Annotated in this window: 56 protein-coding genes (2 of these 56 cut by a window edge); 21 read left to right on the forward strand and 35 right to left on the reverse strand. The window is 47.6% G+C overall.

Translation table 11 applies throughout. The annotated features are described in order from the left end of the window. The 13 genes from pstA to ACP7H9_RS05070 all read right to left on the reverse strand — a co-directional run. Window positions 1–1,145: the 5' portion of a phosphate ABC transporter permease PstA gene (pstA, locus tag ACP7H9_RS05010; protein ID WP_439222302.1), read on the reverse strand. It extends 511 nt beyond the left edge of the window; 1,145 of the gene's 1,656 nt are visible here — the first part of the coding sequence; its start codon is at window positions 1,143–1,145; its stop codon lies off the left edge, out of view. Window positions 1,146–1,168: 23 nt separating this feature from the next. Continuing rightward, window positions 1,169–3,433 carry an ABC transporter permease subunit gene (locus ACP7H9_RS05015; protein ID WP_439222303.1) on the reverse strand — a complete coding sequence of 755 codons (2,265 nt, stop codon included), beginning with the start codon at window positions 3,431–3,433 and terminating at the stop codon, window positions 1,169–1,171. Between the two features lie 162 nt (window positions 3,434–3,595). After that, the gene (locus tag ACP7H9_RS05020) at window positions 3,596–4,573 is read right to left on the reverse strand and encodes a phosphate ABC transporter substrate-binding protein (protein ID WP_273025197.1); all 978 of its coding nucleotides are present in this window, start codon (window positions 4,571–4,573) and stop codon (window positions 3,596–3,598) included. A gap of 97 nt (window positions 4,574–4,670) precedes the next feature. Then, entirely contained in the window at window positions 4,671–5,966 is a 1,296-nt protein-coding gene (gene phoR / locus ACP7H9_RS05025; protein ID WP_273025198.1) for a phosphate regulon sensor histidine kinase PhoR, read from the reverse strand. Window positions 5,967–5,983: 17 nt separating this feature from the next. Continuing rightward, window positions 5,984–6,670, reverse strand: coding sequence for a phosphate regulon transcriptional regulator PhoB (gene phoB, locus ACP7H9_RS05030; protein ID WP_114981714.1), 687 nt, complete (start codon window positions 6,668–6,670; stop codon window positions 5,984–5,986). A 94-nt stretch (window positions 6,671–6,764) separates the two neighbouring features. Then, window positions 6,765–7,682 (reverse strand): AEC family transporter, encoded by a 918-nt coding sequence (locus ACP7H9_RS05035; protein ID WP_114981713.1) that lies wholly within the window; start codon window positions 7,680–7,682, stop codon window positions 6,765–6,767. Window positions 7,683–7,771: 89 nt separating this feature from the next. Next, a complete protein-coding gene (locus ACP7H9_RS05040; protein ID WP_439222304.1) occupies window positions 7,772–8,746 on the reverse strand; it encodes a porin in 975 nt (324 codons plus the stop codon). A 134-nt stretch (window positions 8,747–8,880) separates the two neighbouring features. Beyond that, on the reverse strand, window positions 8,881–10,137 hold the full coding sequence (locus tag ACP7H9_RS05045; protein WP_439222305.1) for a tetratricopeptide repeat protein: 1,257 nt from the start codon (window positions 10,135–10,137) through the stop codon (window positions 8,881–8,883). An 11-nt stretch (window positions 10,138–10,148) separates the two neighbouring features. Further along, window positions 10,149–10,757, reverse strand: a complete 609-nt coding sequence (locus tag ACP7H9_RS05050; RefSeq protein WP_153849692.1) for an energy transducer TonB — start codon at window positions 10,755–10,757, stop codon at window positions 10,149–10,151. Beyond that, window positions 10,758–11,165, reverse strand: coding sequence for an ExbD/TolR family protein (locus ACP7H9_RS05055; protein ID WP_253618993.1), 408 nt, complete (start codon window positions 11,163–11,165; stop codon window positions 10,758–10,760). A gap of 21 nt (window positions 11,166–11,186) precedes the next feature. Then, entirely contained in the window at window positions 11,187–11,717 is a 531-nt protein-coding gene (locus ACP7H9_RS05060; protein WP_114981709.1) for a MotA/TolQ/ExbB proton channel family protein, read from the reverse strand. Window positions 11,718–11,719: 2 nt separating this feature from the next. Next, window positions 11,720–13,099, reverse strand: a complete 1,380-nt coding sequence (locus ACP7H9_RS05065; protein WP_439222306.1) for a MotA/TolQ/ExbB proton channel family protein — start codon at window positions 13,097–13,099, stop codon at window positions 11,720–11,722. A 12-nt stretch (window positions 13,100–13,111) separates the two neighbouring features. After that, window positions 13,112–13,906, reverse strand: coding sequence for a DUF3450 domain-containing protein (locus tag ACP7H9_RS05070; protein ID WP_110014118.1), 795 nt, complete (start codon window positions 13,904–13,906; stop codon window positions 13,112–13,114). 176 nt (window positions 13,907–14,082) lie between these two features. Between ACP7H9_RS05070 and ACP7H9_RS05075 the strand changes: the two genes are divergently transcribed. Together ACP7H9_RS05075 and rdgC are read left to right on the forward strand one after the other, a co-directional pair. Beyond that, window positions 14,083–15,816 (forward strand): ATP-binding protein, encoded by a 1,734-nt coding sequence (locus ACP7H9_RS05075; RefSeq protein WP_439222307.1) that lies wholly within the window; start codon window positions 14,083–14,085, stop codon window positions 15,814–15,816. A gap of 73 nt (window positions 15,817–15,889) precedes the next feature. Next, window positions 15,890–16,780: a recombination-associated protein RdgC gene (rdgC, locus tag ACP7H9_RS05080; RefSeq protein WP_011235349.1), complete on the forward strand. Its 891-nt coding sequence runs from the start codon at window positions 15,890–15,892 to the stop codon at window positions 16,778–16,780. On the opposite strand, the gene ACP7H9_RS05085 is transcribed toward rdgC, so the two are convergent. Then, on the reverse strand, window positions 16,777–17,625 hold the full coding sequence (locus ACP7H9_RS05085; protein WP_011235350.1) for an HDOD domain-containing protein: 849 nt from the start codon (window positions 17,623–17,625) through the stop codon (window positions 16,777–16,779). The two genes, rdgC and ACP7H9_RS05085, sit on opposite strands and share 4 nt — an antisense overlap. Before the next feature lie 97 nt (window positions 17,626–17,722). Here ACP7H9_RS05085 and ACP7H9_RS05090 point away from each other — a divergent pair, with 97 nt between their 5' ends. The 9 genes from ACP7H9_RS05090 to srmB all read left to right on the forward strand — a co-directional run bounded on the left by ACP7H9_RS05090 (window position 17,723) and on the right by srmB (window position 28,666). Then, a complete protein-coding gene (locus ACP7H9_RS05090) occupies window positions 17,723–19,387 on the forward strand; it encodes a dipeptidyl-peptidase 3 family protein (RefSeq protein WP_011235351.1) in 1,665 nt (554 codons plus the stop codon). Between the two features lie 441 nt (window positions 19,388–19,828). Beyond that, window positions 19,829–20,560, forward strand: a complete 732-nt coding sequence (locus tag ACP7H9_RS05095) for a metalloregulator ArsR/SmtB family transcription factor (RefSeq protein ID WP_273025204.1) — start codon at window positions 19,829–19,831, stop codon at window positions 20,558–20,560. Continuing rightward, complete coding sequence (gene arsB, locus ACP7H9_RS05100; RefSeq protein ID WP_439222308.1) at window positions 20,547–21,590, forward strand: ACR3 family arsenite efflux transporter; 1,044 nt, start codon at window positions 20,547–20,549, stop codon at window positions 21,588–21,590. The genes ACP7H9_RS05095 and arsB overlap by 14 nt, the downstream gene beginning before the upstream one ends. A 283-nt stretch (window positions 21,591–21,873) precedes the next feature. Then, a complete protein-coding gene (locus ACP7H9_RS05105; RefSeq protein ID WP_110014122.1) occupies window positions 21,874–22,869 on the forward strand; it encodes an ArsJ-associated glyceraldehyde-3-phosphate dehydrogenase in 996 nt (331 codons plus the stop codon). Continuing rightward, window positions 22,869–24,080 carry an organoarsenical effux MFS transporter ArsJ gene (gene arsJ / locus ACP7H9_RS05110; protein WP_110014123.1) on the forward strand — a complete coding sequence of 404 codons (1,212 nt, stop codon included), beginning with the start codon at window positions 22,869–22,871 and terminating at the stop codon, window positions 24,078–24,080. The genes ACP7H9_RS05105 and arsJ overlap by 1 nt, the downstream gene beginning before the upstream one ends. Before the next feature lie 77 nt (window positions 24,081–24,157). Continuing rightward, window positions 24,158–24,835 (forward strand): NADPH-dependent FMN reductase, encoded by a 678-nt coding sequence (locus tag ACP7H9_RS05115; protein ID WP_439222309.1) that lies wholly within the window; start codon window positions 24,158–24,160, stop codon window positions 24,833–24,835. Window positions 24,836–25,045: 210 nt separating this feature from the next. Continuing rightward, the gene (locus tag ACP7H9_RS05120; protein ID WP_439222310.1) at window positions 25,046–26,536 is read left to right on the forward strand and encodes a SulP family inorganic anion transporter; all 1,491 of its coding nucleotides are present in this window, start codon (window positions 25,046–25,048) and stop codon (window positions 26,534–26,536) included. Between the two features lie 17 nt (window positions 26,537–26,553). After that, window positions 26,554–27,402 (forward strand): universal stress protein, encoded by an 849-nt coding sequence (locus tag ACP7H9_RS05125; protein ID WP_439222311.1) that lies wholly within the window; start codon window positions 26,554–26,556, stop codon window positions 27,400–27,402. Window positions 27,403–27,436: 34 nt separating this feature from the next. Continuing rightward, window positions 27,437–28,666: an ATP-dependent RNA helicase SrmB gene (gene srmB / locus ACP7H9_RS05130; protein ID WP_011235359.1), complete on the forward strand. Its 1,230-nt coding sequence runs from the start codon at window positions 27,437–27,439 to the stop codon at window positions 28,664–28,666. Here the strand turns inward: srmB and ACP7H9_RS05135 are convergent. The 4 genes from ACP7H9_RS05135 to pomA form a co-directional block, all read right to left on the reverse strand. Beyond that, window positions 28,663–28,995 (reverse strand): VanZ family protein, encoded by a 333-nt coding sequence (locus ACP7H9_RS05135; RefSeq protein WP_034822257.1) that lies wholly within the window; start codon window positions 28,993–28,995, stop codon window positions 28,663–28,665. The genes srmB and ACP7H9_RS05135 overlap by 4 nt on opposite strands. An 18-nt stretch (window positions 28,996–29,013) precedes the next feature. Next, entirely contained in the window at window positions 29,014–30,465 is a 1,452-nt protein-coding gene (thiI, locus tag ACP7H9_RS05140) for a tRNA uracil 4-sulfurtransferase ThiI (RefSeq protein WP_439222312.1), read from the reverse strand. 66 nt (window positions 30,466–30,531) lie between these two features. After that, complete coding sequence (locus ACP7H9_RS05145) at window positions 30,532–31,470, reverse strand: flagellar motor protein MotB (RefSeq protein WP_439222313.1); 939 nt, start codon at window positions 31,468–31,470, stop codon at window positions 30,532–30,534. Between the two features lie 2 nt (window positions 31,471–31,472). Then, a complete protein-coding gene (pomA, locus tag ACP7H9_RS05150; protein ID WP_034822251.1) occupies window positions 31,473–32,240 on the reverse strand; it encodes a flagellar motor protein PomA in 768 nt (255 codons plus the stop codon). 202 nt (window positions 32,241–32,442) lie between these two features. On the opposite strand from pomA, the gene ACP7H9_RS05155 reads away from it, so the two are divergent. The 3 genes from ACP7H9_RS05155 to dxs are packed head-to-tail and all read left to right on the forward strand — an operon-like array spanning window position 32,443 to window position 35,424. Then, a complete protein-coding gene (locus ACP7H9_RS05155) occupies window positions 32,443–32,679 on the forward strand; it encodes an exodeoxyribonuclease VII small subunit (protein ID WP_034822249.1) in 237 nt (78 codons plus the stop codon). Next, entirely contained in the window at window positions 32,676–33,563 is an 888-nt protein-coding gene (locus ACP7H9_RS05160) for a polyprenyl synthetase family protein (protein WP_034822247.1), read from the forward strand. Before ACP7H9_RS05155 ends, ACP7H9_RS05160 begins: the two co-directional genes overlap by 4 nt. 4 nt (window positions 33,564–33,567) lie before the next feature. After that, entirely contained in the window at window positions 33,568–35,424 is a 1,857-nt protein-coding gene (gene dxs / locus ACP7H9_RS05165) for a 1-deoxy-D-xylulose-5-phosphate synthase (RefSeq protein ID WP_439222314.1), read from the forward strand. Between the two features lie 23 nt (window positions 35,425–35,447). On the opposite strand, the gene ACP7H9_RS05170 is transcribed toward dxs, so the two are convergent. The 12 genes from ACP7H9_RS05170 to ACP7H9_RS05225 form a co-directional block, all read right to left on the reverse strand. Then, entirely contained in the window at window positions 35,448–35,930 is a 483-nt protein-coding gene (locus ACP7H9_RS05170) for a phosphatidylglycerophosphatase A family protein (protein WP_439222315.1), read from the reverse strand. Window positions 35,931–35,953: 23 nt separating this feature from the next. Continuing rightward, the gene (gene thiL / locus ACP7H9_RS05175) at window positions 35,954–36,949 is read right to left on the reverse strand and encodes a thiamine-phosphate kinase (RefSeq protein ID WP_417438417.1); all 996 of its coding nucleotides are present in this window, start codon (window positions 36,947–36,949) and stop codon (window positions 35,954–35,956) included. Between the two features lie 3 nt (window positions 36,950–36,952). Continuing rightward, a complete protein-coding gene (gene nusB / locus ACP7H9_RS05180; RefSeq protein WP_011235369.1) occupies window positions 36,953–37,372 on the reverse strand; it encodes a transcription antitermination factor NusB in 420 nt (139 codons plus the stop codon). 10 nt (window positions 37,373–37,382) lie between these two features. Continuing rightward, window positions 37,383–37,847, reverse strand: a complete 465-nt coding sequence (gene ribH, locus ACP7H9_RS05185; RefSeq protein ID WP_011235370.1) for a 6,7-dimethyl-8-ribityllumazine synthase — start codon at window positions 37,845–37,847, stop codon at window positions 37,383–37,385. Window positions 37,848–37,902: 55 nt separating this feature from the next. Beyond that, window positions 37,903–38,544, reverse strand: a complete 642-nt coding sequence (locus tag ACP7H9_RS05190; protein ID WP_272988183.1) for a GNAT family N-acetyltransferase — start codon at window positions 38,542–38,544, stop codon at window positions 37,903–37,905. A gap of 2 nt (window positions 38,545–38,546) precedes the next feature. Continuing rightward, on the reverse strand, window positions 38,547–39,149 hold the full coding sequence (locus ACP7H9_RS05195) for a 1-acyl-sn-glycerol-3-phosphate acyltransferase (RefSeq protein ID WP_272988182.1): 603 nt from the start codon (window positions 39,147–39,149) through the stop codon (window positions 38,547–38,549). A gap of 4 nt (window positions 39,150–39,153) precedes the next feature. Then, window positions 39,154–40,038, reverse strand: a complete 885-nt coding sequence (locus ACP7H9_RS05200) for a DUF3014 domain-containing protein (RefSeq protein WP_272988180.1) — start codon at window positions 40,036–40,038, stop codon at window positions 39,154–39,156. An 11-nt stretch (window positions 40,039–40,049) separates the two neighbouring features. Then, on the reverse strand, window positions 40,050–40,826 hold the full coding sequence (gene yaaA, locus ACP7H9_RS05205; protein ID WP_272988178.1) for a peroxide stress protein YaaA: 777 nt from the start codon (window positions 40,824–40,826) through the stop codon (window positions 40,050–40,052). 33 nt (window positions 40,827–40,859) lie between these two features. After that, a complete protein-coding gene (secF, locus tag ACP7H9_RS05210; protein WP_110014136.1) occupies window positions 40,860–41,807 on the reverse strand; it encodes a protein translocase subunit SecF in 948 nt (315 codons plus the stop codon). 8 nt (window positions 41,808–41,815) lie between these two features. Then, entirely contained in the window at window positions 41,816–43,660 is a 1,845-nt protein-coding gene (gene secD / locus ACP7H9_RS05215; protein ID WP_110014137.1) for a protein translocase subunit SecD, read from the reverse strand. Window positions 43,661–43,688: 28 nt separating this feature from the next. After that, window positions 43,689–44,024 carry a preprotein translocase subunit YajC gene (gene yajC / locus ACP7H9_RS05220; protein WP_011235377.1) on the reverse strand — a complete coding sequence of 112 codons (336 nt, stop codon included), beginning with the start codon at window positions 44,022–44,024 and terminating at the stop codon, window positions 43,689–43,691. A 138-nt stretch (window positions 44,025–44,162) separates the two neighbouring features. Further along, window positions 44,163–45,674, reverse strand: coding sequence for a sigma 54-interacting transcriptional regulator (locus ACP7H9_RS05225; RefSeq protein WP_272988174.1), 1,512 nt, complete (start codon window positions 45,672–45,674; stop codon window positions 44,163–44,165). A gap of 143 nt (window positions 45,675–45,817) precedes the next feature. Between ACP7H9_RS05225 and ACP7H9_RS05230 the strand changes: the two genes are divergently transcribed. Further along, entirely contained in the window at window positions 45,818–46,432 is a 615-nt protein-coding gene (locus ACP7H9_RS05230) for a trimeric intracellular cation channel family protein (RefSeq protein ID WP_011235379.1), read from the forward strand. 43 nt (window positions 46,433–46,475) lie between these two features. Then, window positions 46,476–47,768: a GntP family permease gene (locus ACP7H9_RS05235; protein ID WP_034822225.1), complete on the forward strand. Its 1,293-nt coding sequence runs from the start codon at window positions 46,476–46,478 to the stop codon at window positions 47,766–47,768. 9 nt (window positions 47,769–47,777) lie between these two features. On the opposite strand, the gene ACP7H9_RS05240 is transcribed toward ACP7H9_RS05235, so the two are convergent. Continuing rightward, the gene (locus ACP7H9_RS05240) at window positions 47,778–49,529 is read right to left on the reverse strand and encodes a TIGR03545 family protein (protein WP_110014139.1); all 1,752 of its coding nucleotides are present in this window, start codon (window positions 49,527–49,529) and stop codon (window positions 47,778–47,780) included. 2 nt (window positions 49,530–49,531) lie between these two features. After that, complete coding sequence (locus ACP7H9_RS05245) at window positions 49,532–50,038, reverse strand: DUF2062 domain-containing protein (protein WP_110014140.1); 507 nt, start codon at window positions 50,036–50,038, stop codon at window positions 49,532–49,534. 143 nt (window positions 50,039–50,181) lie between these two features. Between ACP7H9_RS05245 and ACP7H9_RS05250 the strand changes: the two genes are divergently transcribed. Together ACP7H9_RS05250 and ACP7H9_RS05255 are read left to right on the forward strand one after the other, a co-directional pair. Continuing rightward, the gene (locus ACP7H9_RS05250; protein ID WP_034822220.1) at window positions 50,182–51,642 is read left to right on the forward strand and encodes a RimK family protein; all 1,461 of its coding nucleotides are present in this window, start codon (window positions 50,182–50,184) and stop codon (window positions 51,640–51,642) included. Then, entirely contained in the window at window positions 51,632–52,099 is a 468-nt protein-coding gene (locus tag ACP7H9_RS05255) for a GNAT family N-acetyltransferase (RefSeq protein ID WP_110014141.1), read from the forward strand. The genes ACP7H9_RS05250 and ACP7H9_RS05255 overlap by 11 nt, the downstream gene beginning before the upstream one ends. Here the strand turns inward: ACP7H9_RS05255 and glpQ are convergent. Both glpQ and ACP7H9_RS05265 read right to left on the reverse strand, forming a co-directional pair. Next, window positions 52,074–53,093 carry a glycerophosphodiester phosphodiesterase gene (gene glpQ / locus ACP7H9_RS05260; protein ID WP_011235390.1) on the reverse strand — a complete coding sequence of 340 codons (1,020 nt, stop codon included), beginning with the start codon at window positions 53,091–53,093 and terminating at the stop codon, window positions 52,074–52,076. The genes ACP7H9_RS05255 and glpQ overlap by 26 nt on opposite strands. Next, entirely contained in the window at window positions 53,086–54,138 is a 1,053-nt protein-coding gene (locus ACP7H9_RS05265; protein WP_011235391.1) for a cysteine synthase A, read from the reverse strand. The genes glpQ and ACP7H9_RS05265 overlap by 8 nt, the downstream gene beginning before the upstream one ends. 221 nt (window positions 54,139–54,359) lie before the next feature. On the opposite strand from ACP7H9_RS05265, the gene ACP7H9_RS05270 reads away from it, so the two are divergent. The 3 genes from ACP7H9_RS05270 (at window position 54,360) to cfa (ending at window position 57,081) form a co-directional block, all read left to right on the forward strand. Further along, window positions 54,360–54,698 carry a P-II family nitrogen regulator gene (locus ACP7H9_RS05270; protein WP_011235392.1) on the forward strand — a complete coding sequence of 113 codons (339 nt, stop codon included), beginning with the start codon at window positions 54,360–54,362 and terminating at the stop codon, window positions 54,696–54,698. 10 nt (window positions 54,699–54,708) lie between these two features. Further along, the gene (locus ACP7H9_RS05275) at window positions 54,709–55,890 is read left to right on the forward strand and encodes an ammonium transporter (protein WP_034822216.1); all 1,182 of its coding nucleotides are present in this window, start codon (window positions 54,709–54,711) and stop codon (window positions 55,888–55,890) included. 75 nt (window positions 55,891–55,965) lie between these two features. Next, on the forward strand, window positions 55,966–57,081 hold the full coding sequence (gene cfa / locus ACP7H9_RS05280; protein ID WP_114981694.1) for a cyclopropane fatty acyl phospholipid synthase: 1,116 nt from the start codon (window positions 55,966–55,968) through the stop codon (window positions 57,079–57,081). On the opposite strand, the gene ACP7H9_RS05285 is transcribed toward cfa, so the two are convergent. Further along, window positions 57,078–57,501, reverse strand: the 3' portion of a protein-coding gene (locus tag ACP7H9_RS05285; protein ID WP_011235395.1) for an AI-2E family transporter. It continues 623 nt past the right edge of the window; 424 of the gene's 1,047 nt are visible here — the last part of the coding sequence; its start codon lies off the right edge, out of view — the gene reads right to left on this strand; its stop codon occupies window positions 57,078–57,080. The two genes, cfa and ACP7H9_RS05285, sit on opposite strands and share 4 nt — an antisense overlap.

A 57,501-nucleotide genomic window follows, 5' to 3' on the forward strand; every position in this document is an offset into this window, starting at 1 on the left:
GGTAAGGCTTCCGGATAGAATACCTGGTCGAGGCTACCGCCCACCATGTAAACAAAGAAACCTAAACCAAACACACCATAAACAATAGATGGCACACCCGCGAGGTTGATAACCGCTATACGAATCAGCTTGGTCACGGCGTTTTTACCCGCGTACTCGTGCAAGTAAACAGCCGCAATAACACCAAAGGGCGTCACAATAATCGACATTAACAGCACCATAAAAACGGTACCGAAAATTGCCGGGAATACACCGCCCTCGGTATTGGCTTCACGCGGAGGTTCAGATACAAACTTACCAATTTGCTGGAAGAAATGCCCTATTTTTGAGAAAAAACCCATGTCGTTAGGGAAGTTCACATCCAGCACCTGATACATAGGTACTTTTATTTCCTCACCACGCATGTCGCGCATAATCAGTGAATCGCGACCCGCTTTATCGCGCAGTGCAAACAGCTCTTTTTCATATTCAAGATACTCGTTATGCAGTTCTTCGCGACGACGTTCAATGTCGTCCATGGCTTCCTGAGTTAAGTTCCCCTCAAGCTCAAGACTGCGGCTCTCAAGATTGAGCTGGTTTAGTTTGTAATTAACCGCACCTATTTCGCCTTCCTGCAGCGCCATGGCTTCTTCATTAAGCTCTACCGCTCGTTCCATGCGTTGAAACAGCTCTTCACGCAAGTTGCCTTGTGTCGCAACTCGCTCCCCCTGCTGCTCAATCGCAACCGGGTAACCATAAAAGTTTCCGTCTTTGGTTCGCTCAATAACGGCCAGGTCAGCTGGTGTTTCGTCAGCGCGAATAGCCGGCCCTAACACCCAGGCAAAGTCCAGAGGCACGTACTCGCGGTTACCAATTTTCATTAGGTAACGAGTCACTTCTTCGCCCTCGTACTCGTTCATGATAGTGCCCGAGTCACTGACTCGTGAAATTGGCACCGACTCGCTTTCATAAACTTCGCCGATTAAGGTACGCGTTGAACCATCAGCCTGTTCAATAGACATTTCGTGAATAGCTGAAGGCCAGAAAAATGACAGCCCGCGCCAGCCAATCATAAGTACCAGTCCAATAACGGCTATCAGGCTGATACTGACCGAGCCGGCGGTTAACCAGATCCAGGGCTTTCCGGATTTAAACCATGTATTCATTGCTATAAACCTCTGTTCCGGAATTACATCGAGCTGTATTTGTCACGCAAGCGTTGACGGACAAATTCAGCAATGGTGTTAAAGAAGAAGGTAAATATGAACAGCACAAAAGCTGCCAGGAACAAGATTCGGTAGTGCGAGCTACCAACCTCAGATTCCGGCATCTCGACCGCAATGTTGGCAGATAAGGTGCGCATACCTTCGAAGATGTTCCAGTCCATAATTGGCGTATTACCGGTAGCCATCAGAACAATCATGGTTTCGCCCACAGCGCGCCCCAGACCCATCATAACCGCCGAGAAAATTCCCGGACTTGCAGTTAACAAAATGACTTTAGTCAGTGTCTGCCATGGGGTAGCACCCAATGCCAGAGAGCCATTAGATAAATGCTTAGGCACACTGAATACCGCATCTTCGGCAATAGAGAAGATGGTTGGAATAACCGCAAAGCCCATGGCGATACCCACAACCAGCGAGTTACGTTGGTCAAAGGTTATGCCTAGTTCATTGGTTAAATAGCCACGCACATTACCGTCAAACAGAACTTCCTCAACCCAGGGACTCAGGCCAAAGGAGAACCAGCCAACCAGCAAAATAATGGGTATAAGCAACAACGCAGCGCGCCCGTCGGTTACGGTGTTACGAATATTCGGCGGCAGCTTTGACCATAAAAATGCGGTCAATATTATTGTCGCGGGTACCAGCAGCAGAACGGCTATTAGCCCGGGCAGGTACATCTCTATAATCGGTGCCAACCAGAGGCCAGCCAGGAAACCAAGGATAACGGTAGGCAAAGCTTCCATAATTTCTACCGTCGGCTTTACGTATTTACGTACCGAAGGCGACATGAAATAGGCTGTGTAAACCGCTGCAGCTAAGCCAATAGGCACTGCGAACAACATTGCGTAGGCGGCAGCTTTAATAGTACCGAAAGAAATAGGCACCAAACTGAATTTAGATTCAAAGTCATCGGAGCCGGAGGTTGACTGCCACGTGTAGTCAGGCTCTGGGTAACCTTCGTACCAGACTTCCTGCCACATAGCGCTCCAGGTTACCTCAGGGTGTTCATTATCAACATCGAAAACACTGAAGCGGTCGCCACTTTGCATAATAAGATAATTAGCTCGCGGATCGACCATAACGTTTTGCAGCTTGGACTCTAATGGGTTACCGCGATAGAGATCGGCTTCTGAGGTCGTATGAAAAATGCCTAGGTCGCCATTTTCAGAAACCGTGTAGAAGGTCCGGCGATAATATTCTACTTCAATGTTTTCAACCGGAGAGCCGACATCAAAAGAACGAATGTACTGATACTCGCGCCCCTGATCAGTTGATACCTGGAACCACTGAGTAATGAGCCCGGAGTCGTGGGTAACTAAAATAGAGCTGGCACCCGCAAGCAGGTACATACCGGTGGCGTCTCCTTGCTCGCGCGCATCAATTATCATCAATTCCCGTTCGGTGACGTTGCCGGTTAACCCGACGTCAAACACGTGAATTCGGTTGCCCCGACGCGCCATCACCTGACGCAAATCAGGAGTAACCACCAGGTCATCGATACTACCGTTAAGGCTGACCTGGCTAAAAGTTGGCTTTAAGCTGACCTCACCGGTCATAAAGTTTTCTTCAGCAGCGTACTTGGTAATTAATAGATTGTTGCCATTCTGCACCGCAGCAAACAACATCGCTTCACCATCGGTATCGTAAGCGAGCTTTTCTAAAGGCTGGCCATTTTCAGCTACGGTAAGAGGGTCACCATTATTAAGCACTTCAACTCTTGGGGTAATGGTACGCTCGGCTATACCAGTTTTCGGGTCTTCAGCAAAAGTCACCCTGAACTTAGGCTCGACGACTACCGCGGACCCATCATCCAGTCCATACGCATACTGTTTATTAACCGGCAAGCTAGTTGCGAAACTGGTCACTTTATCAGCTTCTACAATTGCTTTAGAGCTGATTATATCGCCCGCTTCACGGTTTGCTGCTCGCTTATCACTTAAAGCGAAAAACTGGAACTCCCCTGAACGCATCAGGCGGTATCCTATTTCGGCTTGCTCTTCCATACCAACAGCACTGACTCCTTCGCTGTTTGGCAAAGAAAAGCTTTGTTGTTCAGTTAAATCAACTGAGCGGAATATAGGCTGGACAACATAAAGTAGATAGAAAAAGATAAGCAACAGCGCTACCAACACCATAATACCACCTAAGGTGACACCATAGCGTGCGGCACGATCTTTAAATAATCGGCCCCGATTAGCGGCTAGTTGTTGAGCTGACAGTGATGCCATCAGAAACCTCAAGTTTGAATACGCGTTACTAAAAGTCTGCAGACAGTTTAGTTGAATAATGTGACAGTATTGTTACACCACTGTCATATTTTCTTAATAATGCAGTAATAGTTATAAAAAAAGCCGGCAGCAAGCTACCGGCTATTCGTTTTCAGGGAAAAATTACTCTAAGCCAAGCTTCTTCAGTTCGGCTTTAACTACCGCATTTGGTAACCCGATGTAACCGTCTTTATTGACAATATCCTGACCTGTTTTTGACAAAATCATGCGCAGGAACTCGCCTTCCGCTTTACCCAAAGGTTTCGTCGGATGCTTATTCACATAAATGTACAGGAAGCGAGCTAATGGATACTGACCTGCCAACGCATTTTCAGCGGTTGCACCAATAAACTCCTGACCTTCGGCTTTAGCGATAGGTACCGCTTTAACGCCTGACGTCACATAGCCTATGCCGGAATAACCAATCGCATTAATTGAGGTAGAAACTGACTGCACCACAGACGCTGAACCCGGCTGCTCGTTCACGCTCGAACGGAAGTCGCCGTCGCATAATGCTATTTCTTTAAAATAACCGTAGGTGCCGGATACCGAGTTACGGCCATAAAGCTGTAAGTCACGGCTAGCCCACTCATCTTCCATGCCGAGGTCGCCCCAGCGGTTCACTTGTTGATTCAGGCCGCACTTACGAGTTGATGAAAATATTGCATCAACTTCTGGAATCGTCAGACCTTCAATAGGGTTATCTTTATGTACAAATACCGCTAAGGCGTCAATTGCAACGCGAACCGGAGTTGGTTTGTAACCGTGGCGTTTTTCAAAAGATTCTATTTCTTTTGACTTCATTGCACGGCTCATAGGACCGAAGTTTGATGTGCCTTCAGTTAAGGCCGGAGGCGCTGTTGAAGAACCTGCCGCCTGAACCTGAATGTTTACGCTTGGGTAGTTACGCTTAAACTCTTCACTCCAGAAGGTCACCATATTAGCCAGGGTATCAGAACCCACTGACGACAAGTTGCCTGATAAACCGCTGACTTTTTCGTATTCTGGTAAATCGTCAGTTGCCGCAGCTAACGAGCTGAACGCCAGTGAACCTGCAACCACTAAACCGGTTAATGTCTTGTTCAAAGTTGATTGAAACATAGTGTATTCACCTCTAAGGGTTATTGAACTGTTTTCGAATTATGGTCAGTTTAAGACGGTTATGTGACAGCTTTATGACAATATGAAAATTTTATGACTAACTGACTAATAGCCCACTCGGTATTCGAAATGAAAAGCGACTGCCTTTTTCCAGCGAGCTATTAATGTCTAATTGCGAGTTGTGATGTTCTATTGCGTGCTTCACTATCGACAGCCCTAAGCCGGTGCCACCGCTGGCACTGTTGCGATCATCCTCAACCCGGTAAAAACGCTCGGTCAGGCGCGGCAAGTGTTCTGCAGCAATGCCTTTACCGTTATCTTTCACGCTAAACTCAACACCACCGGCTACGGTTTTCCAGGTGACTTTTATTTCACCTCCGTTGGGTGTGTAATTAATAGCATTGGTTATTAAATTCTGCATCGCACTGCGCAGCAGATTTTCTTTGCCGTAAATCCGCACGGGTGCAACGTCAAACTCAATCTTATGCTGTTTCGCTTCATTTAAACGCTTCGCTTCAGACTCTAACTGTTCCAGCAAAGCCGGCATATCCACTTCGTGGTCAAAGACATCGTTACTTGGCGTTTCCATGCGCGACAGCGTAAGCAGTTGGTCCACCAGGTTGGCCATGCGGGTGCTTTGCGCATTCATGTTCTCGACGGCTTTTTTCAGCATGGCCGGCGGCGTCTGTTGGGGCTCATCCATCATTTCCAGATAACCCTGCAATACTGTCAGCGGCGTTTTCAGTTCGTGAGACACGTTTGCCACAAATTCACGACGTAAGTTCTCCAGACGTTTTACCTGAGTTACGTCACGGGCAACCAGAAGAAACTGGTCTTCACTGTACGGCATAATGCGAATTTCAATATCCAGGCTGTCACGAATGGGCGACGGAATAGTCAGTTCTTCGTCAAAATTACCGGCGTTCAGGTAGGCATAGAATTCAGGATGCCGAATCAGGTTTGATAACCGCTGTCCGGCGTCATCCGGCCAACGCAAACCAAAATAAAACTGCGCCAGCTTGTTACTCCACAGCAATGCTCCGTCGGCACGGAACACAATAGCAGCGTCAGGCAAAGCTTCAGCAGCTTCACGAAAACGTCGTAATAAGCGAGCTAAAGATTTACGTCTTTTCTGACTGCGTCGCTGCGAGCGATAAATACCATCGTAAATATACGACCAACTACCCGGCGCAGACGGCGGCATGAGAGTGCGGCTTTGCCACAACCATTTAATGAGTTTTTGCTGATAATAATAATGCCAGCAGACCAGCCCTAATAACGCCAGAGCCATGACCGGCCAGAACAGGTCAAACAGCCAGCCAATAAACAAAAACGGCAGCAGAAATAGGCCAAGACTGGTCAGTGACTGCCAGTTAGAGTAGTTCCTGTCCATACTAAATTAGCCTGAACTTAGCGACTTGAAAAACGATAGCCAACTCCACGAACCGTCTGAATCAAACGGTCGTAACCATGTTCGGTCAGGGCTTTACGCAAGCGCCGGATATGAACATCGACAGTCCGGTCTTCAACATAGACGTTAGTGCCCCAGACATGGTCAAGCAGCTGTTCACGGCTGTATACGCGCTCAGGATGTGTCATAAAGAAGTGCAGTAACTTAAACTCTGTCGGACCCATATCAACAGCTTTGTCTTCGACCGAAATACGGTGCGAGACAGGATCAAGTTTTAAGCCTTCAACTTCCAGCGGTTCATCAAGCACCGTTGGCGCAACACGGCGAAAAACGGCACGCATGCGAGCCATGAGCTCTTTAGGAGAAAAAGGTTTGGTAATATAGTCATCAGCGCCCACTTCCAGGCCTTTAACTTTATCCTCTTCCTCACCTCTTGCTGTCAGCATTATGATAGGAATATTACGGGTAAAATCGTCGCCTTTAATTTTTTTTGCCAGCTGCAGGCCTGAGCCCCCCGGAAGCATCCAGTCTAGCAACACCATGTCCGGATATGGTTCAGCAATTTTATCGACAGCAGCGTCAAAGTCGTTGGCTTCCACAGCTTGATAACCGTGTTGTTCCATAACAAAGCTCAACATCTCACGAATAGGCGCTTCATCTTCAACAATTAGAATTCTACGTGACATGCATTGTTTCCCTAATATGAACTGATGGTTCAATTATTACCAAAGAATATGACACTTTTATGAATTGGGACACATCTCTGTAAAATTTCTTATATCAATGCGCAGAGAGTAACTGCAATAATTGGTAAACAATAGGTAAGGAAACAAAAGCAAATAAGATACCGTAGCCGACCATAGCCGCCGATAAACGCGGCGCCAGCCCCGCCATGATAGCCACTGCGCCCGCCGTTATCATAGGTGGCATGGCACTTTCAAAAATGGTGACCTGTACCAACGTGCTGTCAAAACCAAAACCATACAATAAGCCAACGGTGACCAGAGGCATTAGGACCAGTTTCGTCAATAAACCGATAGTTAATGGTGTTTTACTGCCCTTAGGCAAGCGGAATTTCAACTGAAAACCCACCGCTATCATAATGACCGGCACTAATGTCACCGCCAACGAGTCAATTAGCCGCTGAAAAACTTCCGGATAAACCAAAGATTTTGTTAACAACGCAATAATTAGCGCAATAAACGGCGGAAACGTCATAATTTGACGGGTAACACTGCCCACTGTGGGTTTATCGTCCTGTTCACGGTACAAAGCGATAACAATGGTCGAGTAAATTGCCAGACCAAAAAAGGAACCAAACTGGTCGTACAGTAAGCCGTAGACAATAGCGTCACTGCCGTAAAAGGCTTCTATCATTGGGAAACCAAAGAACGAAGTGTTGCCCAGTGGCACACAAATAAGTAACGCGCCGACCACTTCCCGGGGCCATTTAAAGGCTCGCCCTAACAACCATATAAAAACAGCACTAAAGGCTAAAAGAATCCAGGGAATAACAACCGGAATCAGCAGATCAGTAGAAAACTCCAGAGCCGGAACTTTACTGAATATAACGCCGGGTAAGGCAGCGTAAATAACGTAGAGATTGAGAACTTGCGCTGTGTTGTCCGGGCATTTGCCGGTACGCTTCAGGATAAAACCAATAAGTAAATAGAGCCCCAATACAGCGAGGTTGATCATAGCGTGCAGATAGGTTGAGAGTGACCGCTATAGTGTAGCCTGACAAAGAGTGTCAGGCTACTTTTGTGTTTTTCTTTAGTAGAAAACGATTACCAGGAAAAGTCGTGGCGGATACCTACAGCAAAGAAGTCTTGCTCGATACCCGGTGTTGCGCCGCAACCCTTAGTAGAATAGAGGCTGATGTCGCACTCACGGCCGGTGTACCAGGCATAAACGCGAGTGTCGCCGCTGAAGAAGTAATCGGCACCCACAGATAATGAAGCGTCATTATCTGTGTCATCATCTATGGCCTGATACTGCGCTTTAAAAACCCAGTTATCATATGGGTGAGCAGCACTGATCAGGTAACCGTCAGAGTCGTATGACCCATTGATGGTTTCAAATTGCTGCAGTACAACACCAACCCGAGTTTTTCCAAATTTAGTGGCACCTGTTAACTGAGTAACATCATAACCATTCACGTCGCGATCAAAGGCTAGCGCAGCGTAGTACTTGGTTTTCTTTAGCTTGCTGTCACCGTACAACAGACCGAACGAAAAGCCGTCATCAACATTGTCATCTTCTGACGCTATGTAAGTAACACCAAAACTAAACCCCTGATAAGAAGGAGAATAATAAGTCAAAGTATTGTCCGGGCGATTCTCACCCTTGAACAAACTTTTTAAGTCAGCTTCAAAATCTTTAAACTCATCGACTGAACCCTGAGAGTCCTTCAGAAAGGTATCGTAACGACCTATCATCACTTTACCAAAGTTACCGCGCAAGCCGACAACCTGTTCACGGTTAGTCACTGCGTCTTCGTCATCATCTGAGTCAGCTAAATCAACACCAAACTCAATTTGATAAAAAACTTCTAAATCAGACTCCAGTTCGCTGGCACCTTTAAAACCAAAGCGCGATGAATTACTCACCACCTCGGTTTCAGAACCAAAACCGTAGTCATTACTTTGAAACGAAACATTTGCCCGGCCGTATACCGTTAAACTGTCATCATTATTTGCAAAAGCCGAAAAGCTGGCTGCGGTGGCAGCAACCAGTAACGGAACCGAGTATTTATTCATCATTATCCTCACCCAAAAAACATTAAAACTGTATAAATTTCGCGCACATTATAATGAATGAAAAGATTATTACAGTTTTTTTCGTTTTTTAGTCAATCACATGAAACTATTGTTGGGATAAGGTTATAAATACTCGCTTATTGTAAGTTTGCCATTTGCTGTTGCTGCTTATGCTGACTTTTCGCGTATTTAAGCCATTGTTTGGCAGAGCGTTCCGCCCCTTCAATTTCAGCTGCCTGCTTAAAAGATTCAATAGCCTGGTCGTAACGCTTTAAATTCAGTAAGGCCATGCCTTCAGCCAGATACAGATTCCCTTCGTTATCCAGATCACCTCTATTAAAGGCCTGTTCTGCATATTCCACAGCGGCTTCATTGTTATCCAAAGTTAAATACAGCTGAGCTATTTGCGCCGCAAAGTTTCCGTGTTCAACTTTTTCCGAAGCTTTCTTATAGGCACTAATGGCTTTTTCATTCTCTTTAGCCTGAGTATAGGCCTGACCCACAAATTTCAGGTTATCGACAGAGGCATCAACTTTGCCTTTAGACATAGCTTCCTGCATGGTTTCTGCCGCTTTGTACGGCAATTCATTAAAGTAATAAGCCTGAGCTAACTGCCGCCACTCACTGCCTGTTTCGATATACCCCTGTTGATGCGCGGCTTCCAGTACCGCCAGCTGTTTCTCGTCCTGTTCCAACTGCGCGTAAACACCAGCCAGTTGTACCCAATACTCCGGCTTGCTGTAACTGGTCACTAAACGCTCCATGACTTTGGCAACCTGCTCTGGCTGCTCCAGCTCGTAGTGCAATGCGCGTTTTAAAATCAACCAGTTTTCATCTGGTATTTTGTTTTCTGCATCGACAGCTGCAATGGCTTTATCAATTAGAGACAAAGCTTCCCGGTGTTTATCAGCCTGGTAATAAGCTTGTGCTTTTAACACCCAGGCTTTACCCATCTCACCTTCTTCCGCAAGGCCTTCCCATTGGTCTAAAAAGCTAATTGCGCGCTGGAACTGGCCATCACTTAAGGCAAGTTGAGCCAGGCTGTACAGCGTGCTTTTTTCCAAAGATTCAGGAATAGGCGACTCTTTCACAACCTTTTCAAAGTAGTTAATAGCCTCTTTGGTATTGCCCTGCTCGTAATACATGAAACCGTAAAAGTTCCACATCATGGCGCGTTCGTAGCTGTTCATACTATCGGCTTTTTCTGCCACTTCGCCCAGTATCGAAATACCTTCGGCGAGGTTGCCATTATCCGCCTGCTCCTGAGCGCGGGCCAATTGTCCGTATACTTTTTCCCGTAACGCCGGAACCCGTTCAGTCTGTTGTGCCAGCACCGGGTGGGCAAAAGCCAGCCAGCAACTGCAAGCCGCAAAAGCAATGAGTTTAAATTTCATAAGTCACCCAATCAGTTCATTTCAAAGGTCATGCGGTTGCGAACACCGTCCACTTCCACCGCCTCGCCATCAATCACCCGAGGTTTGTATTTAAACTTCAGTACGGCATCCATCGCGGCCTGATCGAAAATTCCTTCGGGGTCAGCTTCGACCACGATAGGATCACGTACCGAGCCCTGTTTTGTTACAGTAAACTCCACCACCACGTAACCTTCTATACCACGCTGCAATGCCCGGCGAGGATACGCAGCCTGAACTTTCACAATAGGCAGATACTCGCCGTCGCTTGCCTGCAACGACATGCCACTGCCAATGTCGGCACCGCTGTCCATATTCGCGGAAAAGTCATAACCCGCCCCACCATCAGTTTCCGCAATATCATTGTTCATCTGCGGCTGAGGTAAGTCCTCCGGTGGCTGCTCGGGTTCCGGAGGGCGTTCAGGTTTGCGCTCCTTTTCCTGCACTTCTTCAGGTTCAGGCGTGCGCACAAAGTCCAGCACGCTGCCTCGCGGCGGTTCGCTCATTGCCCCTTCGCCACCACTGATCAAGGACTGCATCAGGTAAAACAAACCAATGGTGACAAAAGCTGCAACCAGTAATGCTGCCAGGAATCTCATCATTTACTCTTCATCCGTTGCTACAGAAACGTCGTAAACCCCCGCCGAGCGGGCTGCATCCATTACCTTAATTAACACCCGGGTGTTTGATTCCTGATCCGCCTGAATCACCACAGACCCCTGCGGGTTCTCCGCGTACAAACGCTCTATGTTAGCCTGCACTGCCCGTACATCCACCTGGCGTTTATCAATCCAAATTTCGTTGTTTTCGCTTATTGCGATTAAGATATTGGCGCGGTCTTTCTGCACTGCGGTAGCCGCATCAGGGCGGTTCACATCAATACCCGCTTCTTTCACGAAAGAAGCCGTGACAATGAAGAAAATCAACATAATGAACACCACGTCCAGCATCGGTGTCATATCGATAGCACTTTCTTCTTCTTCAATTAAATTGGCAAAATGCTGCTTCATAATCCTGTCCTCGACATCACCTTAGTGACGTTCCAATAAAATTTTATCTTCCAGCTTCATGCGTTCACGACGTGTGGTGCGTTGTAGCCAGGTTGCGGCAAACACTCCCGACAAGGCACCAACCATACCCGCCATAGTCGGAATGGTGGCTTTAGAAACACCCGACGCCATGGAGCGGGCACTGCCAGTTCCGGTCACAGCCATCACATCAAACACTTCGATCATGCCGGTTACGGTACCCATCAGACCCAGCAGAGGGCACAGTGCAACTAACGCTTTTATCACCGGTAGGTTTCCACCTAATGCCAGACTCACGCGGGAAATCATTGCCTGCCGAATTTGCTCTGCGTTCCAGGACGACTTGTCTTCACGCTGCTGCCAACGTTGCCGCGTTTCTTTTACATTTGTACGGTGCCCGTTGAGATAATAAAAAATGCGTTCAAGAATCATCAGCCACATAGTAAAAATGAGGATTCCGATGACCAGCAGAACTTGTCCGCCGGCCTCGATGAAGTCTCTAATTGCATTACTGAATTCAATGAGGAATAACACGGTTACTCTCCTCGCTCAGACCGCTCCGCGATAATGCCGGATGCTTGTTCCTGCAGTATATGAATCAGGTTTTTGCTACGCGTATGCAAAGTCGCGAACAGTAACGTCATTGGAATCGCAACCACCAGACCCAGCACCGTTGTTACCAATGCCTGCGAAATACCGCCAGCCATTAGTTTCGGGTCGCCCGTACCAAATAAGGTAATAGCCTGGAAGGTATTGATCATACCGGTTACGGTTCCCAGCAGACCCATCAGCGGTGCGACTACTGAAATAATCTTAATAAACGTCAGGTTGCGGGTGATTTTAGGCACTTCGCGTAAAATACCTTCGCTAAGCTTCAATTCCAGGGTTTCAGTGTCAGCCTGCGGATACTTTTCTTTCAGCAACATCACCCGGCCCAGCGGGTTATCATCGCTCGGCTTATCTTTTTTCAGCTGACGCTTCACTTTATTACCCAGCAGCATCAGCGAGACAAAGCGTTCCAGTGCAAACAGCAGACCAATAGCACCCAGTGCTAAAATGATGTAACCAACGGTTCCACCCTGATCAATACGTTCCCCCAAACTTGGCGCCTGAACTAACAGACTCAGAATTGAACCACCGGTGGGGTCAAGGCCAAAAGTCACAACGCCGCTGTCAGTTTGCTGAATTTCTTCTGCGGTACTGAGGTAACGTCCTGATGGCTGACGAACCAGCTCAGCAACCGAGCCGGTAGAACTCATACGCTCCAGGTATTTGCCGTCTGACACTAAGTTAAACGAACCAACACGAACCACTTGTTGCTCTTCTTTGTCACCATCGGCCTCAGTTACCTGAGTGGTAAATTCCGCAATTTTACCTGACTCGGTCATTTCCTGTTGTAACGCAAACCAGACACTTTCAATGTCTTCAATAGAGGCCAGCTTAGACGAAGACCCCATACGTTCAGCAAGTTCGGATAACCGCTCGGCACGGTTAGGGAACTGAGCAGAAATAACTGAGTTTTCAAAGTTACTGGAGGCATCGTTAGCTACCTGCTGCAGCACACCGAATAGCTCTTTTAGTGAGCCCATACGCTGCGTTAAAGTATCGCTCAGGTTGCCCAAATCAACTTCGTTCTGCTCGAACTGAGTTTCCAGTTGTTCCGCTCGTTGTTCCAGACGATTGCGCTCGGCAATAGCGGCCTCAAGCATGGCTTTTTGTTCTTGCTCTCTTTCACGAAAGCGCTGTTCACGTTCTTTGTTGTTCTGCGACTGAGAAAACTTTCCCTGTTGCAGTTGCTGCAAAAGCTCATCCAGGTTAATTGGGTCTTGCGGAGCTGGTGCTGCTAAGGCGGTAACAGAAGTGACTGCCAATACCGTCGCTGAAAACCATTTTGCAATATGCTTACTTAATCTCATGGCTATCACCCCTTATTGCCCGGCGCTGTTGTTAGTGGAACTGGTCGATTTATTTGCGAACAAAGGCATCATCAGTAAATCTGGTGCCAGTTGTTTTCTGGCAATACGAATAGCTTCTTCAACTGCAGGTAAGTGCTTACTATCAAGCTCTTCCCAACTGCGCGTTTCCTGATTCCACAATCCAAGATGTTCACCGTCGCGGGTTTTATAAATTAACGCGACACGACCCACACGCAGGAAGGTGACGTCTTGTTGCTGACCATCAATTTCGTGCTCGGCGGTATAAGCTTCAATGTTGCGACCGTAGTCAGCCTCTATCTGGTAAGCTTCCATAACCCGACGAAACTTCTCAGAAACGTCAACGTTAGCTCTTTCCATCAGGTCGTTCAGCTGCTGTAAGCGTTCACTTCGCTCTATCTGCAAAAACGGCACATCCAATTCAACAAAAGACTCAAGCGAGTCAATCATACGTAACATCAAGGGAGTAATTTGACGCTCAACATAACTGACCTGATCAATAGAGTTATTGATGTCGCTTTTTTCGCTTTCCTGACTATCGATTTGCTGCTCGACTTGTGCGGTATAAACCTTTAACCCATCAATTTCTTTCATGATGCGTTTATACTGTTGCAGTCGTTCCTGCATATCATCGGAAATTTGGTCTATAGTCAGCTGCGACTGACGAGCAGATTCATTGATAGAGGAAGCCTGCTCAACCACAGGTTCCAGTGTGTCCTGTTGCGAATAAGCCGGAGCCGCGACTAAGGCTGCAACAGCTAAAGCGCCAGCAGAAGTAATTAACTTCATAAGTTATGACCTTTGTGAATTAATTTGTGGCGACTTTAGTGACTTTTCGTGACAGCTTAATGACTGTAATATGTCATTTTTGTGTCAGTGCTTTTTATTGGCCGGATTGCTTTATTGCGTTATTTCAGTCAATGAATTAGTTTATCCCTATCTGTACAACTCGTTGACCTCAGTCTATGGCAATCAAAAGTATTTCATCCTCCTTATTAACTCGTGTGCTTTCCGTCTACTTTTTGTTGACGTTAATTGTGACCGCGATACAAATTGGAGCCGAATACTTTGATACTAAACGGGTACTGATTGCCGAACTGCAAAACCAGCAAAGCACCTTTAATGGCTCTCTTACTCGTTCGCTTTGGGAGTTTAACAGCAATCAAATTGATACCATTGCCGACGGCCTTATTAGTATTCCCGCTATTGCCGGGGTTCTTATCCGCGACGATGCCGGTAATATTTTGGTGCAGCTGGGCGAAACCACAACTATGAGCGACTTGCCTGACGACAATAGCGAAGGTGCTCTTCTGCCGGAACGCAACGGTATTTTTGGCTACTACGATTCACTCATATTTGAATTTTCGGGCCACTCCACCAAAGTGGGTGATGTCAGCCTGTTTTCGACCCGCGACATTGCTATTGACCGTATTAAAGTGAGCCTTGGCTTTATTATCGGTAACGCCATTATTAAAAGTATCTTCCTTATTGTGCTTTTCACTATTGCCTTTAACCGCATGCTGAACCGGCCACTAAGTGACTTAACTCAGCAAATTAAAGGGTTCCGGCTGGATAACTTAGAGCGCTCCAGAATTCGCTTAGACGACCAGCACAACAATGAACTGGTGCTGGTCGAGCAGGCCTATAACCAGCTGCTGGACAATATTGAAGAATATCAGTCGGATCTGGACCGTACCCAAAAGAAACTTAAAGCCGCTAACCGCCAGCTGGATGAACAAAATGCCATACTTGAACAGGAAGTGGCGCGCAAAACATCCAGTTTAAGTCAGGTTATGCTTGACCTTGAGCAACGCAAGAACGAGCTGGAAATGCGCCAGGAAAAACTGGAGCGCGAAGTTGGCCAGCGCCGTGCAATTGAAAACACATTGCGCCAGTCTAACCAGCGGCTGGAGTCCTCCCTTAATAACCTGCGGGAAACTCAGCAACAACTTATTGAATCGGAAAAAATGGCTTCGCTGGGGGGGCTGGTTGCCGGTATTACGCACGACGTGAATACGCCCATAGGTATTAGCGTTACGGCGTCTTCTTACTTACGCGAAAAACTCGACACTCTGGATCAGTCGCTGCTTAATAAAGAACTGACGCAAACGCAACTGAAGAAGTTTATAGAAGAAGGCCGCGAAAGCCTTAACTTACTGGACAGCAACCTGCACCGCGCGTCCGATCTTATTAGCAGCTTTAAACAAGTGGCTGTCGACCAGGCGTCGGACGCTATCCGCGACATTAACCTGAAAAGTTATATCGAAGACTTAGTTCAGTCTTTGCAGCCTCATCTTAAAAAGACCAACCATCAGGTGCGTCTTGAATGTGCCGATGACATTTTCATACGCTGCCCGGCCGGCGCTTTATCGCAAATTTTCACGAATCTGATTCTTAACTCGCTACGCCACGCCTTTGACGGGATTAGTGAAGGCCTTATGATCATTTCTATCCGGCTTGATGGCGAAACTCTTCAGGTGCACTATTCTGACAATGGTAATGGTTTATCCGAAGCTCAACTTAAGCGGTTATTCGACCCCTTCTTTACCACGAAAAGAGACCAGGGTGGCAGCGGCCTGGGTACGCATATTGTCAGAAACCTGGTCACTCAGACACTGTCTGGTGAAATCAGCGCTGAGAGCGAACCCGGTAAAGGTTTAAACTATTTCTTTTCATTTTCTGTACAGGTTTTAAACTGACAGCTCAGCCCTAACGGGCTACAATCTCTGCCCTTATTTTTGTTTTATTTGTTGCGACAGGAACAGCTTACCTATGTGGTTTAAAAATCTTCGTTTTTATCAATTCAGCGAAACCTTTTCCCTGCCTGATGATTTCTCTGAGCAATTATCTGAGCACAGCTTTCACCCCTGTTCGCGCTCGGACCAAAGCTCATTTGGCTGGTCTTCGCCTTTTGGCGCAGACAATGAAGTACTGACTCACAGCCTGGGTAATTGCTGGTTGCTGTGTGCCAAACGAGAAGAAAAAGTACTTCCCAGCACGGTTGTTAACGCCCAGCTAGATGAAAAGGTACGCCAGATCAGTGAAGCTGAAGGCCGTTCGGTGCCGCGCAAAGAAAAACAAAACTTAAAAGAAGATTTAATACACCAGCTTCTGCCACAGGCATTCAGCCGTTTTCGCCAAAGCTGGGGTTACATCGACCTCGACCGCCAAATTATTGCTATTGATGAATCAGCAGCCAATAAAGCCGAAGACTTTTTAGGTTTGTTGCGTGGTTCGGTCGGCTCGTTACCTGTGCGCCCGGTAAGCCCTAGTGACGCAGTTGAAACTTACCTGACGGCCTGGTTACAAAGTGCTGAATTACCAAACCCATTCGAGTTTGGCGATGAAGCCGAACTGCGTTCGCCACAAGCTGACGGTGGCATTATTCGTTGCAAGCAGGAAGACTTAACCCGTGAGGACATTCAGGCACACTTAGCCGGTGGCAAGCAAGTCACTCGTTTAGGTCTGGTATGGCAGGAAAATTTAGAATTCATTATTGAGTCGGATATGGCGTTGAAACGAGTTAAGCCGACAGACCGTCTGCTCGACGCCAAAGATGATTTGGTTGACCCTAGTCCGGAAGAAAAAATCGACGCCGACTTTGCACTGGTTAGTGCCGAAGTCGGGCTTCTATTTGACGATTTAAAGAGAGCTTTTGGCTAAGAGAGCAAGTCCAGCATTTGGCGGTAGGATTTCTGCACAGACTCCTGCTGCCAAAAATCGTCGGTCTTAATTACCCCCAGCATTTGATACTCAACCAAAGTCACACTGTCCTTATTAGGTTTCACGTTTCCGGTTAACAAGCCAGCCAAATGCACAATGTCACAATAGTTCACGGTTATCGCATCATTTAAGGTCATTCTGCCGTTGTAATAGCACAGCGGTACCTGCACCAGATTTGGCGTAAATTGCCAGTAGCTGAGAATATTACTGCCTAAAGTCGAGCTAAACTGGGTAATACACTCTTTAATAAAAGAAGGGTTGGCGAAACTGTCTTCAAATTCATTCGCCATATGCAAAATTGGGGCAACGCCAATGCGCGACACCATACCAGCTAACAATGCAACGTCCTGATGCAGCCGGTGCCCAATTCCTCTGTGTTGTAAGTCTTCGGTTATAACAACGGCTGCCGCCGCAATTTCTCTGCTTTCAACAATAAACTGCTGAGAAAACATCTGTACTATGTCATTGTCCGGCTTAAACACCTGCTCCATTGCCATTGCCAATGCCAGTGTCCGAATGCGCCGCATACCAATACGAGTTAACGCCTGCATTAAGCTCTCGGCTTTGTTTCTGCCGCCAAGGTACGCACTATTCGCCAGGCGAATAAGCCGTGCTGTCAACGCGGTATCTTGCTGAATAATATGACAGAGATCGTGCAGGTTGCAGTCCGGATCCATGGCTGCGTTGCGCACTTGCTCTGCCGTTTCAGGTAAGCCGGGAAGTTTTAATTCATCACGTCTGAGTCGCTCGTCAATTAGCATGTATAGTGCATTTTGCGATGACATTTTATTTCCTTATTATTATGGTTTTCTTGCTTCTGAAAAAGCTTGGAAGTAGATTAACAGAACTTTACAACAACTCAATTTCTAGAAACGTCATATTATGAAAAAAACACTTTTTAGCTTAGCACCACTAGCACTGGTTTTAATGGGTTGCAGCGAGCCACAAACCACCACACAAAACCCTGATAGCGGACAACAAAATAACTACGAATTAGTTGAGGGGGCAGAACAAAGACTTGATATCTACACACCCTACCAACTAAAAACGGACCTGTCGCATTTATCAAACGAGCAGAAAAAAATGGTCGGTTTACTCATAGACGCGTCAAAAATTATGGACAACCTATTTTGGCAGCAAGCGTTTCCGGGTGATAAACAAAAACTTTTAAACCAGGTTGAAGAAAAAGCCCGGGAGTTTACTGTTATTAACTACGGACCATGGGATAGGCTAAACAATAACCAGCCCTTCTTAACCGGTTTTGAAGACAAACCTGCAGGCGCTAACTTTTACCCTGCCGACATGACCAAAACGGAATTTGAAAACGCCGAGCTTGCGAACAAAGACAGTTTATATACGTTGTTGCGTCGCAACGATGAAGGCGAATTGAAAACAGTAGCCTACTCAGAGGCTTATAAAGAGTCTTTAACTAAAGCCGCTGATTTACTCCGCCAGGCTGCCGATTTAGCAGAAAACAAAGATTTTTCAGAGTACCTGCGTTTGCGCGCCGATGCTTTTTTAAGCAATGAATACCAACCTTCCGATATGGCCTGGATGGACATGACAGGTAACGATATTGATGTGGTTATCGGTCCTATTGAAAATTATGAGGACCATTTATTTGGTTACAAAACCGCTTTTGAGTCTTACGTGTTAATAAAAGATAAGGCCTGGAGCCAGCGTCTGGAAAAGTATGCGGAGTATCTGCCGCAGTTACAGGAAGGTTTACCGGTTGAGCCCGCTTACAAAGCAGAAAAACCCGGCGCTAACGCTCAGCTAAACGCATACGATGTTGTTTACTACGCAGGCCATTCAAATGCTGGCAGCAAAACCATTGCCATTAACCTGCCTAATGACGAAGAAGTTCAGTTAGAAAAAGGCACACGTCGTTTGCAGCTTAAAAATGCCATGCAAGCTAAGTTCGATAAAATACTAGTACCAATTGCCGCGCAACTCATTGTGCCAGAGCAACGTGAAGACATTACCTTTAACGCCTTTTTCGCTAACACCATGTTCCACGAAGTGGCTCACGGCTTAGGCATTAAAAATACCCTGAATGACAAAGGCACCGTACGTTCAGCATTAAAAGAGCACGCTTCTGCTTTAGAAGAAGGAAAAGCGGATATTCTGGGTCTGTACATGGTGACTCAGTTATTTGAGCAAGGCGTTTTAGCCGAAGGCGAACTGAAAGACTACTACACCACCTTTATGGCCAGTATTTTCCGCTCAGTTCGTTTTGGTGCCTCAAGTGCACACGGCAAAGCCAACATGATTCGCTTTAACTACTTCGCCGACGCAGGCGCTTTCGATCGTAACGCCAGCGGTCAATACGCCATTAATATGGACAAAATGCGCGAAGCCATGAACAGCCTGTCAGAAAAAATACTGACACTGCAGGGCGACGGCGACTACAACGGCGTAGCTGAACTGGTTGCAACGCTAGGCGTTGTCAGCCCGCAACTAAAAGCCGACCTGGACAAACTAACCGACGCCGGCATACCGGTTGACGTCACCTTTGACCAAGGCAAAGAGGTGCTTGGGCTTTAACTGGCATCGCGATACGTAGCCTGACATTTATGTCAGGTGGGATGTTGAACCAAGAGCGCTGAGGCTACAGGAGCTACTGTGGAGGACGCCCGTGAATACATCCCTGTAGGGCTTGTGCAGCGCCATCCATGGCGCTGCACACTTCCACAGTAGCTCCCGTAGCCGTCGGGCGCGCTCGTGGCTCAACATCCCACCAAACACCAGTGGCAGATAGGGCCGGTTGCTCACTTGTAAGCGTTATGAGTGTTGAATCTCCTGTGCCGGAGTGTCGAAGGCCAAGGATGGCCTTCGTCAAGCGTTCATGGATGAACTCGTAGCGTCTCCGCCACAGGAGGTTCAATGCTCAAGCGAAACAAGTGACAACCGGCCCCTTCTCACTATTGCACCTTCTGCATATTCGATCTAACATATATATGGAATATCGAATATATGGTGATACCCATGACCACGAAGGTTCTGTTTCTCTGTACCGCCAACTCGGCTCGCTCGTTAATGGCCGAAGCTATTTTGCGACAGTTTGGTAATGATGAGCTGGAAGTTTACAGTGCCGGCACTGAGCCAACCCAGCCTGAACCTAAAGCTCTTGAAGCACTGCAAGCCCTCGGGGTTAGTACCGAAGGGTTAAGTTCAAAGGCCGTTTCAGATTTAAGCATCGATGAATTTGATTACGTTATCAGCTTATGCGACCGCGCCCGCTCTGAATGCCAGCTACAATACAAAGAGAACCACTTTATAGCCTGGGACTTTCCCGACCCGGTAAGCAGCAAAAAAACCAATGCCTTTAAGAAGACCGCTCATGAGTTAAGTGAACGCATTAAGATGTTTTTGCTCATTTTGCGCAAGAACAGTGACAAGCCACATTTATTTAATGCACCGGAAGACTTCTTCAAGATCATGGCAGACCCGCTACGCTTAACCATGATAAGCCTGTTAGCCAAGCACAAAGAGCTGTGTGTGTGCGAGTTTGTTGATGCTACCGCCATGTCGCAGCCTAAAGTGTCGCGCCACCTGGCTCAGCTGCGCGAATATGGGCTGCTGATTGACCGCAAAGACCAGCGCTGGGTTTACTACCAGCTGAATCCGGCACTACCTGACTGGATGCGTAAAATCATTATTACCACCGCCGACTATAACCCCCAACTGATAAAGGATATCGATAATGGGTGTGTTTGAACGTTTTCTCTCTGCCTGGGTAGCCTTAGCTATTATTGCAGGAACGGCCCTGGGGAGCTTCTTTCCAAGCGCTTTCGAATGGCTTTCAGCTTTTGAGTTTGCTCAGGTTAATTTAATTATTGCAGTACTTATCTGGTTGATGATTTACCCCGTCATGGTGCAGGTTAACTTTGCCGCTATCACACAAATAGCGAAAGAGCCCAAAGGTTTAATTCTGACGGTTGTTATTAACTGGCTGGTGAAACCTTTTACCATGGCGTTGGTAGGCTGGTTATTCTTCAAAGGTATATTTGCCGACTTTATTGAACCCGAAACCGCAAACGAATACCTGGCCGGAGTCATTTTATTAGGCGTTGCACCCTGTACTGCCATGGTTTTTATCTGGAGCCAGCTGACCAAAGGCGATGCTAACTACACGCTGGTACAAGTGTCGGTTAACGATATTATTATGATTTTCGCGTTCGCGCCCATTGCAGCCTTGTTACTTGGTGTTACCGATATCATTGTGCCCTGGCAAACCCTGCTATTAAGCGTTGGCCTTTACGTTATTGCTCCGCTTATTGCCGGGTTTATAACGCGCCGGTACATCACCCGCTCAAATTCAGACAGCGATAATGACAACAATAAAGCGCTGGCCAATTTCGACCAGACTATGAAGCCCTGGTCAATCGTCGGTCTACTTCTGACTGTAGTGCTGTTGTTTGGTTTTCAAGCCGAAGTTCTGCTGAAGCGGCCGCTGGATATTGCCATGATTGCTACGCCATTATTGGTACAGACGTACGGCATTTTTGCTATTACCTTTATTATTGCGTTATTAATTAAGCTGCCTTACCGCATTGCGGCTCCGGCCTGCTTAATTGGTACCTCAAACTTTTTCGAGTTAGCAGTAGCCGTAGCTATTTCACTATTTGGTTTGCAGTCCGGCGCAGCGCTAGCCACGGTTGTTGGCGTGCTGGTAGAAGTACCGGTAATGCTCTCATTAGTCTGGTTCGCGAATAAAACCAAACACTGGTTTGCCAGTAATGAGTAATGACGTAGCCTGACATTTATGTCAGGTGAGATAGTTAGAGATTGCACCTGACGTAGTAACAGCAAGTTGAACGCCAGAGGGGATGTTAAACCTTGAGCGCCCTGACGGTTACGGGAGCTACTGCGGAGGTGTGCAGCGCCATGGATGGCGCTGCCCAAGCCCTACAAGGATGTATTCACGGGCGTCCTCCGCAGTAGCTCCCGTAACCTCAGCGCTCTTGGTTCAATATCTCACCTGACGCAATAGCGTCAGGCTACGTCAGAAATACAAAAAGGAGTCTTTTATGACGATTAAGGTTGGAATTAACGGTTTGGGTCGTATTGGTCGTTTGGCGCTTCGCGTGGCATGGGAAAACCCTGACCTGGAAATTGTTCAGGTGAATGACCCCGGCGCTGATGCGGCTACTTTTGCACACTTGCTGAATTTTGACTCGGTGCATGGTCGCTGGGGCTATGAAGCCGAAGGTCAGGACAACGCCATTCAAATTGGTGATGAACGCATAGCTTTCACTCAACACAAAACCATTGCCGAGAACGACTGGAGTAGTTGTGATGTGGTTCTGGAAGCCTCCGGCAAAATGAAAACCGTGAAGGTGCTCAACGACTACCTGTCGCAAGGCGTTAAGCGTGTGGTGGTATCAGCTCCGGTCAAAGAGTCCGGCGCGCTGAACATTGTTTTGGGCGTTAACGACCACCTTTACGATCCGGAAAAGCATCAGATACTCACCGCCGCGTCCTGCACCACCAACTGTCTGGCACCTGTGGTCAAAGTACTGCAGGACAAAATTGGTATTAAGCACGCGTCAATTACCACCATTCACGACTTAACCAACACCCAGACCATTCTGGATGCACCACACAAAGACTTACGCCGTGCCCGTGCCTGCGGCATGAGCTTAATTCCTACATCTACCGGTTCAGCAACGGCCATTGTGGAAATTTTCCCGGAGCTGAAGGATAAAATCGACGGCCACGCAGTACGTGTACCTTTAGCAAACGCGTCATTAACCGACTGCGTGTTCGAAGTGAAGAAATCCACCAGCGTGGAGGAAATTAATGGCTGGATGAAAGAGGCCGCCGAAGGCGAACTCAAAGGCATTCTGGGATATGAAGAGCGTCCGTTAGTATCAATAGATTACAAAACCGACCCTCGCTCAAGCATAGTCGATGCTCTGTCGACTAAGGTTATTAACGGCACGCACGTGAAAATTTATGCCTGGTACGACAATGAATGGGGTTATGCCAACCGCGCAGTTGAACTGGTGGAAAAAGTCGGCTAATGCTCAGTCAGCTGTCGCCGGCTATACGCCAATACTTAATTGTTACGGGTAACTACTGGGCTTTTACGCTGACTGACGGCGCGCTGCGCATGCTGGTGGTGCTGCACTTCCACCAGTTGGGTTACAGTGCGCTGGAAGTGGCTATGCTGTTTCTGTTCTACGAGTTTTTCGGCATAGTCACTAACTTATTTGGTGGCTGGCTGGGCGCTCGTTGGGGGCTCAACAGAACCATGAATATTGGGCTTGGCATACAGATTGTGGCGCTTGCCATGCTGCTGGTACCGGGTTCTATGCTCACCGTCATTTGGGTGATGGCCGCCCAGGCGTTGTCCGGTATTGCCAAAGATCTCAATAAAATGAGCGCCAAAAGCACCATTAAGCTACTGGTGCCTGACGACAAACAAGGTCAGCTGTATAAATGGGTCGCGATACTCACCGGCTCAAAAAACACCTTAAAAGGCGTTGGCTTTTTCCTTGGTGGTTTACTGCTCACGTTAATTGGCTTCCAGGGTGCGGTGCTGGCCATGGCGGTTATGCTTAGCCTGGTCTGGGTAGTCAGTTTAATTTTCCTGAAAAAAGAGTCAGGCAAAGCAAAGTTCAAGCCTAAGTTTAAGGACATTTTATCCAAAAGCCGGCCTATCAATATTTTATCGGGGGCTCGTTTCTTACTCTTTGGCGCACGCGACGTCTGGTTTGTGGTGGCCTTACCGGTGTTCTTAGCCAGCCAGCTGGACTGGAACCACTGGCAAGTCGGCAGCTTTTTAGCCTTGTGGGTTATTGGCTATGGCTTTGTACAAAGTGTTGCGCCTAAATTCACAAAAACGGGCAATGACGTACCTAAAACTCAGGCCGTGGTATGGAATGCGTTACTGACTCTGAGTCCACTCGCGCTTGCTCTGGCCCTGTGGCAGGGCTTACCTGTTACCCAGAGCATTATTATTGGTTTAGGCTTGTTCGGCATTCTGTTTGCCATTAACTCGTCGCTGCACAGTTACCTTATTGTCTCTTATTCTCGCGCCGACGGGGTGTCTTTGGACGTAGGCTTTTACTACATGGCCAACGCAGCCGGGCGTCTAATGGGTACCGTTTTATCCGGCTGGGTGTATCAGCAATGGGGGCTGGTTGCTTGCCTAATGATATCAACACTGTTATTGCTATTATCCACGGCAGCAATTAGCTTTTTGCCCGAGCGGGAGCAGCATCGCGTCTGATATGTCGTAGCCTGACATTTATGTCAGGTGCGATATCTGACCTGACGTAAATGTCAGGCTACTATTAAGGAACCACAATGAAATATTTAGTGTTTTTAGGTACGGTACGTGACAGTACGCCGCCCAAGCCAGCCAGATTGGGCGAACGTGTGGCAAAGGCCTGCGTTAATTACCTGGAACAAAGCTTCGATAACGCAGAAGTCGAACTTATTGACCCTTTAGATTACCCATTTGAGGATGTTTTTAAGCCACATTTTTCATACCATGAAAAAGACGTCCCCGAACAGTTGGACGCTCTGGCTAAAAAGATTGAAGCTGCCGATGCTTACGTTATGGTCAGCCCTGAGTACAATCACTCCATGAGTCCTGCTTTAGCAAACTTACTGAACCACTTCGGTGCGTCTTTGTACTCTTATAAACCCAGTGCCATTGCGACTTATTCGGCTGGTCAGTGGGGTGGCGTTCGCGCGGCGGTTAATATGCGCACCTTCCTGTCTGAATTAGGCTGCCTACCGGTATCCGCTATGATCCACGTGCCTAAAGCGCAAACAGTATTTGAGGAAAACGGCAAATTCACTCAGGAGGTTGAGGACACTGAGCGCTGGATCCAGTATTTCGGGCGCACTCTGAATCAGCTCTTCTGGTGGGCCGAAGCCACACAAAAACAACGCGAAGCGCTGAACCCGCGCAAGCTGGTCAGCGACTTTAAAAGTGACCCCTCACAACGCAATGCCCCAGACAGCGACCGAAAATAATTTTTTCGGTTGTAGTTGGCACATTTTATGCTAAAATTCGCGCTCTTTTTTTGACCAGCCTCAAACCATAAGGAGCCACCTACGTGCTGACGCGTATTACGCCACCCTAGCCGTCACTTTCCTGTCACAGGTGCGCAGTAGGCTGTTCTCTGCTTTTCTGGCCATTCCGGCCGCTTTATAATTACGATTAAAATTTGGTGTTATCTATCTATGTTGAAGTCTATCCAGCAGAACTGGTTTTCTAATATACGTGGTGATTTGTTGTCAGGTATTGTGGTCGCTTTAGCGCTTATTCCTGAAGCCATCGCATTCTCTATTATCGCGGGCGTAGATCCGAAAGTGGGCCTGTATGCCTCTTTCTGTATTGCCGTTGTTATTGCTTTTACCGGCGGTCGTCCGGGGATGATATCTGCCGCAACCGCCGCCATGGCGTTGCTTATGGCGTCGCTGGTCAAAGAGCATGGGCTTGAGTACTTGTTAGCGGCCACCTTACTGACCGGGTTACTGCAAATTGCTGCCGGCTACCTTAAACTGGACGAGCTGATGCGCTTTGTCTCGCGCTCGGTGGTCACCGGTTTCGTAAATGCTCTGGCCATTCTGATTTTTATGGCGCAGTTGCCCGAGCTAACTGACGTAACCTGGCATGTATACGCAATGACAGCTGCTGGCCTAGCCATTATTTACGGCTTCCCTTACATACCTTTCATTGGGAAAATACTGCCCTCTCCGCTGATTTGTATTGTATCCCTAACTATCGTCGCCGTATTCTTAGGTTTGGATATTCGTACCGTTGGTGATATGGGTAAATTGCCGGACACCCTGCCTATTTTCTTATGGCCTGACGTTCCGTTAAACTTCGAAACCTTAGCTATTATCTTCCCTTACTCGGCGGCGCTTGCGGTAGTAGGCTTACTTGAGTCCATGATGACAGCAACTATTGTCGACGACTTAACCGATACCCCCAGCGACAAGAACCGCGAATGTAAAGGTCAGGGCATTGCTAATATAGGGTCAGGTTTGCTCGGCGGTATGGCCGGTTGCGCCATGATTGGTCAGTCCATTATTAATGTGAAATCAGGCGGTCGTACACGGTTGTCTACACTAGTTGCCGGTATCTTCCTGCTGATTATGGTTCTGGTTCTGGACAAACTGCTAGTGCAAATCCCCATGGCGGCGTTGGTTGCCGTAATGATCATGGTCTCTATAGGTACCTTTAGCTGGAGTTCCATTAAGAACTTAAAGAAACATCCGCTGTCCACCAATATTGTCATGGTTACGACAGTTGCAGTCGTTGTTGCAACGCATAACCTGGCTTATGGTGTATTGGTTGGTGTGCTGCTGGCTGCTATGTTCTTTGCTAACAAAATTGGACACTACCTGTACATTAAGTCAGAGATTGACTCTGACGGCATAAAACGCACTTATCGGGTCATTGGTCAGGTGTTTTTCAGCTCATCTGAAAAGTTTCTTGGCGCATTTGATTTCAAAGAAGGGGTTGAGCAGGTTGTAATCGACCTCAGTCAGGCCCATTTCTGGGATATCACCGCCGTTGATGCACTTGACCGTGCTGTGGTGAAGTTCCGCCGTGAAGGTGCGGAAGTAGACGTCATAGGGCTTAACGAGGCCAGTGCCACTATCGTTGACCGCTTTGGCGTACATGATAAGCCCGATGCTGTTGATAAACTGATGGGCGGCCACTAATGGAAAAGGATTCAATAATGAAACATGTTGTTGCTTGTATTGACGGTTCTGCGTCAACTCAATCTGTCTGTGATTACGCCAGTTGGGCAGCATTACGCTTACAAACACCATTAACGCTTTTTCATGTTCTGGACGAAGCGCGTTACCCCACCGAGACTAATATGACAGGTAACATCGGCTTAGGTAGCAGAGAGGCTCTGCTCGAGCAATTAGCGGAGCTTGATCAGCAGCGCAGCAAGTTAGCCTTAGAGCAAGGCCACCACATGCTGGAAAGTGCCAAATTGCGCGCGATACAAAGTGGCGTCGAACATATCAACTTACGCCAACGACACGGCGACCTGGCCGAATCCTTATTAGAAGTTGAGGATTCAATGAGACTGCTTGTTATGGGTCTCCACGGCGAAGAGACGACCCGTACAAATCGCGTTGGAAGCCAACTTGAAACCGTTGTAAGAACCATGCATAAACCTATTCTGGTCGCACCTGAAGAATTTACTCAACCTAAAAATGTGATGTTAGCATTCGACGGCAGTGATTCTTCCCGTAAAGGTATTCGCATGCTTGCGGAAAGCCCTATTTTCAGAGGCCTTCCGTTACATTTGGTTATGGTCGGAGCTGATACCAACGACAGTCGCGCGTCCATCGAAGCAGCATCTAACCACTTGCGGGAGCTGGGACATAATGCGCGATTTGAAATACGCTCAGGCGAAGTTGAGCCTGCACTTCATGCGTACCAGGAAGAGCACAATATTGACCTTCTGGTGATGGGAGCTTATGGTCACTCGCGTATTCGTCAGTTTTTAGTAGGCAGCACCACAACTAGCCTGCTACAGACAACTAACTCCGCTTTATTGCTGCTACGTTAATTGCAGCAGACAAGATGATTTCAAGGAAAATAACATGACGCCAGACTGGGAAGAGTTTGATCTCGATGACCGCTTAATTGCGGTTCTTCGCGATGCTGAACTGAACAAACCAGCAAAAGTACAACAACAGAGTATTCCTGCCGCCCTGGATGGTCGCGACTTACTTATTAGTGCACCGACCGGAACAGGTAAAACTTTGGCTTTCCTGCTGCCAGCACTGCAACATTTGCTGGATTTTCCGCGTCAACAACCAGGACCAGCTCGTATACTGGTATTGGCTCCAACCCGCGAATTAGCTGAACAAATCCATGAACAGGCTAAACAGTTTGAGGCCAAAACCGGGTTAACCTCTGTGGTTGTCACCGGAGGCATCAACTATGGTTCTCAGTTGTCGGTATTAGAGAAGACACACGACATACTGGTTGCGACACCGGGTCGACTAATGGACTTACTTGAAGCCGAACAGTACAACCTGGAAGGCATTGAGTGGCTGATTATTGATGAAGCCGACCGTATGCTGGATATGGGTTTTGCCGCAACGGTCAAAGAAATGGCTCTGCAGGCACGTCATCGTCAGCAGTCATTGCTACTGTCAGCAACGCTGAATAGCTCCGGCGTGATTAAATTTTCCCGCGAGTTATTAACCGAACCCGAGTACATTGATGTGCAGCCTCCCAAACGTGAGCGCGGTAAAATTCTTCAGTGGGTTCATTTAGCGGATACCGACGAACATAAGCGAAAACTGTTAATGAGCGTGCTTCAAGCGCACCCCGGGCGGCAGTTTGTCTTTGTCAGAACACGTGAACGCGTAGAGCTTATTGCAAACTTTCTGCGCAGCCAGTTTGGTACCGGCCGTAAAATTGTGACACTGCGGGGCGATATGCCGCAAAGTGATCGTCAGCGCATTATGAACGAGCTTAAACAAACGACGGAAATTACCTTAGTTGCTACTGATATTGCAGCGCGAGGGCTGGATGTAGACGACATCACTTTGGTGGTTAATTATGACCTTCCTAAGCAAGCTGATGTTTATCTGCACCGAATTGGGCGCACAGCCCGCGGCGGACAAAAAGGAACGGCCGTATCGCTGGTAGAAGCACATGATGCTTTATTACTGGGGCGTGTCGAGCGTTACCTGGACGCCAAACTAGACAGACGAACTATTGAAGGGTTAAAACCTCAATATAAGTTTCCGTCGACAGAAAAGTCCCGCTCGAAGAAAAAAGTGAAGAAGAAAACGGATAAAAAGAAGAAGTCGCGTTAACGCGACTTCTTGCTTAGTAAATGGTGCAAAATAAAATAAGCTACAACGCCACTGGCATCCGCTAACCAATCGTAAACATCAGCGCTACGCCCGGGCGCATAAGACTGGGCTATTTCTATTAATAAGCCATAACAAACCAGAATTAGTAACGACAGTTTAGCTGACAAGGCAAACGCTCTGTGAAAGGTCAGGGCCAGAACAAAGAAGATGCCAAAATGAACCAGCTTATCCAGGTGCGGAATGCTCTGAGCTCCGGTACTTGGAAACTGCCACAAAAAGAGAAAGGTGGCTGTTGATAACACAACAAAAAATAGGGCTCTTGCCAGCATAGTCTACTTCTCTCTAAATTAGGGCTTATAAACCGATACGTTGTTATAGCCATTTTCGTGCAATAACAAAGCCTGCATCCGGCTCATAATGCCTTGGTCACAGTACAGCAAGTATTCCCGGCTTTGATCCAGTTCAGCAAACTGAGAGGCTAATTTGAAAAATGGAATTTCAATAACCTCAACTTCTACTGACAAGGGTGCTGCTTCAATTTCTTCATCGTTTCGAATATCTATGATGGTTGTGTCGCTACTGAGTTCCGTTGTGGTATCCGGCAGCGCCAGCTCTGCGTCCGTTTGCGTCGCTATATCCTGCATGCTCAGTACGTTTGACGCCCGTACCACCTGATCCAGTAAATCTTTGTTAAGCTTCGCTTCTTCGGCTTCGATAACCGCCGGAATGGCTTTCACTGTCGGCTTATTAGAAATAACGCCACAATATTCAGGAATGGATTTAGCCAATGGCTCGGTGCCGATGCGCTTTGCCTCATCCACAATTTCCTGCTTGTCTTTGGTTATTAGCGGACGTAAAACCAATGCCGATGTCGCCTGATCAATCACTTTTAAATTGGACAGGGTCTGACTGGATACCTGCCCCATAGCTTCACCCGTTACCAGCGCCTGCGCTTTTACATAACGAGCGACTTTATCCGCAGCCCGCAGCATTTGCCGTTTTAACACCACGCCCATCTGACCGTTATCCACGTTTGTCAGAATGTCATCAACAATAGGGGCAAAATCAACACTGATAAACTTAATGGGGTGCGAGGAGCTGTAGCGCTTCCACAAATAATAAGCTATTTGACGCACTGCCACTTCATGGGCGTCACCACCTAAATTAAAAAAGCAAAAGTGAGTTCGCGCACCGCGCCGGATAAAATCATAGGTTGCAACGCCGGAATCGAAGCCACCGCTTAGCAATGACAGTACGGTTTCCTGAGTAGGAATAGGAAAACCACCTAAGCCATTAATTCGTTCCCCCACCAGGTGCACAATCTGGTTGGTAATTTGCAGCGCAATGTCCAGGTCCGGGTTAGAGAGGTTTACAGAAGTATCAGGAACACGTTCCAGCAAATAGCCGCCGACGTAACGTTCTAGCTGTTGTGAGCTGAACTCGTGATTACCTTTGCGCTTAACCCGCATAGCAAAGCTTTTACCCGGCAAGCGCTTTAACCAATGCTCACCAACCAGCTCGGCAACCGCATCAAAATCGGTTAGAGGCTGTTCTATAACTTCGGCAAACCAGGAAATACCAGGGGTGTTTTGCAAAATTTCTTTGATTTCACTACGTACCTTTGAGTCGTCGCCATCAGCGGACACTTCGATGCGATCCCACAGCCATTTAACGTATACCGAGTCGTCAACCGGAGCCAGTATTTTACGCAGGTTATTGGTCAGTACTTTACCGTAACGCTTACGAACAGAACGGCTTTTAATGGTAATTTCAGCGTGCAGGCGAACAACAAACTTCATAGCAAAATCGTCAAGTCTTTAGGAAAGTGGGCAATTATACGTGTCCTGCCCGGCAGAAACCAGCGCTCAGTCGATAACATCAACCGGGTCAGATTCTGCCGCTTTACCTTGCATTATCAATATTTCAACACGACGGTTTCGCTTGCGGTTTTCTTCCGAGTTATTCGGCACCAATGGCTTAGTATCCGAGTAACCCATAACCACCAGACGATCTTCGCTAAAGTCATCCACTTTCAGCATTTCTTCTGCAACCGCAACCGCTCGCTTACTGGAAAGATCCCAGTCCGATGAGTAGATTTCCGATACCAGTTTTTCATTATCACTGTGGCCAGAAATAGTGACCTCACCCGGAATATCTTTCAGTGCCCCGGCAACCTGCTGAATAATAGGCCGGAACTGCGGCTGTAAAAATGCCGAACCTTCAGGAAATGAGCCTTGTTCACGTATGCGAATAATAATTTGCTGACCGTGCTGCTCAAGCTCAATAGTGCCGGCTTTAATCTCATTCTCAAGCTGCCGCTCGATACGACGCATAAGCTCCTTAGATACCTGCGTCATAGCCTCAGTGTTTTCTGCTTCTGCTTCTTTTTGGTCGTCTGCGCTGTCGGACTCCTGACCGCCCCGCTCGGTTTGCTGACCTCCGGCAAAGTCGGACTCACCTTCCTGAAATTCCAGCATCTGCTGCGTCATTTCTACGGTCTGCTGCTGGATAGTTTCAATGGGCGTTGGCTCTGGCCGCCCGGGACGGAACTCCTGAGCGATAACGCTGGTACCCTTAGGAATGTCTTTGACTTCAATTTTATTTTGAACACCTAAAGCGTATTTCATTGAACCGGCTATTTGCTTAAATTTCAGCACGTCCATTTCGGAGAAAGCCAATAACAGCACAAAGAAGCACATGAGCAAGGTCATGAGATCGGCAAAGGTTGCCATCCACATAGGCAATCCCGGCGGCGGACAGTTGCAGTCCTCTTCTTCTTCGTCTCTGACTTTCTCTGAGGCCATAACTACTCGTCCTCATCCTCGTTACCAATACGCTTAGATTCAGCTAAGTAATTACGTAAAATGCCTTCAATGACACGAGGGTTCTGACCGTCCTGAATACCTAAAATAGCATCCAGTATCAGTTGCCGGTTCAGCTTTTCCTGTTCGGCTCGTAACAACAACTTATTCGCAATAGGAATAGCAATAACGTTGGCTAAAAAGGCACCATAAAGGGTTGTTAACAAAGCAACGGCCATAGCTGGTCCTATCGCTTTCGGGTCATCCATATTAGACAGCATCGCAACCAGACCAATCAGGGTACCAATCATACCCATAGCCGGGGCGACATCGCTCAGTATTTTAAATACACGGGCACCCTCTTCGTGGCGGGCAAAACTCATCTTTATGTCTTTTGACAAGGTTTGGCGGACAACTTCGGCATCGTGGCCATCAACCAGCATGTCTACGCCTTTACGAAAAAACTTATTCGGAATTTCCGCTTCTTCTAGTGCCAGAAAGCCACCTTTACGCGCCGAATCAGCCATTTCCACAGCCGTGTCGATAAGCTCTTGCGGGTGTTCAATTTTAAAGAAAAACGCCTTAACAACCACTTTCCCCGTACCCAGAAACTGGCTTAGAGAAAAGTTCGCTAAGGTTATAAATAATGAACCGCCGAATACGATAAAGAATGAGCGAGTATCTAAAAACAGACCAATATCCCCACCCAGAACCATAGCAACAATGACAAAGCCAACGGCACCGATAATTCCTACGAGCGTTGCTATATCCACTCAGCCTTCCTCCCCGATTTGAGTTTTCATTTATGCTGCTGTGCTCATTCTTAAACAATCGCGTCGCGCTTACAAGCGACATCTGTTCATCTTACACAGGAATAATGAGATCATCGGCTGACATTCCGGATTCTTTATCGGATAATTAACTTTCATTCTATTAGCAATGCGGCTCATCACAGATATTAAGGCAGACTCAGCTATGGCAGACGAACAGAAACAGCAATCCTTTGAACAGGCTCTGGAGCAGTTAGAACAGCTGGTTAATGAACTGGAACAAGGCGACTTACCGCTTGAGCAATCGCTGAAGAAATTCGAACAAGCCATTGCCTTATCACGTTCCAGCCAGCAGCAGTTGCAGCAAGCCGAGCAAAAAGTGACAACCTTGCTGGCCGAGCAGCAATCTGAAACTGATGAAAGCAATGGAGAACTGATGTGACGATTAACTCGTTAACAGCAGCAACACGAGAACAAGTCGATACCTTCTTAAAGCAAACGCTTGCGCAGTTAACCCTGAATTCGCGTCTGAATCAGGCCATGCAGCACGGTGTGTTAATGGGCGGAAAACGTATTCGCCCTTACCTGCTGATGACTGTTGCCGATATTTGTGGCGCTAATAAAAACGATGCTCTTAGAGCCGCCGCATCAGTGGAATTAATACACGCGTATTCGTTAATTCACGACGACTTGCCAGCAATGGATGACGACGACTTGCGCCGTGGTCAGCCGACTTGCCACATTGCTTACGACGAAGCGACAGCCATTTTAGCCGGAGATGCGCTACAGACACTGGCTTTTGAAGTCTTAACCGAAAACCGTATGGAACAATTGCCCAGTGAACGACAGCTGCAATTGGTTCAGGTACTGGCTAAAGCCAGCGGTGCCCGCGGAATGTGTGCAGGTCAGGCAATAGATTTACAGGCGACAGCTAAAATCCTCACTGAAGACGCTCTGGAGCAAATGCATTTAAGTAAAACCGGCGCGTTGATAACAGCCGCCGCCACTATGGGTGTGTTGTGCGGTAATAACAATTCACAACAATGGCGGAAAAAGTTTGAGCAGTTCGCTCATTACCTGGGGCTGGCATTTCAAGTACAGGATGATATCCTCGACGTAACAGGTAACACTGAAGCTCTGGGCAAACCTCAGGGTTCAGATACCGCGTCTGAGAAGTCAACTTACGTGCGTTTGCTTGGGATAGAAGGTGCTCAGCAACGCCTGCAAAACTTACACCATAAAGCACTACAGTCGTTAAGCGATATCCCTTACAATACAGACAGACTTGAACAATTTTCCGACTTGCTGTTAAAGCGGGACCACTAACTGAATGACTCAACAATATCCGTTACTTGATAAAATTAACTCCCCCGCTGACCTGCGCCGTTTACCGCGGACGCAATTGCCGCAACTGTGCGCAGAAATTAGACAGTTTTTATTAACCTCAGTGAGCCAAAGCAGCGGCCACCTCGCGTCAGGTTTAGGCACCGTAGAGCTTACGGTTGCCCTGCATTATGTGTATCACACACCAGAAGATAAGCTGGTTTGGGACGTTGGCCATCAGGCTTACCCACATAAAATTCTGACCGGGCGTAAACAACGGTTGCACTCTATTCGTCAAAAAGACGGGCTTCACCCTTTTCCCTGGCGCGAAGAGAGTGAATACGATGTGCTCTCAGTCGGGCATTCAAGTACGTCTATATCAGCAGCGTTAGGCATGGCGGTAGCAGCGCAAAGGCAAAGTCTACGACAAAAAGTTGTCTCCATTATCGGCGACGGTGCAATGACCGCCGGTATGGCATTTGAAGCCATGAATCATGCTGGTGATATAAAACCAGATATGCTGGTGGTGCTGAACGACAATGACATGTCTATTTCAGAAAACGTTGGTGCTCTGAACCATCATTTCGCCCGCCTTTTATCTGGTCGTTTTTATACCTCGCTGCGGGAAGGCAGCAAAAAATTACTCAGCCCGCTGCCTCATATTCGTCATTTTGCCAGCCGTGCCGAAGAGCACATGAAGGGCATGATGGCACCGGGCACTATTTTTGAAGAGCTGGGATTCAATTACATAGGACCGATAGACGGCCATGATGTTGATACTCTGGTTGATACGTTATCGAACATGCGCAGTTTAGGCGGCCCGCAGTTGCTGCACATTGTGACGCAAAAAGGCAAAGGTTACCGACCTGCAGAGAAAGATCCTATTGGTTACCATGGCGTGCCAAAGTTTGATCCCAAAGAGTCCAGCCTGCCTGAGAAAGCACCGGGTATTCCCAGCTATTCTGAAATTTTTGGCCAATGGCTGTGCGATACCGCAAGTAATGACAAGTCGCTAATGGCAATAACACCGGCCATGCGTGAAGGCTCTGGCATGGTGACGTTTTCACAGCAATATCCACAACAGTACTTTGACGTGGCTATAGCTGAACAGCACAGTGTGACTTACGCAGCGGGCCTGGCTATTTCAGGACTGAAACCGGTTGTCGCCATTTACTCCACCTTTTTACAGCGCGGTTATGATCAGCTCATTCACGATGTCGCTCTGCAAAACCTTGATGTGCTCTTCGCCATTGACCGTGCCGGTATTGTCGGTGCCGATGGCCCCACTCACCAGGGCGCATTTGACTTAAGTTACCTTCGTTGCATACCTAACATGGTGGTAATGGCTCCCAGTAATGAACAAGAGTGTCTGGACATGCTAACCACCGGGTATCAGTACAAAGGTCCGGCAGCGGTTCGTTATCCCCGTGGAGCCGGTGTTGGTCTGGAGCTTCGTAAGGGTAAAGTTATTGATATAGGAAAAGCTCAAACCCTTACTGAGGGGCAGAATATTGCTTTCCTTAATTTTGGTACCCTGCTGCCGGAAGTGGAAGCAGCGGCAGCCAAATTTAATGCCACCGTTGTCGATATGCGTTTCATAAAACCTCTGGACACAGCTTGTCTGGACCAGTTAATGACAACCCATTCAGTGCTGGTAACTGTAGAGGAAAATGTCATAGCAGGCGGCGCAGGCAGTGCCGTGAGCGAATACGTAGCCCAACACAAAGCAAGCCCGCAAGTGTTAACAATAGGCTTACCGGACGAGTTTATTAAACATGGTTCGCAAGGTGAAGTTCGTGCCGAACTGGGTCTGGATGCCGCAGGTATTGAGCGGCAGGTGGATGACTTTGTTAAGAAAAGCTGAAGTATGACAAGGTCAGGTTTGCTTTAGCCCAGCAGACCTGACAACCACCAGCCTAAATGCAGTAATACCGCCGAGAAAATACCTGCCAGCACGTCATCCATCATAATACCGTTGCCGCCACTTAGTTTTTTATCTGCCCAGCCAATTGGCCCGGGTTTCCAGATATCAAAAATGCGAAACAACACAAAGGCCGCCAGCAACCAAAAAGGCTCTACAGGCAGTGCGAACATAGCTACGGCATAGCCAACTATCTCATCCCAGACAATTGAGGGATGATCATGGGCTCCCATGGCCTTAGCCGTATACTGACATATCCAAATACCGGCCAGCGTCATTACCACCAGAGCCAGCAGGTATTCCCACCAGTTAAGTTGAGCTAATAGAAAAACAACCGGAATACCAATAAGGGTTCCAAAGGTACCAGGAGCTTTAGGGGCGAGACCTGAGCCAAAACCCAACGCAAGCCAGTGTACGGGGTTAAACCATGATAGTTTCGCATGAGACATGGGCTTGCGGCTCCTTAAGCGTCTTATTTAGTAGCTTCGTTCTGCGGAAAGTGATTAAAGCTGCTATAACCCTCAGCCAGCAACCAGTCTTCACCATTATAGCGCAGCTGAATGTCACCGGGCTCACCGTTCGCTACGCGACCAATACATACCGGTCGGGTCTTAAGGTGCGTGGTTAAGGTTTCCATACGGCCCCGATGTTCCTCAGGCAAGGTAAAGCAAAGCTCGTAGTCGTCTCCGGCAGTCAAAGCTAAAGCCAGTGCGTCATCCACCTTAAGAGTTTCGGTTAACGCCAGTGACAGTGGCAGCTTTTCCAGCTGCAGTTGCGCCTGAGTGCCGGCTTCTGTCATTAAATGTCTTAAATCGGCCAGCAGACCATCAGAAACATCAATGCAGGAACTTGCGACGCCTCGCAGACTTTGGCCCAAAGCAACTCTGGGGGTGGGGTAATGCAGGCGTTCTATTACCTGCTGCAAGTGACGACCGGTTGTGCTGACTTTATTTTGTGTAACCTGCAAGCCTAAACCCGCGTCGCCTAAAGAGCCGCTGACATAAATCCAGTCGCCCGCCTTGGCACCGGAACGCGGTATCGCGCTACCCGAGGGTAGTTGTCCGTGAGCCGTAATGGTTATTGTCAGCGGACCTTTGGTTGTGTCACCGCCAATTAACTGACAATCGTAATAACTGCAAATTTCATCCAGGCCACCACTAAATTCCTGTAGCCAGTCTTCATCCATACGCGGAAGCGTCAAAGCCAGATTAATCCAACATGGCTGAGCGCCCATAGCCGCTAAGTCGCTTAAATTCACGGCAACACTTTTATGACCAATAGCACGGGGTGGCGTGGTCGTATCAAAATGCACACCTTCTACCAGTGTATCGGTAACAATGACCAGGTCATGCTCAGGCATTGGCCGGACAACGGCTCCGTCATCTCCAATGCCCATAGCAACATCGCCCCGTTTTGCGGAGCGATGAGTGAAGTATTCATTAATGAGCGAAAATTCATCGCGGGGCATAAGTTACTGCCTGGTTGGGCGGAAAGTATCTACTGCTTTATCAAGTACGCCGTTGACAAAACGATGGCTTTCGTCGGCACCGAAAGATTTAGCCAGCTCTATCGCTTCGTTGATAGCTACTTTATAAGGTACATCAACGCGCTCACGCAATTCGTAAGCGGCCAGCCTTAAAACGGCCAGTTCAATGGGGTCGAGCTCTTTAATCGGTCTGTCTAAAAACGGTTCAAGCGCTTCGTCCAGCGTCCGGTAATGCCCGCCAACACCACGCACTAACTCTAAAAAGTAGTCAACGTCCACTTTGCTGGTGTCATTTTCCGTTAAAAATTGAGCCTCAATATCGCTAAAGCTATTTTGCGATAGCTGCCATGAGTAAATTGCTTGCACGGCCAACTTGCGGGCCTTTCTTCTTGCTGCGGGTTTCATTTGAAGTATCTCAGAGTTGTTTCAGTACATTGACCATTTCAAGCGCGCTTAATGCGGCTTCCGAGCCTTTATTTCCGGCTTTAGAACCACTGCGCTCAATGGCTTGTTCCAGCGTATCTGTGGTAATAACGCCAAATGCGACAGGTAAATCAAACTCGGTCGCAACCCGGCCTAAACCACTATTACATTCACCGGCAACAAACTCGAAGTGTGGTGTACCACCGCGAATAACCGCACCGACCGCAATAATTGCGTCGTATTTACCAGAACTGGCCAGACGTTTCGCTGTTACCGGCATTTCATAAGCACCGGGAACACGCACAACGGTTATATCGTCGTCCGCTACTTCACCATAATGCTTTAATGTCTGCACCGCGCCGTCTAATAAGCTTTCAACCATAAAATGGTTAAAGCGAGAAACGATAATGGCAAACTTTTTACCAGCCGCGTTTATTCCACCTTCAATTACCTGCATGAGTTTTCCTTATTAACCGTTCGTTAATTGCGCGCGATCATAGCACAATGTGGGGCTATTTGCGTGAAATTGAGTAGGAGAAATACCTTTCCTGGGCATCTAAGTCACGACCCAGCGAGCGGGCACTGCTACTTTCCAGTAGCTGCAAAGCTGTTTCGTTATTTTCTGATACCGGAAACAGCACTTGCCGCCAGGGCCAACTTGCTTCCAGCCAATCTTTTAAAAGCACAAAAAAATCATTATGTAAGTTATCGTCAATGGCCGATTCTAAAAGCCACCAACTGACTTCAGCGTTATACGCATTACGTGGAATGCCATTTTTTTCTTGTCTACTGGCAGCTACCGGTACCATATAAACAGCACCAATAATGGACTTATCTTCCTTATCAATCACCAAATAAGTAAACGCCGTTTGCGCTTTTGCCTGTTGCAGATGGTAATTCACCATGGTTTCGTTTTGCTGAGGGGTACTTTTCTCTGACGGCCAGGACCAGCCCAGACGATCATAAAGCCACCTCTGCGAAGTCATATAGCTGTGGAATAAACGATCGGTATCAGAGCTTTCAATGGGACGGATAATTAAGCTGTTACCCTCAGCATATTCAGGAACAGCCCATTCTTTTTGCCAGAAATCTGCCGCTGCTGCCGCATTAAATAGCGGCAGTATCAACAGGAGCAGAAAACTGCGAAGAAGCATTCTCAACACGCTTCTCCGTGCTTACCCTGCGCATGCTCAAAATAAGATTTAACCCGGGCAAGCTCTTTTTCCAGTTCATCGCCAATCATAAGCGCGGGGCCTATATCAATAGCTTTACGCGCATAATCAAAAGCAACAGGAACAACAGGGACACGAGCTTGCTGTGCCATGTGTAAAAAGCCTTTCTTCCACTCTTTTACCCGCTTTCTCGTTCCTTCAGGAGTTATCACTAAAACCAGTTCGTTTTTTTCGCGAAACTCTTTCACCATGTTGCCAACAACGCCATTCGCACTACTTCGGTCTATAGGAAGTCCGCCCAGCTTGGTTAACAAACCTTTCAGCGGAAAGCGGAACAAACTGCTCTTTGCCAAGTAGTTAAGCTTTAACCCCATAGCCAACATGACGCAGGCTCCAACCGGGAAGTCCCAGTTAGATGTATGTGGCGCAACCGGAAGAATCGCCTTTCTCACGTTTGGCATTTCACCATTAATTTTCCAGCCGCCCAATACGCGTAAGCCAAAACGGCCTACCCAACGTAAAAAGCGGTTATGGGTAACAGGAAATTCGCCTCTGACAAATTCCGGAATTACTTGTTTATCGGTCATAAAATTACTGTAGTACCTGTCTTATTTCGCGTAACTTTTCTTTCACTCGCTGAATATTTTCAGGCCCCATGCGCAGCAACTGTTTTTGCGCTGCAGGCAAAGATTCATAAGAGTCGTTAGCGAAAGTATACATAACGCTGTCATCTTCTACCTGAACCAAACCTTCTGGTACAGGGGTTTCAAGTATGACATTAATGGCTTCCAACAAGGTGTCATCAAAATCTGACTCCGGATAACCAATTTCGGCGTAAGCTTCCTGCACTAATGGCTTAAATAATTCATAGTTTTCAGCCAGTGCATCAGGCTCCAGACTGACAAACCAATCAACTAAAGCGTCGTATCGGCGATAGCTACTTTCGTCAATATAGAGTTCGCCATCAACCTCCAACACACTAAAGCGACCGTCGGGACGCTGAACAATAGTTCGCTCGCGAACAATGCTGCCGTTGCTGATATTGTCCATCAGCACAACTGCGTCACGAATAATCTGAGAGCTTTTTAATGGACGAATGTTGACGTCGGTTGAATCAAGGTTCTGAAGCACCGTCGGTGTGCTGTTATCCAGCTCCGGCAAAGCAATAGGTTCTGGCTCAGGTTCAGCCGGCTCTTGTTCCGGTTCAGACTCTGGTTCGGTTGGAACCGGTTCTGGCTCAATTTCAGGCTCAGGTTCTTCAGACTCTTCTTCATACCCCTCAACCTGAACTTCGGTTGATTGCTGCTGATCAACTTCTACCGTTTCGGTTTGTTGCTTCTTGTCTTCAGAAGCCGGCAGCCACCACCATACTATGGCAGCGATAACCGCCAGCACAATAAGCGTAACAACAATCCAAGTCGTTTTGCGACTTGCTTCTTCTGTTGCCGTTGATGTTTCAACCTGATCGTCACTCATTGTGCGCTCCTTTATTTTTGCTCAGCACGACAAAAAACCAATTGTTTATCGCTGGACATAGCCTCATTGAAACTATAGCCGTTTGCATCAAATTCTTTTAGATCAGACACGGATTCTGGCTTTTGGTTCAGGATAAATCGCGCCATTAGTCCCCGTGCCTTCTTGGCATAAAAACTGATGACTTTATATTGACCATTTTTTTCATCTTTAAACACGGGTGTAATAATATCCGCATTTAATGCTTTTGGCTTAACCGCCGAGAAATACTCATTAGAAGCTAAATTCACTAAAGTTGAACTTCCCAGCTCAGCCAGGTCATCATTTAGTGTCTGCGTAATGGTATCGCCCCAGTATTCATACAGGTTTTTGCCTTTAGGGTTATCCAGCTTGCTACCCATTTCCAGTCGGTATGGCTGCATCAAATCCAGAGGTCTTAAGACACCATAAAGACCGGACAAAATTCGTAACTGCTTTTGTGCCGTATTAATGGCCTCTGAATTCAGACTGGCAGCATCTAAACCAGTATAAACATCACCATTAAATGCAAACATAGCCGGGCGTGCATTGTCTTCATTAAAAGGCCGTTGCCACTCCTGAAAGCGAGCAGCATTCAGGCCCGCCAGCTTGTCGCTAATTTTCATTAGCGACCCCAGTTGTTGCGGGCTTAGTTGCCGACAAACCTCAACCAGTTCTTCAGCGTTATCCAGCAACCGTGGCTGAGTAACATTAAGTTCCGGCAAGTCACTTTCGTAATCCAGGTTTTTAGCAGGTGAAACAACGGCCAACATGTCTATGCACTCCAATCAAATTATACCGTAAGGCTAGTTCAGCGGATCTTGGTCCGCACCTTCTTTTTCCACTTCCGGCGGCATTAAGTCTTCACGGCTAACACCAAATTTCAGTGCGACGGTACTGGCAATATAAATGGATGAATAGGTACCAATAACCACACCAAATAATAACGCCGTAGCAAAACCATGAATTAATGGCCCACCCAGGAAGAACAAGGTCAATAACACCAGTATCGTTGTCAACGAGGTCACTAATGTCCGACTTAATGTGTCGGTTAGTGCCCGATTAACGGCTTGAACTGGCGTTAACTTAGCAAACTTACGGAAGGTTTCCCGAATACGGTCACAAACCACCACCGTATCGTTAATTGAGTAACCAATAACCGCCAGCAGGGCCGCCAGAACCGTTAAGTCGAACTCTAGCTGTAATACAGAGAATAGTCCTAAGGTTAAAATGACGTCGTGCGCTAACGCAGCCACTGCGCCCACGGCTAAGCGCCACTCAAAACGCATTGCAATGTAAAGTAGAATACAGATTAAAGCGGTTAGCATAGCCAACCCGCCCTGCTCTATAAATTCGTCGCCCACATTTGGGCCAACAAATTCTATACGACGCATTTCAACGGTTTGGTCAAACTCGGTGCGCAGAGATTCAAGTATTGTGGTACCCAGCTGCTCCGCTTTTACTCCTTCCCGAGGCTCCAGACGAATCAGTATCTCTTCCTGCGAGCCGTAGTTTTGAACTACTGCGTCACTGAACCCTTCTTCATCTAATGCGCCACGAACACGACTTAAATCTGCCGCGCTATCAAAGCCAACTTCAAGTAAGGTTCCGCCAGTAAAGTCCAACCCAAAGTTGAGCTTATTGACTGACAACGAAACTATGGAAGCCACTACCAGTACTGCACTGATAATGCCCATAATTCCGCGGAAGCGCATGAAGGGAAGTCGTTCATCGGTTTTAATTATCTCTTGCATGGCTCCCCCTAAATAGACAGTTTAGACAGCTTTTTGCCGCCCCAAACTGAGTTAACAATGGCACGGGTTCCGACTATCGCAGTAAACATGGACGTTATAATCCCGATAGCAAGAGTGATAGCAAAGCCTTTAATAGGGCCGTTACCAATAGCGAACAAGATAAGCGCTGCAATCAGCGTTGTTACGTTCGCGTCGGCAATGGTCGACAAGGCGCTGTCATAACCGTGATGAATTGCCTGTTGAGGGCTTCGTTTCGCTTTTATTTCTTCACGTATGCGCTCAAAAATAAGTACGTTGGCATCTACTGCCATACCAACCGTCAGTACAATACCTGCCATACCCGGCAAAGTCAGTGTGGCTCCCGGAATCATCGACATAACACCGATAATAAGAACCAGGTTTGCTGCCAGAGCACAGTTGGCAACCAGACCAAACTTTTTGTAGTACAACAACATGAAGGCAAGAACTAAAACAAAGCCCCAAAAAATTGCCTGAGTACCAGAATCAATGTTCTGCTGACCTAAGCTTGGACCTACAGTACGCTCTTCGACAATTTGAATCGGCGCGATAAGTGCACCGGCGCGTAATAACAACGCTAAATTCTGAGCTTCGTTTGCGCCTACCCCGGTAATACGGAAATTGCTGCCTAAGCGAGACTGAATTGTTGCAACGTTAATAACTTCCGCGTTCTTAGTGAACTGTAAGTTACCTTCTTCGTCGCGCTCGTCTGTGGCTTTATATTCAATAAAGACGGTAGCCATAGGCTGACCAACATTGTCTTTAGTCGATAAAGACATCTTGTTACCGCCAGCGCCATCCAGAGTAATATTAACCTGCGGGCGGTTGTACTCATCATAACCAACCCCAGCATTAACAATATGGTCACCTGTCAGAATAACGTCTTCTTTCAGCAATTGATCCGGGCCGTCGCGCATTGGCATTAACTCGCTGCCAAAAGGTACACGACCGTTCTGTGCGTCACGCACGTCGTTCTCGGAATCAACCATACGGAACTCCAGCGTTGCTGTAGCTCCTAAAATCTCTTTCGCGCGAGCCGTGTCCTGTACGCCCGGTAGTTCCACCACAATGCGGTTTGAACCCTGCCGCTGAATAACCGGCTCGGCAACACCTAACTCGTTAACCCGGTTACGCATAATGGTGATATTTTGAGATACTGCGTAATCTTGAGTTTCGGCAAGCTTCTGCTCGCTCATTTGCAATTGCAGCAGTTGGTTTTCGTCATCTTCTAATAAGGTGTAACCCTGATAACGACCATCCAGATAGTTGGCAGCTTCTGCATAAGCTTCTTCATTACGAAGCTCAATTTCAACCGTCGTGTCATTAACACGAACAGCGCTGTAACGAATACGTTCTTCACGCAGTTCGGCACGAATCGTGTCCTTCATACCATCGACAATTTTACGAACGGCTTCGTCCATGTCGATTTCCATCAAGAAGTGTACACCGCCACGTAAATCCAGCCCCAGTTTCATTGGCTGAGCACCAACACTCTTCAACCACTCAGGAGTTGCAGGAGCAAGGTTCAAAGCGACTATGTAGTTATCACCTAAACTCTCCAGGATACTCTCCCGGGCTTTTAACTGCTCATCATCGGAATTCAGTCGAACTAAAAGCTGCTCTTCTTCTAAAGCTATACTTTTAGCTTGTATGCCAACGTTTTCCAGACTGCTCTTTACGCGATCCATGGTGCTGGTATCGATGGTCGCATTTCGGTTTGCGGAAATTTGAACTGCTGGATCTTCACCGTAAATGTTTGGCAGCGCATAGAGCGCTGCCACCAATACGACAAAAATAACCAGCAGATTTTTCCACAACGGGTATTTATTTAACACGTCGTGCCCCTGTTTCTAATGTCAGAGATTAGAGAGACTTCATTGTTCCTTTCGGAAGAACGGAAGTCACAGAACCTTTCTGAATGGTTACTTCAAGCTCGTCAGTCAAAGCAATAACGAGAAAGTCTTTATCTTCGCTTACTTTAGTGATTTTACCGACCAAACCACCTTGAGTCAGCACTTCATCACCCTTGCTCAAAGCACCCATCAGCTCTTTATGCTGCTTGACACGTTTTGCTTGTGGACGATAAATCATGAAGTAAAAAATTAACGCAAACATGACCAGCATGAAAATCAGTTCCATACCACCACTGCCTTGGCCGCCAGCGTCTTGCGCGTATGCTGAGCTAATAAAAAAGTCCATAAAATTCCCTCAGTTAATTTAAATTTATTATTAAATTTCGGATAACCATCTCACGATATGGGGACAGTTACTCCAGAATGCAATTCAATTTTTCTAAGGCGGCTATACTATCAGAAAGTTTAACGCCGCTCAGTATTATCAAATATCATATCCCAAACTTTTAAGCCGACGCCGTAAACCTATTTGAGACACTTGCAAATCCCACATCATTTTTTCAGTATCGGAACGGTTCTGTTCATAACTCTTTTTAATCTCTTCTTCGGATAAATCCTGCGCTGTACGAACCCCTTCAAAGCGCTGAATAAGCTGATATACCGATGCCCGTGAGATGCCCAGAGCTTTTGCTGTAGCCTGTAGCTCAAACCGGCAGCTACGCAAGGTTTCCAGTAACTCATCTCGACTAACACTGTTGGGCTTACGATGAACGCTGGTTTCATTTTCCCAATGCCCGGGGTTGCTCGGCTTAAGCATAGATAAAAGTTGCGGGTCAAGGTGCAGTTGCTCTTGCTCACGGCTATCAATAACGACCTGCCGCGCTACGTTGCGCAACTGTCGTACATTACCCGGCCAATGAAAGGTCAGCAGCTGGCTCATCAATTCACCAGGAATTTTGACATCATGAGAGCGGTCAGCGTAAAGCTTACGCCACTGCTCACGTACAAAATAGTCGAATAACAAACCAATATCTTCGCGACGTTCGGTTAATGGCGGGATGAACAACTGATAAGCTGAAAGCTTTTCAATTAGCATGGACAGCGTTGAATTCTCTTCAAAGCCACGAGAGTCCTGATGACTGGTCAGCATAATACGGCAAGTAATTGGCAGCGTTTCCTCTGTACCAACAGGTACTACGGATTTACTTTGTAGAACGGTATAAAGCAAACGATGTAAGCCCGGCGAGGCATCCTCGATGTCTTCCAGCACAATAGTACCGCTACCGGCTTGCTCAAAATAGCCAGGTTGCCGGCTACCGCCTCGATAGCTACCAAATAATTCAGCTTCTGCGACCGCATCATGTATGGCAGCCAGATTAACACTAATAAAAGGTTGTTCCCGACGTTCGCTGGCCTGATGAATTGCGTAGGCCGCCTGTTGTTTACCCACTCCGGCAGCACCTCTAATCATAACCGGCAAGTCCATCCCGGCCAGTTGAGCAACGCGATTCCGAATGGCACGAATATCCGAGCTAATACCAAACAGCACATCGTTGTCATCTACCGAGGAGTCTTGCAGCGGCAATAACTTTAAAAGTAAAACGATGCGGTGGTTTAAGCCAATAACGACACCGTTATCCAGGTCACTTTCTTTCAGAATATATTCGTCCTGAACACCACGCCCGGCAATAGTAACTGTTGTTTTGGTGCTATGCGCCTTTAGCTTAATACGGCCGCCTGATTCGCGCTGAAAAATGATTGGAGAACGGCTGATAAATTCATCAAGCAATGCTCTGCCAGCATTACCATTTTTGGCAAACTCAGGCTTTATCCTGCTTAGGTAGTCACTTCCTTCATTGTACAAATCCATTAACGCTGCGCGTTCACCAATCCGCGACCGATCAGGATGCGCTGCGATCACTAACATTGGAACTCGCTGATAGCTACTAACGAGATCGTCAACTACATGTTTTGTCGTGTATTCGGTTGCACTCATTTTGCTGTTCCTTAGCCCAACAGCAGCTTTTAAATTGGTGCCATCATAAAATTATGACGTCTAAATAGCCAATCAATTTGTGCTGGGAATCCATAAAGGTTAATGACAAACTAAGCCATACCATTGCTACTTTTTGATGACTCATGGAATTAATATTTTACTGGACAGACCATGCCGGTGTCGCGGTTTTTGCGGTAGCCGGTACGTTATTAGCGTTTCGCAAAAAGATGGATGGTTTTGGTGTACTCGTTTTAGCCTCAGCAACAGCAATTGGCGGCGGTACAACGCGCGACCTCATTCTTGGGTTACCGGTTTTCTGGACACATGACCCTGTCTATCTGTACACCATAATTGTCGCCGCTCTGCTCACTATTATATGGCTGCGGTTCAGAGCCTATATTCCTATGAACACACTAATGGTTGCAGATGCTATTGGTCTGTCGTTTTTTGCGACTATGGGCGCGGAGAAAACGCTATCAGCGGGGTTTCCGCCCTTTATCGCTATCATCATGGGCACTATATCGGCCTGTTTTGGCGGCATGCTGCGTGATGTTCTGGCGCGCGATATTCCAATGGTCTTAAAAAGCGAACTGTACGCCACCACCTGTATTATCGGCGCTACCGTTTATGTCCTGATTGTGCCCTATCAACCTTTAATAGCATTAGCTGCGGGCATGACCTCAACTTTGCTCATTAGACTTGGAGCAATCAAGTTTAACTGGTCACTGCCCGTGTTCCGGGATCATCAGGATCATTAGCTATGTTGAGCATGTTTTGTTTCTTTAATCCGCGGGGTAACTCATGTTAAGTATGATTGGTCTGGTTGGCGGCCTTGTGTTGCTTATCGTACTCACTTTAAAAGGAGTAAACCTGTTTATCAGTGCCCCTCTGTGCGCTGTTATAGTCGCGTTGTGTAGTGGAGTGCCGCTACTGACCGGCGAGGTCAATTTCGTTAGTGCTTATATGGATGGTTTTGCCAGCTTTGTTGCCGCCTGGTTCTTTATGTTTCTACTCGGTTCTCTATTTGGTAAGTTCATGGAGGATACCGGAGCAGCCGACAGTGTCGCGAGTTGGATCATCAATAAACTCGGTCGCAAGCAGGCAGTTCTGGCGGTGGTACTGGCCTGTGCCATTTTAACCTATGGCGGTGTCAGCGTTTTTGTTGTCGCTTTTTCGGTTTACCCAATGGCGCTCAGTTTATTTAAAGATGCCAACCTGCCTCGACGTTTTATTCCGGCAGCACTGGCTTTTGGCTCCGTCACTTTTACCATGACCTCAGCCGGCTCACCGGAAATCCAGAACTGGATACCCGTAAAATACCTCGGCACTTCGCCTTATGCTGCCTGGGAAGTCAGTTTGGTAGTCGCAGTATTAATGGCAACCTTTGGCTACTGGTGGTTAAGAAAGATTATTAACCGCGCCATAGCTAATGGTGAGAAGTTTGAAGCACGTGAAGGCGACCCGATATTGCTGGAGCGGAAACTGCCCTCACCCATTAGTGGCTTAATTCCACTGTTAGTTGTTCTGGGGCTATCTTTTACCTTTCACGACACCTTGCAGCAAAACGCCCTGATAGTAGCTTTGCTGGGCGGTGTAATTGCTATTGCCGTTATTAACTTTAAGCATTTTCACAAACCCCAGACCGCCATTCATGAAGCTACCACAGGGGCTTTAGTGGCTATTGGTAATACTGCGGCAGTGGTTGGCTTTGGCAGCATCGCCAAAATAACTCCGGCCTTTGATGCCGCCGTTACTGCCATGACTAGCTTGCCAGGCAATGAGTTGGTGGGCGCAGCGGTTGCAGTAAGTGTTATTGCTGGGTTAACCGGTTCAGCATCCGGTGGGCAGGCTATCGCCTTACCTGAAGTAGGCCCGCACTACATGGCGGCGGGGGTTAACCCCGAGCAATTGCACCGTATTGTTTCGATCTCCTCAGGAGCGCTCGACTCGCTGCCCCACAATGGCTACGTAGTTACCACTATTCGCGCTATTTGTAACGAGAAACACAGCGCCGCTTATTGGGCGGTTGCCGCAGTAACTGTTGTGGTGCCATTAATGGGTTTAGCCGTGGCTATTGGATTGTTTATGCTATAAAAATGGAACTCAAGAGCCGCCCAAAAGGCGGCCCTTGAGCTTATCCTTAAGACTGTCTCCAACTTTGGCTTTTAACAGCTCTTCCAGTTGTTTGCTCTGTTCACCAGATTCATTGTCCCATTGAGTCAGATTTTCCAGCAAGCCTTGCTGACCACCTAATTGCTCTGAAACTTTGGCAGTAAGGTCAGCTTTTATTTCGGCCAGTTTTTCGTCGGCCTCGCCCATCGCGGATTGAGCCAACGCATCGCCTAATTGGTCATCTAAATCGGATTCAAAACTCAGCGATGGCCGTTGAATATCACCGCCAATGTTGGTGGTAATATCTAACCGCTGTAGTTGCTTTAAAGCACCTGCAACCGCAGAAGTCAGTTTGCTGCTGCCCTCGGCTTCTAAGTCAAGATTCAGCATGCGTACCATGGCTTTCCCGTCCAGTTTATTCTCACGAACTAGCACGGTTCCATCACTGTCCATCATGGACGATAAAATATTGGCACTGAGTTCGCTGCTATTACTAAGCTTTAGGTTATTCAGTTTTGCGCCTTTTAACTGCCATTGCTGCTTCGCATCAATGCCCAGGTCAGTCAGCGATAATTCGCCATTCAGGTTAAACGCATTCCACAAGTCGCTGTTATCGGCCCGAGCCTGATACGTCGTCGGCTGACCCAGTAAATTATGCTGGTGGGTAATATTTTGCCAGTCGACATCAATAACCGTACCGCCAACCATAAATTCGGTGCGCGCCTTTTTAATTAAAAACTCCGGTGGTGCGTTGTCATCGGCAAAGGAAATTCTCTGCCCCTCGCCGCGCACCGGCTCTACCGTTGCAGAGTTGTCCGAACGCGCCAGCATAGGCCCCAGCTGTTCATAGGCAAGAAGTACGTACTTACTCCACTCCCGCGCTTTTTCGCCTAATAACAAACCAGTCACGTTCTCTAAACCACTTCCGTCCAGACTGAAAAACGACTTAATTCGGTCAATATCGTTACCCGGCGCGTTCTTAAGGTCGGCTATTTGCTGTTGCACCACCTCTTTCGCCTGCTTCACTTCATCACGAAAGTTGCTGACCGCCTTTTTATCTGCCCGAATCGAGTCTTTTAACTCATCTAAAGCCTCTTTTCTCGCCGCAATATCAGCCAGGCCTTCTACTTTGCCTTCGGTAATTTGCTTAATTTTCTCTTCGTATTCTTTTATTTTGTCTTTACTCGGCAAAGCTTCTCTAGCTGCTTTAACCTCTTGTTCTTGCTGCTCGTAGGCAGCTTTGGCTTCATCAATCACCGTTTCTGTACGCAAATCAACCTGGCTGACAATATCGTCCACAGAAGGTAAAGACATGGTCAGTTTATCCCAGGACTGACTGGCCCAATTCTGCACGTCTTCCTGATCCGGCATGACATAAACGTCACCCTCGCTTTCCCGTGGCTGATTAACACGAACGCCGGTCATAGTCAGCTGTTCAATTAAGGTTCGGCCAAGCACAATTTCTGTAGGGCTGATGTCCGCTGAAGCTTCACCAACCTGTACCCGGTTATTTTTCGGTGCATTAGGGTCGGTGACCTGGATACCGGCCAAAGTCAGAGATAAAGGTACCCAGCTATGCTCCACTCGCTCAATATTAACTTCAGCGCCGTTCAGTCTTCCCAGCGTGTGCTCTAATGTAACTTTTATAATAGCGTCCAGAAACAACCAGGAAATAGCGACCAACAACAATACGAACCCGGCGAAAACGGCCAGTCCCGGCCAGCGAATGATACTGCGCTTCATACTCACCCCCTCAAGTCCGTATAGATCTGCCAGAAACGGCTACCGCGAATAACCTGCACCACGCGCATTTTCATTATTTGAGCCTGAATTCTTTTACGGTAATTGGCAATAATCCAGTAACTCAACGCAGCTACAACCGGCGCGGCAATCAAAGCGATAACAAAGCTACCCATAGTTATGGTGTGATTAAACATGGACAGACGTCCTAAGGCAGTTGCATACAGTGCTTCATAAATGCCCTGCCAGCCTGACGCTTCTAATAAGCTCAAACCGACACTGTGGAACCAAGGGTCCAGCAGGTAAGCAATACCCGAGAAAATACCAAAAGACACAATGAATAGACTGAGGTTTACGCGGAATATTAATGCCGCCAATAAAATTATTAAGTTATGAATTCGCCATAGCGGGGTTATCCCCATAAACATTCCTAGTACTACAGCTAACGCCAGTGCCCAGGCGCTGGTTTCAGAATTCAAAGCTTTTAACAGCTTTGCCAGAATTGTCAGCATTCACCTGACTCCTTTGAAAAAGATAAAACAGCAAATCTGCTTGTTATCCGTCGTCTTTCTAATATAGTGTGAGTTGCATTTATTACGCAAATAATAAGCAAATAACTTACATTATTTTTAACGACTTCTGAGTACTTTACGACATGCAGCAACACGTTCACCTTATCATAGATAACGCCGCCGACTGGCAGCCTTATTACCCTAGTCAAAGCCTACTCACCGCAAGTGAATACTTACAATCGGCACACTTGCAGAGTCGTTATCATGTTCTAAATTTGTGTAACGACTTATCTTACCTGTCAACCGGCTACTACGTTAGTCTGCTGGCAGAGGCTCGCGGACAAAGAGTTATGCCGTCGGTTGCGACTATTAATGACCTGACCAACTTTTCCCATTATCAGTTACTGATTAATACCGCCGACCGATCACTCACTAAATATTTGCAGAATCGTGACGAAAAGTCGCTGTCGCTACTGATTTGTTTTGGCTTATGCGAACAGCCTGAACTGGCTTCTTTTGCACGCCAAATATTTGAGCGCTACCCATGCCCTATTTTAAAAGTTGAACTGGAATTTAACGGTCGCTGGCATATTAACAAGCTGACATCAGGTGCGTTGAATCAGTTAACTGATGAGCAACAAAGCTTTTTTGGTAACTCACTGGATCATTTCAGTAAACGAGTGTGGCGCAAAGCGCGCACCCGCAAAGAGTACCGTTTTGATTTGGCCATTTTGTATAACCCGGACGAAGCCATTCCGACCAGTGACAAAAAAGCACTGTCATTGTTTATAAAAGCCGCCAAAGAGGCCGATATTGAAGCTGAGCTGATTACCGCAAACGATTTCAATCGTCTGTTGGAGTTCGATGCGCTTTTCATTCGCGAAACCACCCGTATTAATCATTATACCTACCACTTTGCGAAAAAAGCCGAAGCCAACGGTATGGTCGTCATTGACCACCCGGACTCCATTGTTAAATGTGCCAATAAAGTGTTCTTAAAAGAGTTACTGGATAAACATAAGGTAGCGACACCAAAAACAGAACTCTTGTTGAGCCAATCAGATATCGACTACGAAGCAATAGGCGAACGTTTGGGTTACCCGGTTGTGCTGAAAATTCCTGACGGTTCATTTTCTATTGGCGTGGAAAAAGCAGAAGACTTAGCCCAGTTTAAACAAGTGGCAACGGAGCTTTTCGAGCAGTCCACTATACTGCTGGCACAAGAGTATATGAGAACCGACTACGACTGGCGTATTGGTGTACTGAATAACCGACCCATATACGCTTGCCAGTACTTTATGGCGCGTAACCACTGGCAAATTTATAACCACAGCGAGTCGTCCTCACGAGGTAAAAGCGGTTCTTTTGCCACTTTAGGCGTGCATCAGGCTCCTAAAGATGTGGTGCGGCTGGCATTACAGGCAACCCGCTTAATAGGTGACGGCCTGTACGGTGTAGATATTAAACAAACACCGCAAGGCCCTGTTGTTATTGAAATTAATGACAACCCGTCAATTGAATCTGGTGTGGAAGACAAACACTTAGGTTATGAGCTGTACCGGCTGATTATGGCTGATTTTGGACGACGCCTGGATGAATACTGAGTTTCGCATTGAGCGGGCAGACAAGAACGACCTTGAACAATTAGTTTCTTTAGAACGTGCAACTTTTAATTACAGTTGCATTAGTCGTCGCAGTTTTAAACGAGTAATTGAATCCAGCCATAACTATTGCTGGGTAGCACGTTCAGGTAACGATTTAGCCGGGTATGCTATTGCCTTTACCCGGCGTAACAGCAAAGTATGGCGCCTGTACTCAATAGCCGTAGCTCAGAGCTTTCGCGGTTTAGGGGTAGGTAATCTGCTTATGAATGAAGTGCTGAATTCGGCGAAAACCGCCGGCGCTAATGCCATGTCGCTGGAAGTGAAAAGCGACAACAAGGCCGCTATTCACTGGTATCAAAGCTGTGGTTTCGAAACCATCGATATTCTGCCGGAATACTACGATGACGGCAGCGACGGTTTCAAAATGCGCTTTACTTTTTATCCGGAAAGTCAGTAAACACGCCCTCTACGCCAGCTTGTTTTAACCACTGGCGTAATTGCGCATGAGACTCCACGCCTTCGGGTAAGTCATCGGCCCGCAAGGTATAAACATGAACATCCAGACCTTTCTCTTCCGCTGACTTTAAAACACTGTCCCATTCAGGCTCACCGTTTTCATTCACTCCGGTCAATACGTGGTTTACCCACAAGCCGACACCTTCAGCGTAGCTTTTTACTGACTCCAGCCCGGCGCCCGTGCGCATGGCGCTGTAATCAATATCGGTCTCTCCCCACTCATTGTCACCCACCAGCTGAATTAACGGAAAGTCCCAGTTAAATTCACGCTTTAAGCGACGTAACACTTCCGGGTCAAAAGACTGCAGATAAACCGGTGTTGGCCGTTTGTCGTGGTATCCGTTGTGAGCCAGGACAGACATCACGGCCGCCGTCGCGTCGTACCCTTGCTGCTGATACCAGCGCGGAGATTTGATCTCGATATAAATGCCTGTCGACATATCCCGAACGCGATTCAGCTCCTGAATCAGTTTGATTTCCTCATCCAGCGTTTGTATAGGAAAGTGAACATCGGGGTGAGAAAATCGCTTAGGGTAAACCAGCTCATAATCTTTATGCCGGGCGACCATAGTTAACTGTTTAAGCTCTTCCAGCGAAAAATCGACCACATAGTATTTACCATCGGGACGATGCTTTTCCGGAAACACTTCGGAGACATTGGTGACATGGTCCAGAATTTCATCATGCAGAACGACCGGAACGCTGTCACGGCTCAGTTGCACGTCTTGCTCTATGAAGTCCGCTCCCAGCCCATGAGCCATAACGGTGCTGGCCTGAGTGTGCTCGGGTAAATAACCGGAAGCACCGCGGTGCGCAATGTCCAGAAACTGCGGAACTTGAAGGTCATGGAACGGCGCATCCGGCGTCTCGTCCTGCGCCTGAACTGCGGTTGCTGATACCAATAAAAACAAACACCCAAAAATACGTTTAGTCATTGTTCCAGTTAACCTCTAGTACCTTATCGCCAAGCTCGCGATAACGCGTCATTAATACGTCAATGGGTTCCGGGTCAGGGTTTAACCCGCGTCCGCGCAAATATTCCGGGTTGTACAGCTTACTCACCGAACGTTCACCCAAGTCACAGGAAAAGGTCACAATGCGGTGTCCCGGACCTTTTCGTAAAGCTGCGGCCAACGCACCAGCCACGTTTAGCGCCGAGCTACTCCCCAGAACAATACCATCTTCGTCTCGGATATAACGTGACAACGTCACTAAATCTTGATCGGGCAAATTAACCGCGTGATCAATACGTGCCTGGCGGAAATTATCCACTAGCCGCATAATACCAATGCCCTCCGTCATAGAGCCGCCATTCGACACATATTCGCCGCTGCGTAAAAACTCATAGATACCGGAACCATCCGGGTCAACCACCCAAACATCCAGTTCCGGGTTCTGCTCTTTTAAGAAGCGAGAGTTACCACCAATGGTGCCACCGGTTCCAGCCACAGACACCAGAGCGTCAATTCTCCCTTCGGTTTGTTCCCATATTTCCGGGCCAGTATGAAGGTAATGCGCACGAGCATTACTGGTGTTTTCAAATTGGTTAGCCCACCAGCAATCATCGCGTTCTTCCGCTAAACGGCGCGCCGTATGGTAGAAGTGGTTTTCGTTCTTAAAAGGAACCGGATCAACCGCCATCAGTTCACCGCCATGCAAGCGGATCATGCGCTCTTTCTCCGGTGTCTGGTCATTGGGCATGACCGCTAACATACGCAAGCCGTAAGACTTTGCCACAACAGCCAGGCCAATACCGGTATTACCGGCGGTACCTTCAACCACCGTCATACCCGGCTTTAACTCGCCGCGTTCCATAGCGTCATCAATCAGTTGCTTAGCCGCGCGATCCTTAATGGAGCCGCCCGGATTCTGGAACTCGCATTTAATAAAGATATCGCATCCGGTTAAATCAGACAGCGACGGTATACGAAGTAAATCCGTCTGCCCGATAAGATCGCTCTGCCGCGCGCCAACTCTCATGCCACTGCACCCTTAATCATTCGCTACTGTAGGTAAATAGTATCTCCCCTGTACCCTTTTGGTTCAATAGCACTTTTGGTGCAATGCACAGAAGGGGCGCACGTTTTTTGTGCAGAAAAATTACGTAAATATTATTTATTCATAAATATCAGCTAGTTAAATTCTGGCACGCTTCGTGAAGTTAAAGGGTTGCTTAACAATATTTTAATAAGGAAAGCACCATGAAAATGCTCGTTGCGTTAATCAAACCCTTCAAGCTGGAGGATGTGAAGCAAGCGCTGTTTGAAATTGGCTGTAAAGGCCTGACAGTAACCGAAGTCCGGGGAGTAGGACGTCAAAAGGGGCATACCGAACTGTACCGGGGCGCCGAATATCAAGTCGACTTCCTGCCCAAAATGAAAATTGAACTGGCGGTTCCCGACGAAACCGTCGAACGAGCTCTGGAAGTAGTCATTGCCGCGGCTCATACCGGCAATATCGGCGACGGAAAAATATTCGTTATGCCGCTGGAGCAATGCGTTCGCATACGCACTGGCGAAACCGACCAAGACGCCCTTTAAGGAGCCCATCATGGAAGCACAAAACTTACAACAACTCACTTTCGCGGTAGACACCTTTTACTTACTCATATCCGGGGCGCTGGTTATGTGGATGGCGGCTGGTTTTTCCATGCTGGAGGCGGGTCTGGTCAGAAGCAAAAACACCACCGAAATTCTGACCAAAAACATCGTGCTCTACGCCATCGCCTGTATTGTTTACCTGGTTATCGGCTACAAAGTCATGTACCCCGATCCTTCAACCTCAGCTTACGCGGCTGACGCTAATTTCTTTTTTCAGATGGTGTTCGTTGCTACTGCTATGTCGATAGTCTCAGGTGCCGTTGCCGAGCGTATGAAGCTAATGAGCTTTCTGCTGTTCTGTGTCGTGCTTAGTGCGGTCATTTATCCGGTACAGGGCTTATGGACCTGGGGCGGTGGAATGCTGACGGAATGGGGCTTTGTCGATTTTGCCGGCTCCAGCATTGTGCATTTAACCGGTGCATCAGCGGCACTTGCTGCGGTTCTTTTACTTGGCCCGCGCTCCGGTAAATACCTGAGTGATGGCAGTATCAACGCTTTACCCGGCTCTAATATGCCACTGGCCGCGCTGGGTACCTTCATTCTCTGGTTTGGCTGGTTTGGTTTTAACGGCGGTTCACAGTTAGCGCTAAGCACCGTTGACGATGCCAATGCCATAGCCCGCGCCATGGTAAACACTAATACCTCGGCCGCAGCTGGCACTATCGCCACGCTGCTATTTACTAAGCTGTTGTGGAAAAAAGCCGATTTAACCATGATTTTAAACGGTGCCTTAGCCGGTCTGGTTGCCATTACCGCACAACCTGTTACCCCAGAACCCTGGCTTGCCGGCGTTATCGGCTTTATTGCGGGGCTTATTGTCGTGCTCTCCATTATTGGGCTGGATAAGCTCCACATTGACGATCCGGTCGGTGCTATTTCGGTACACGGTGTGGTCGGTATTTTCGGTACCCTTGTGGTGCCGCTCAGCGATGACGGTGCCAGCTTTGTTATTCAGTTAGCCGGTGTCGGTACCATTTTCTGCTGGGTGTTTTTCAGTAGTCTTATTGTCTGGGCTATACTGAAGCTAATATTGGGCATTCGTGTAACTAAAGAGCAGGAATATATCGGCTTAGATCAAGTCGATTGCGGCGTTGAAGCTTACCCTGAGTTTACGTCGAAAAAAGACGGGTAAAAGGCTTTTTATTGCCAGTTTCGCCCATTCTTGATAACGTTTTTAACCATCATTTTCCGGAATGGGCGAACAAATATGTCGACATCACGAGAGTATGTTGAAGAGCTTTTAGCAAAAGCAGATATCCGCATTAACGGTGACAGAGCCTGGGATATGCAGGTTCACGATGAAACCGTATTTGATCAGGCACTGTCGCGCGGTAATCTTGGCTTGGGTGAATCTTATATGGCTCGTTTGTGGGACGCCGAATCGCTTGACCAGTTTTTCTTCCAGCTACTGCGCTCCGGCATTCAGGATGAAGTTAACCCCGCCCGCCTTATTTTCCATTCCTTAAAAAGCCGAGTCTTCAACTTACAAAGTAAATCCAAAGCCTGGGAGGTTGGTCAGCATCATTACGACATGGGCAATGACCTTTATCAGTCTATGCTCGATGAGCGTATGGTTTACACCTGTGGTTACTGGGAAAAAGCCAAAGACGTTGACGAAGCACAACGGCATAAACTTGAACTGTGCTGTAAAAAGCTGGGATTGAAGCCAGGCATGCGCGTTCTTGATATTGGTTGTGGCTGGGGCAGCTTCATGCAGTATGCCGCTGAAAACTACGGTGTCGAATGTGTTGGTGTCACTATATCCAAAGAGCAGGTAGCCCTTGGCAAAGAGCGCTGCAAAGGTCTTCCGGTAGAATTCCGGCTACAGGACTACCGCGAGCTGGACGAACAGTTTGACCGCGTTATCAGCTTAGGAATGTTTGAGCATGTCGGTCAGAAGAACTACGACGACTATATGGATGTCGCTCTGCGCTGCACCAAAGAAGACGGCCTGTTCCTGCTGCACACTATTGGTAAAAACGTCAGTGATACCGCAGCCGACCCGTGGATCAGCAAGTACATTTTCCCGAATGGCGAAATTCCGTCTATTTCACAAATAGGAACGGCACTGGAAGAAAAGTTTGTCTGCGAAGACCTGCACAACTTTGGTGCCGATTACGATAAAACCTTAATGGCCTGGTTTGAAAACTTCGATAAAGCCTGGCCATCTATTAAGTCACAGTTTGATGACGAATTTTATCGTATGTGGAAATACTATTTGCTGTCCTGTGCTGGTGCATTCCGTGCGCGCGACATCCAGTTGTGGCAATGGGTGTTATCCCCCAACGGCAGTGTTGGGGGATACTCGCGCCCACAACTTTAAGAAACGCTATTAAACTCGTTCATAAAGATATCCCAGAACACCAAAAACAGGGCCGCAACCAGCGGCCCTAAAACAAACCCGGTAATACCAAACAGCGATAAACCGCCTAAGGTAGAAAACAGCACCAGATAATCCGGTAATTTCGTATCACGCCCTACCAAAACCGGGCGCAGTACGTTGTCGGCCAAACCAATAACTATTGCCCCGTAAGCCACCAGAATGGTGCCGGCTATCCAGTTACCTGTCGCATACAAATAAATAGATACAGGTAGCCATACCAGACTCGCGCCAACCGCCGGGATTAACGACAAAAAGGCCATGACGACACCCCACAGCAGGGCTCCGGGAATACCCAGTAACGCGAAAATTATGCCACCCAATGTGCCCTGAACTATTGCCACAACAATGTTTCCTTTCACT

This window comes from Idiomarina sp. ST20R2A10 (genome assembly GCF_051842345.1).
Classification (GTDB): Bacteria; Pseudomonadota; Gammaproteobacteria; order Enterobacterales; family Alteromonadaceae; genus Idiomarina; species Idiomarina loihiensis.

What these genes read in the sequence shown, in the direction of transcription:
- ACP7H9_RS05015 (WP_439222303.1), bottom strand. Translation starts at nt 3,433, where the DNA reads ATGGCATCACTGTCAGCTCAACAACTAGCCGCTAATCGGGGCCGATTA.
- ACP7H9_RS05020 (WP_273025197.1), bottom strand. Translation starts at nt 4,573, where the DNA reads ATGTTTCAATCAACTTTGAACAAGACATTAACCGGTTTAGTGGTTGCA.
- phoR (WP_273025198.1), bottom strand. Translation starts at nt 5,966, where the DNA reads ATGGACAGGAACTACTCTAACTGGCAGTCACTGACCAGTCTTGGCCTA.
- phoB (WP_114981714.1), bottom strand. Translation starts at nt 6,670, where the DNA reads ATGTCACGTAGAATTCTAATTGTTGAAGATGAAGCGCCTATTCGTGAG.
- ACP7H9_RS05035 (WP_114981713.1), bottom strand. Translation starts at nt 7,682, where the DNA reads ATGATCAACCTCGCTGTATTGGGGCTCTATTTACTTATTGGTTTTATC.
- ACP7H9_RS05040 (WP_439222304.1), bottom strand. Translation starts at nt 8,746, where the DNA reads ATGATGAATAAATACTCGGTTCCGTTACTGGTTGCTGCCACCGCAGCC.
- ACP7H9_RS05045 (WP_439222305.1), bottom strand. Translation starts at nt 10,137, where the DNA reads ATGAAATTTAAACTCATTGCTTTTGCGGCTTGCAGTTGCTGGCTGGCT.
- ACP7H9_RS05050 (WP_153849692.1), bottom strand. Translation starts at nt 10,757, where the DNA reads ATGATGAGATTCCTGGCAGCATTACTGGTTGCAGCTTTTGTCACCATT.
- ACP7H9_RS05055 (WP_253618993.1), bottom strand. Translation starts at nt 11,165, where the DNA reads ATGAAGCAGCATTTTGCCAATTTAATTGAAGAAGAAGAAAGTGCTATC.
- ACP7H9_RS05065 (WP_439222306.1), bottom strand. Translation starts at nt 13,099, where the DNA reads ATGAGATTAAGTAAGCATATTGCAAAATGGTTTTCAGCGACGGTATTG.
- ACP7H9_RS05070 (WP_110014118.1), bottom strand. Translation starts at nt 13,906, where the DNA reads ATGAAGTTAATTACTTCTGCTGGCGCTTTAGCTGTTGCAGCCTTAGTC.
- ACP7H9_RS05075 (WP_439222307.1), top strand. Translation starts at nt 14,083, where the DNA reads ATGGCAATCAAAAGTATTTCATCCTCCTTATTAACTCGTGTGCTTTCC.
- rdgC (WP_011235349.1), top strand. Translation starts at nt 15,890, where the DNA reads ATGTGGTTTAAAAATCTTCGTTTTTATCAATTCAGCGAAACCTTTTCC.
- ACP7H9_RS05085 (WP_011235350.1), bottom strand. Translation starts at nt 17,625, where the DNA reads ATGTCATCGCAAAATGCACTATACATGCTAATTGACGAGCGACTCAGA.
- ACP7H9_RS05090 (WP_011235351.1), top strand. Translation starts at nt 17,723, where the DNA reads ATGAAAAAAACACTTTTTAGCTTAGCACCACTAGCACTGGTTTTAATG.
- ACP7H9_RS05095 (WP_273025204.1), top strand. Translation starts at nt 19,829, where the DNA reads ATGACCACGAAGGTTCTGTTTCTCTGTACCGCCAACTCGGCTCGCTCG.
- arsB (WP_439222308.1), top strand. Translation starts at nt 20,547, where the DNA reads ATGGGTGTGTTTGAACGTTTTCTCTCTGCCTGGGTAGCCTTAGCTATT.
- ACP7H9_RS05105 (WP_110014122.1), top strand. Translation starts at nt 21,874, where the DNA reads ATGACGATTAAGGTTGGAATTAACGGTTTGGGTCGTATTGGTCGTTTG.
- arsJ (WP_110014123.1), top strand. Translation starts at nt 22,869, where the DNA reads ATGCTCAGTCAGCTGTCGCCGGCTATACGCCAATACTTAATTGTTACG.
- ACP7H9_RS05115 (WP_439222309.1), top strand. Translation starts at nt 24,158, where the DNA reads ATGAAATATTTAGTGTTTTTAGGTACGGTACGTGACAGTACGCCGCCC.
- ACP7H9_RS05120 (WP_439222310.1), top strand. Translation starts at nt 25,046, where the DNA reads ATGTTGAAGTCTATCCAGCAGAACTGGTTTTCTAATATACGTGGTGAT.
- ACP7H9_RS05125 (WP_439222311.1), top strand. Translation starts at nt 26,554, where the DNA reads ATGAAACATGTTGTTGCTTGTATTGACGGTTCTGCGTCAACTCAATCT.
- srmB (WP_011235359.1), top strand. Translation starts at nt 27,437, where the DNA reads ATGACGCCAGACTGGGAAGAGTTTGATCTCGATGACCGCTTAATTGCG.
- ACP7H9_RS05135 (WP_034822257.1), bottom strand. Translation starts at nt 28,995, where the DNA reads ATGCTGGCAAGAGCCCTATTTTTTGTTGTGTTATCAACAGCCACCTTT.
- thiI (WP_439222312.1), bottom strand. Translation starts at nt 30,465, where the DNA reads ATGAAGTTTGTTGTTCGCCTGCACGCTGAAATTACCATTAAAAGCCGT.
- ACP7H9_RS05145 (WP_439222313.1), bottom strand. Translation starts at nt 31,470, where the DNA reads ATGGCCTCAGAGAAAGTCAGAGACGAAGAAGAAGAGGACTGCAACTGT.
- ACP7H9_RS05155 (WP_034822249.1), top strand. Translation starts at nt 32,443, where the DNA reads ATGGCAGACGAACAGAAACAGCAATCCTTTGAACAGGCTCTGGAGCAG.
- dxs (WP_439222314.1), top strand. Translation starts at nt 33,568, where the DNA reads ATGACTCAACAATATCCGTTACTTGATAAAATTAACTCCCCCGCTGAC.
- ACP7H9_RS05170 (WP_439222315.1), bottom strand. Translation starts at nt 35,930, where the DNA reads ATGTCTCATGCGAAACTATCATGGTTTAACCCCGTACACTGGCTTGCG.
- thiL (WP_417438417.1), bottom strand. Translation starts at nt 36,949, where the DNA reads ATGCCCCGCGATGAATTTTCGCTCATTAATGAATACTTCACTCATCGC.
- nusB (WP_011235369.1), bottom strand. Translation starts at nt 37,372, where the DNA reads ATGAAACCCGCAGCAAGAAGAAAGGCCCGCAAGTTGGCCGTGCAAGCA.
- ribH (WP_011235370.1), bottom strand. Translation starts at nt 37,847, where the DNA reads ATGCAGGTAATTGAAGGTGGAATAAACGCGGCTGGTAAAAAGTTTGCC.
- ACP7H9_RS05190 (WP_272988183.1), bottom strand. Translation starts at nt 38,544, where the DNA reads ATGCTTCTTCGCAGTTTTCTGCTCCTGTTGATACTGCCGCTATTTAAT.
- ACP7H9_RS05195 (WP_272988182.1), bottom strand. Translation starts at nt 39,149, where the DNA reads ATGACCGATAAACAAGTAATTCCGGAATTTGTCAGAGGCGAATTTCCT.
- ACP7H9_RS05200 (WP_272988180.1), bottom strand. Translation starts at nt 40,038, where the DNA reads ATGAGTGACGATCAGGTTGAAACATCAACGGCAACAGAAGAAGCAAGT.
- yaaA (WP_272988178.1), bottom strand. Translation starts at nt 40,826, where the DNA reads ATGTTGGCCGTTGTTTCACCTGCTAAAAACCTGGATTACGAAAGTGAC.
- secF (WP_110014136.1), bottom strand. Translation starts at nt 41,807, where the DNA reads ATGCAAGAGATAATTAAAACCGATGAACGACTTCCCTTCATGCGCTTC.
- yajC (WP_011235377.1), bottom strand. Translation starts at nt 44,024, where the DNA reads ATGGACTTTTTTATTAGCTCAGCATACGCGCAAGACGCTGGCGGCCAA.
- ACP7H9_RS05225 (WP_272988174.1), bottom strand. Translation starts at nt 45,674, where the DNA reads ATGAGTGCAACCGAATACACGACAAAACATGTAGTTGACGATCTCGTT.
- ACP7H9_RS05230 (WP_011235379.1), top strand. Translation starts at nt 45,818, where the DNA reads ATGGAATTAATATTTTACTGGACAGACCATGCCGGTGTCGCGGTTTTT.
- ACP7H9_RS05235 (WP_034822225.1), top strand. Translation starts at nt 46,476, where the DNA reads ATGTTAAGTATGATTGGTCTGGTTGGCGGCCTTGTGTTGCTTATCGTA.
- ACP7H9_RS05240 (WP_110014139.1), bottom strand. Translation starts at nt 49,529, where the DNA reads ATGAAGCGCAGTATCATTCGCTGGCCGGGACTGGCCGTTTTCGCCGGG.
- ACP7H9_RS05245 (WP_110014140.1), bottom strand. Translation starts at nt 50,038, where the DNA reads ATGCTGACAATTCTGGCAAAGCTGTTAAAAGCTTTGAATTCTGAAACC.
- ACP7H9_RS05250 (WP_034822220.1), top strand. Translation starts at nt 50,182, where the DNA reads ATGCAGCAACACGTTCACCTTATCATAGATAACGCCGCCGACTGGCAG.
- ACP7H9_RS05255 (WP_110014141.1), top strand. Translation starts at nt 51,632, where the DNA reads ATGAATACTGAGTTTCGCATTGAGCGGGCAGACAAGAACGACCTTGAA.
- glpQ (WP_011235390.1), bottom strand. Translation starts at nt 53,093, where the DNA reads ATGACTAAACGTATTTTTGGGTGTTTGTTTTTATTGGTATCAGCAACC.
- ACP7H9_RS05265 (WP_011235391.1), bottom strand. Translation starts at nt 54,138, where the DNA reads ATGAGAGTTGGCGCGCGGCAGAGCGATCTTATCGGGCAGACGGATTTA.
- ACP7H9_RS05270 (WP_011235392.1), top strand. Translation starts at nt 54,360, where the DNA reads ATGAAAATGCTCGTTGCGTTAATCAAACCCTTCAAGCTGGAGGATGTG.
- ACP7H9_RS05275 (WP_034822216.1), top strand. Translation starts at nt 54,709, where the DNA reads ATGGAAGCACAAAACTTACAACAACTCACTTTCGCGGTAGACACCTTT.
- cfa (WP_114981694.1), top strand. Translation starts at nt 55,966, where the DNA reads ATGTCGACATCACGAGAGTATGTTGAAGAGCTTTTAGCAAAAGCAGAT.